General features: G+C 70.1%; 48 protein-coding genes and 3 pseudogenes (1 of these 51 running past the window's edge). 34 read left to right on the top strand and 17 right to left on the bottom strand.

Features of this window, described 5'->3' with window-relative positions:
* A protein-coding gene (locus IF54_RS0134730) for an RICIN domain-containing protein (protein ID WP_078852205.1) crosses the window boundary here: on the top strand, positions 1-397 show its 3' end. 1,229 nt of this gene lie to the left of the window's left edge; only the last 397 of its 1,626 coding nucleotides appear in the window; its start codon lies off the left edge, out of view; its stop codon occupies positions 395-397.
* Positions 398-478: 81 nt separating this feature from the next.
* Here IF54_RS0134730 and IF54_RS0134725 read toward each other — a convergent pair whose 3' ends face one another.
* The 4 genes from IF54_RS0134725 to IF54_RS0134710 all read right to left on the bottom strand — a co-directional run bounded on the left by IF54_RS0134725 (position 479) and on the right by IF54_RS0134710 (position 5,108).
* Positions 479-1,180: a FadR/GntR family transcriptional regulator gene (locus tag IF54_RS0134725; RefSeq protein WP_030326165.1), complete on the bottom strand. Its 702-nt coding sequence runs from the start codon at positions 1,178-1,180 to the stop codon at positions 479-481.
* A gap of 84 nt (positions 1,181-1,264) precedes the next feature.
* Positions 1,265-2,308 carry an ABC transporter permease gene (locus IF54_RS0134720; protein WP_030326164.1) on the bottom strand — a complete coding sequence of 348 codons (1,044 nt, stop codon included), beginning with the start codon at positions 2,306-2,308 and terminating at the stop codon, positions 1,265-1,267.
* A 2-nt stretch (positions 2,309-2,310) separates the two neighbouring features.
* The gene (locus IF54_RS0134715; protein WP_051735650.1) at positions 2,311-3,924 is read right to left on the bottom strand and encodes a sugar ABC transporter ATP-binding protein; all 1,614 of its coding nucleotides are present in this window, start codon (positions 3,922-3,924) and stop codon (positions 2,311-2,313) included.
* Positions 3,925-4,061: 137 nt separating this feature from the next.
* On the bottom strand, positions 4,062-5,108 hold the full coding sequence (locus tag IF54_RS0134710; protein WP_030326161.1) for a sugar ABC transporter substrate-binding protein: 1,047 nt from the start codon (positions 5,106-5,108) through the stop codon (positions 4,062-4,064).
* A gap of 839 nt (positions 5,109-5,947) precedes the next feature.
* On the opposite strand from IF54_RS0134710, the gene IF54_RS0134705 reads away from it, so the two are divergent.
* From IF54_RS0134705 to IF54_RS0134655, 11 genes are all read left to right on the top strand, one after another.
* Entirely contained in the window at positions 5,948-6,799 is an 852-nt protein-coding gene (locus tag IF54_RS0134705; protein ID WP_030326159.1) for a fumarylacetoacetate hydrolase family protein, read from the top strand.
* Between the two features lie 14 nt (positions 6,800-6,813).
* Entirely contained in the window at positions 6,814-8,151 is a 1,338-nt protein-coding gene (locus IF54_RS0134700) for an L-fuconate dehydratase (protein WP_030326157.1), read from the top strand.
* Positions 8,148-8,906 carry an SDR family NAD(P)-dependent oxidoreductase gene (locus IF54_RS0134695; protein WP_030326155.1) on the top strand — a complete coding sequence of 253 codons (759 nt, stop codon included), beginning with the start codon at positions 8,148-8,150 and terminating at the stop codon, positions 8,904-8,906. The genes IF54_RS0134700 and IF54_RS0134695 overlap by 4 nt, the downstream gene beginning before the upstream one ends.
* A complete protein-coding gene (locus IF54_RS0134690) occupies positions 8,903-9,955 on the top strand; it encodes an aldo/keto reductase (RefSeq protein ID WP_030326153.1) in 1,053 nt (350 codons plus the stop codon). Before IF54_RS0134695 ends, IF54_RS0134690 begins: the two co-directional genes overlap by 4 nt.
* A complete protein-coding gene (locus IF54_RS0134685) occupies positions 9,952-10,191 on the top strand; it encodes a hypothetical protein (RefSeq protein ID WP_030326151.1) in 240 nt (79 codons plus the stop codon). Before IF54_RS0134690 ends, IF54_RS0134685 begins: the two co-directional genes overlap by 4 nt.
* A gap of 195 nt (positions 10,192-10,386) precedes the next feature.
* Positions 10,387-10,617 (top strand): hypothetical protein, encoded by a 231-nt coding sequence (locus IF54_RS0134680; protein WP_051735649.1) that lies wholly within the window; start codon positions 10,387-10,389, stop codon positions 10,615-10,617.
* A complete protein-coding gene (locus IF54_RS0134675; protein WP_030326147.1) occupies positions 10,608-11,348 on the top strand; it encodes a (Fe-S)-binding protein in 741 nt (246 codons plus the stop codon). Before IF54_RS0134680 ends, IF54_RS0134675 begins: the two co-directional genes overlap by 10 nt.
* Positions 11,345-12,844 (top strand): LutB/LldF family L-lactate oxidation iron-sulfur protein, encoded by a 1,500-nt coding sequence (locus IF54_RS0134670; RefSeq protein WP_030326145.1) that lies wholly within the window; start codon positions 11,345-11,347, stop codon positions 12,842-12,844. Before IF54_RS0134675 ends, IF54_RS0134670 begins: the two co-directional genes overlap by 4 nt.
* Positions 12,841-13,476: a LutC/YkgG family protein gene (locus IF54_RS0134665; protein WP_030326143.1), complete on the top strand. Its 636-nt coding sequence runs from the start codon at positions 12,841-12,843 to the stop codon at positions 13,474-13,476. The genes IF54_RS0134670 and IF54_RS0134665 overlap by 4 nt, the downstream gene beginning before the upstream one ends.
* 326 nt (positions 13,477-13,802) lie before the next feature.
* Positions 13,803-15,626 carry an alpha-L-fucosidase gene (locus IF54_RS0134660; protein WP_030326141.1) on the top strand — a complete coding sequence of 608 codons (1,824 nt, stop codon included), beginning with the start codon at positions 13,803-13,805 and terminating at the stop codon, positions 15,624-15,626.
* 268 nt (positions 15,627-15,894) lie between these two features.
* Positions 15,895-16,857: an expansin EXLX1 family cellulose-binding protein gene (locus IF54_RS0134655; protein WP_051735655.1), complete on the top strand. Its 963-nt coding sequence runs from the start codon at positions 15,895-15,897 to the stop codon at positions 16,855-16,857.
* 221 nt (positions 16,858-17,078) lie between these two features.
* Here IF54_RS0134655 and IF54_RS0134650 read toward each other — a convergent pair.
* Positions 17,079-18,011: pseudogene (locus tag IF54_RS0134650) on the bottom strand (GH12 family glycosyl hydrolase domain-containing protein); the annotation flags it as partial.
* Between the two features lies 1 nt (position 18,012).
* Between IF54_RS0134650 and IF54_RS0134645 the strand changes: the two are divergent.
* Positions 18,013-19,041, top strand: a pseudogene (locus tag IF54_RS0134645) (glycoside hydrolase family 6 protein); the annotation flags it as partial.
* The gene (locus tag IF54_RS39960) at positions 19,008-19,457 is read left to right on the top strand and encodes a hypothetical protein (protein WP_234439134.1); all 450 of its coding nucleotides are present in this window, start codon (positions 19,008-19,010) and stop codon (positions 19,455-19,457) included. The pseudogene IF54_RS0134645 and the gene IF54_RS39960, both read left to right, overlap by 34 nt.
* Positions 19,458-19,511: 54 nt before the next feature.
* Here the strand turns inward: IF54_RS39960 and IF54_RS41665 are convergent.
* Together IF54_RS41665 and IF54_RS43135 are read right to left on the bottom strand one after the other, a co-directional pair.
* A pseudogene (locus tag IF54_RS41665) lies at positions 19,512-20,363 on the bottom strand (IS5 family transposase); the annotation flags it as partial.
* Positions 20,364-21,260: 897 nt separating this feature from the next.
* Positions 21,261-21,398 carry a hypothetical protein gene (locus tag IF54_RS43135; protein WP_199821280.1) on the bottom strand — a complete coding sequence of 46 codons (138 nt, stop codon included), beginning with the start codon at positions 21,396-21,398 and terminating at the stop codon, positions 21,261-21,263.
* Between the two features lie 326 nt (positions 21,399-21,724).
* Between IF54_RS43135 and IF54_RS0134615 the strand changes: the two genes are divergently transcribed.
* The gene (locus IF54_RS0134615; protein ID WP_234439128.1) at positions 21,725-22,153 is read left to right on the top strand and encodes a hypothetical protein; all 429 of its coding nucleotides are present in this window, start codon (positions 21,725-21,727) and stop codon (positions 22,151-22,153) included.
* Between the two features lie 23 nt (positions 22,154-22,176).
* A complete protein-coding gene (locus tag IF54_RS0134610; protein ID WP_030326128.1) occupies positions 22,177-23,070 on the top strand; it encodes a hypothetical protein in 894 nt (297 codons plus the stop codon).
* 67 nt (positions 23,071-23,137) lie between these two features.
* Here IF54_RS0134610 and IF54_RS0134605 read toward each other — a convergent pair whose 3' ends face one another.
* A complete protein-coding gene (locus tag IF54_RS0134605) occupies positions 23,138-24,025 on the bottom strand; it encodes an AraC family transcriptional regulator (protein WP_030326125.1) in 888 nt (295 codons plus the stop codon).
* A gap of 181 nt (positions 24,026-24,206) precedes the next feature.
* Between IF54_RS0134605 and IF54_RS0134600 the strand changes: the two genes are divergently transcribed.
* Positions 24,207-24,575 carry a hypothetical protein gene (locus tag IF54_RS0134600; RefSeq protein ID WP_030326123.1) on the top strand — a complete coding sequence of 123 codons (369 nt, stop codon included), beginning with the start codon at positions 24,207-24,209 and terminating at the stop codon, positions 24,573-24,575.
* Between the two features lie 130 nt (positions 24,576-24,705).
* Here the strand turns inward: IF54_RS0134600 and IF54_RS0134595 are convergent, their stop codons facing one another.
* The 4 genes from IF54_RS0134595 to IF54_RS0134580 all read right to left on the bottom strand — a co-directional run bounded on the left by IF54_RS0134595 (position 24,706) and on the right by IF54_RS0134580 (position 30,001).
* Positions 24,706-25,215: an AMIN-like domain-containing (lipo)protein gene (locus IF54_RS0134595; protein ID WP_030326120.1), complete on the bottom strand. Its 510-nt coding sequence runs from the start codon at positions 25,213-25,215 to the stop codon at positions 24,706-24,708.
* Between the two features lie 444 nt (positions 25,216-25,659).
* Positions 25,660-27,372 carry a glycerol-3-phosphate dehydrogenase/oxidase gene (locus IF54_RS0134590; RefSeq protein WP_030326118.1) on the bottom strand — a complete coding sequence of 571 codons (1,713 nt, stop codon included), beginning with the start codon at positions 27,370-27,372 and terminating at the stop codon, positions 25,660-25,662.
* Positions 27,373-27,566: 194 nt separating this feature from the next.
* Positions 27,567-29,084, bottom strand: a complete 1,518-nt coding sequence (gene glpK, locus IF54_RS0134585) for a glycerol kinase GlpK (protein ID WP_030326116.1) — start codon at positions 29,082-29,084, stop codon at positions 27,567-27,569.
* A gap of 68 nt (positions 29,085-29,152) precedes the next feature.
* A complete protein-coding gene (locus IF54_RS0134580) occupies positions 29,153-30,001 on the bottom strand; it encodes an MIP/aquaporin family protein (protein WP_030326115.1) in 849 nt (282 codons plus the stop codon).
* A gap of 364 nt (positions 30,002-30,365) precedes the next feature.
* Between IF54_RS0134580 and dhaK the strand changes: the two genes are divergently transcribed.
* Positions 30,366-31,370, top strand: a complete 1,005-nt coding sequence (dhaK, locus tag IF54_RS0134575; RefSeq protein WP_030326114.1) for a dihydroxyacetone kinase subunit DhaK — start codon at positions 30,366-30,368, stop codon at positions 31,368-31,370.
* A gap of 263 nt (positions 31,371-31,633) precedes the next feature.
* Here the strand turns inward: dhaK and IF54_RS0134570 are convergent, their stop codons facing one another.
* A complete protein-coding gene (locus IF54_RS0134570) occupies positions 31,634-32,845 on the bottom strand; it encodes a metallophosphoesterase (RefSeq protein ID WP_030326113.1) in 1,212 nt (403 codons plus the stop codon).
* A 218-nt stretch (positions 32,846-33,063) separates the two neighbouring features.
* Here IF54_RS0134570 and IF54_RS0134565 point away from each other — a divergent pair, with 218 nt between their 5' ends.
* The 7 genes from IF54_RS0134565 (at position 33,064) to IF54_RS0134535 (ending at position 42,864) form a co-directional block, all read left to right on the top strand.
* The gene (locus IF54_RS0134565; protein WP_030326112.1) at positions 33,064-33,852 is read left to right on the top strand and encodes a CPBP family intramembrane glutamic endopeptidase; all 789 of its coding nucleotides are present in this window, start codon (positions 33,064-33,066) and stop codon (positions 33,850-33,852) included.
* Positions 33,853-34,289: 437 nt separating this feature from the next.
* Positions 34,290-35,288, top strand: a complete 999-nt coding sequence (locus tag IF54_RS0134560; protein ID WP_030326111.1) for a LacI family DNA-binding transcriptional regulator — start codon at positions 34,290-34,292, stop codon at positions 35,286-35,288.
* A 363-nt stretch (positions 35,289-35,651) separates the two neighbouring features.
* The gene (locus IF54_RS0134555) at positions 35,652-36,962 is read left to right on the top strand and encodes an extracellular solute-binding protein (protein ID WP_030326109.1); all 1,311 of its coding nucleotides are present in this window, start codon (positions 35,652-35,654) and stop codon (positions 36,960-36,962) included.
* Positions 36,963-37,012: 50 nt separating this feature from the next.
* Positions 37,013-37,897 carry a carbohydrate ABC transporter permease gene (locus IF54_RS0134550; RefSeq protein WP_030326108.1) on the top strand — a complete coding sequence of 295 codons (885 nt, stop codon included), beginning with the start codon at positions 37,013-37,015 and terminating at the stop codon, positions 37,895-37,897.
* 6 nt (positions 37,898-37,903) lie between these two features.
* On the top strand, positions 37,904-38,800 hold the full coding sequence (locus IF54_RS0134545) for a carbohydrate ABC transporter permease (RefSeq protein WP_030326107.1): 897 nt from the start codon (positions 37,904-37,906) through the stop codon (positions 38,798-38,800).
* On the top strand, positions 38,797-41,394 hold the full coding sequence (locus tag IF54_RS0134540; protein ID WP_030326099.1) for an alpha-L-rhamnosidase: 2,598 nt from the start codon (positions 38,797-38,799) through the stop codon (positions 41,392-41,394). The genes IF54_RS0134545 and IF54_RS0134540 overlap by 4 nt, the downstream gene beginning before the upstream one ends.
* A gap of 48 nt (positions 41,395-41,442) precedes the next feature.
* Positions 41,443-42,864, top strand: a complete 1,422-nt coding sequence (locus IF54_RS0134535) for an RICIN domain-containing protein (protein ID WP_030326097.1) — start codon at positions 41,443-41,445, stop codon at positions 42,862-42,864.
* A gap of 64 nt (positions 42,865-42,928) precedes the next feature.
* On the opposite strand, the gene IF54_RS0134530 is transcribed toward IF54_RS0134535, so the two are convergent.
* Positions 42,929-43,399 (bottom strand): MarR family winged helix-turn-helix transcriptional regulator, encoded by a 471-nt coding sequence (locus tag IF54_RS0134530; RefSeq protein WP_030326095.1) that lies wholly within the window; start codon positions 43,397-43,399, stop codon positions 42,929-42,931.
* Positions 43,400-43,460: 61 nt separating this feature from the next.
* Between IF54_RS0134530 and IF54_RS0134525 the strand changes: the two genes are divergently transcribed.
* A complete protein-coding gene (locus tag IF54_RS0134525; RefSeq protein WP_030326093.1) occupies positions 43,461-43,829 on the top strand; it encodes a VOC family protein in 369 nt (122 codons plus the stop codon).
* 96 nt (positions 43,830-43,925) lie between these two features.
* On the opposite strand, the gene IF54_RS0134520 is transcribed toward IF54_RS0134525, so the two are convergent.
* Entirely contained in the window at positions 43,926-45,191 is a 1,266-nt protein-coding gene (locus tag IF54_RS0134520; protein ID WP_030326091.1) for an ROK family protein, read from the bottom strand.
* 155 nt (positions 45,192-45,346) lie between these two features.
* On the opposite strand from IF54_RS0134520, the gene IF54_RS0134515 reads away from it, so the two are divergent.
* The 8 genes from IF54_RS0134515 (at position 45,347) to IF54_RS0134480 (ending at position 53,596) form a co-directional block, all read left to right on the top strand.
* Complete coding sequence (locus IF54_RS0134515) at positions 45,347-46,663, top strand: ABC transporter substrate-binding protein (RefSeq protein WP_030326089.1); 1,317 nt, start codon at positions 45,347-45,349, stop codon at positions 46,661-46,663.
* 5 nt (positions 46,664-46,668) lie between these two features.
* On the top strand, positions 46,669-47,661 hold the full coding sequence (locus IF54_RS0134510) for a carbohydrate ABC transporter permease (RefSeq protein ID WP_030326087.1): 993 nt from the start codon (positions 46,669-46,671) through the stop codon (positions 47,659-47,661).
* A gap of 13 nt (positions 47,662-47,674) precedes the next feature.
* The gene (locus tag IF54_RS0134505) at positions 47,675-48,514 is read left to right on the top strand and encodes a carbohydrate ABC transporter permease (RefSeq protein WP_020136930.1); all 840 of its coding nucleotides are present in this window, start codon (positions 47,675-47,677) and stop codon (positions 48,512-48,514) included.
* 20 nt (positions 48,515-48,534) lie between these two features.
* Positions 48,535-49,893, top strand: a complete 1,359-nt coding sequence (locus IF54_RS0134500) for a GH1 family beta-glucosidase (RefSeq protein ID WP_030326084.1) — start codon at positions 48,535-48,537, stop codon at positions 49,891-49,893.
* 50 nt (positions 49,894-49,943) lie between these two features.
* Positions 49,944-50,510, top strand: coding sequence for a Chromate resistance protein ChrB (locus IF54_RS0134495; RefSeq protein ID WP_030326082.1), 567 nt, complete (start codon positions 49,944-49,946; stop codon positions 50,508-50,510).
* Positions 50,507-51,685, top strand: coding sequence for an MFS transporter (locus IF54_RS0134490; protein WP_030326080.1), 1,179 nt, complete (start codon positions 50,507-50,509; stop codon positions 51,683-51,685). Before IF54_RS0134495 ends, IF54_RS0134490 begins: the two co-directional genes overlap by 4 nt.
* Before the next feature lie 166 nt (positions 51,686-51,851).
* On the top strand, positions 51,852-52,544 hold the full coding sequence (locus tag IF54_RS0134485) for a GAF and ANTAR domain-containing protein (RefSeq protein WP_030326077.1): 693 nt from the start codon (positions 51,852-51,854) through the stop codon (positions 52,542-52,544).
* A 65-nt stretch (positions 52,545-52,609) separates the two neighbouring features.
* The gene (locus IF54_RS0134480; RefSeq protein ID WP_030326075.1) at positions 52,610-53,596 is read left to right on the top strand and encodes a TIGR01777 family oxidoreductase; all 987 of its coding nucleotides are present in this window, start codon (positions 52,610-52,612) and stop codon (positions 53,594-53,596) included.
* Positions 53,597-53,690: 94 nt separating this feature from the next.
* Here the strand turns inward: IF54_RS0134480 and pgm are convergent, their stop codons facing one another.
* Together pgm and IF54_RS0134470 are read right to left on the bottom strand one after the other, a co-directional pair.
* Positions 53,691-55,331 carry a phosphoglucomutase (alpha-D-glucose-1,6-bisphosphate-dependent) gene (gene pgm / locus IF54_RS0134475; protein WP_030326073.1) on the bottom strand — a complete coding sequence of 547 codons (1,641 nt, stop codon included), beginning with the start codon at positions 55,329-55,331 and terminating at the stop codon, positions 53,691-53,693.
* 220 nt (positions 55,332-55,551) lie between these two features.
* Entirely contained in the window at positions 55,552-57,561 is a 2,010-nt protein-coding gene (locus IF54_RS0134470) for a beta-galactosidase (protein WP_030326071.1), read from the bottom strand.
* Positions 57,562-57,671: the final 110 nt, after the last annotated feature.

Genomic DNA, 57,671 nt, shown 5'->3' with positions numbered 1-57,671 from the left:
ACACGACGCCCTCGGCCAGCCGGGCGTACGGGACGTGATCTTCATGGAGGGCATCAACGACGTCAACGGCACCCCCTCCCTCACCGCCGACCAGCTGATCAACGGGTACCGGAACATCATCACGCAGGCTCACGCCGCCGGCGTGAGGATCATCGGCGGCACCATGCTGCCCCACTCCACGCAGAGCAGCGCCCAGGCCGCGGTCCGGACCACGGTGAACAACTGGATCCGCACCAGCGGGGCGTTCGACGCGGTCGTCGACTTCGACGCGGTGGTCCGGGACCCGAACAACCCCGCGCAGATGCTCCCGGCCTACGACAGCGGTGACCATCTGCACCCCAACGACGCCGGAATGCAGGCCATGGCCAACGCCGTCGATCTGTCCGTGCTGCGCTAGACCCGCACGAGCCCCGACCGGCGGACGCGGTCGGGGCTGACCCTGGAGCGGAACCGGACACGGACCGGGGTGGGCGCCGAGTCAGTCGTCGATCGTCTGCATCGGCTCATCGGTCAGGCTGGCGGCCAGCCAACGCTCCACGGCCGTGATGTGCACGGTTGCCGCGGCGGCGGCGAGCAGGGCGTCACGTGACTGAAGCGCGCTGAGGATCTGCTCGTGGTCGTCGTGGGCATTGTTCAGGGCATCACTGGCCTGGCTGCCACGGACGATGCGGACCCGCTGGGTGCGGGTCGAGACCACCTGCAACAGCATCGACAGCACGGGGTTGCCCACCGCTTCGACGATCTTGAGGTGGAAGGCGGTGTCGTGGGCGACGAACTCCTCCACGGTGGCGACGGTCCGGGACCGTTCGAGGATGGTGCGCAGTTCCTTGAGGTCCTCCGGTTTTAGCAGCGTGGCGGCCAGCCCGGTCGCCTGCGGTTCGAGCAGGCGTCGTACCTGGAGCAACTGCAGAGCCGCACGCCCCTGGGACACGTCGGCGGCGAAGGAGAGGCTCTCCAGGAGCAGGTGGGGCTCCAGGCTGGACACGTAGGTGCCGTCGCCCTGACGGGTGATCAGGATGCGCATGGCGGTGAGCGCACGGACCGCCTCGCGCAACGAGTTGCGGGACAGGCCCAGTTGTGCGGCGAGCAGCTCCTCCTTGGGCAGTCGCGAGCCGGGCGCGAGTTCGCCGTCGACGATCATCGCCTTGATCTTGTCGATCGCCTCGTCCGTCAGTGCCACGAGCGTGCCTCTCTGCGTGGGGGGTGTGCCGGTCGGCGGCTCTGCCCGAGCTTGCTGAGGGGGCAGGCCGCCGACGGCCCGTGGTCATTCCTGCTTCTCGCCGGAGGCGAAGCGGGAGATGATCAGAGCGACGATGATGATGGCGCCATTGAGGAACTGGTTCCACAGCGGAGGTACGCCGGCCAGGGTCATGACGTTCACGACCAGCTGGAGGGTCAGCACGCCGGTGAGCGCGCCGAACACGGATCCCTTGCCGCCGTTGAGGCTGACGCCTCCGATGACGGTGGCGGCGAAGACCTGGAAGATCCAGCCGCTGCCCTGAGTGGCGGAGATGGAGCCGTAGTGGCCGCTGTAGAGGATGCCGGCGAACGCGGCGAGGACGCTGCCGAGGATGAGGACGATCCACACGATGCGGTCGACCCGGATACCCGCGGTGCGGGCCGCCTCCGCGTTGCCGCCGATCGCGTACAGCGCCCGGCCGTGCCGGAGCCAGGCCAGCGCACCGCCGCCGACGGCGAAGAGCAGCGCGCACACCCAGATGGCGGCGGGCACGCCCAGCCAGGACGTCTTGCCCAGGTAGGTGAAGGAGGAGGGCAGTTCGACGATGGACTGGCCCTGGGAGAGGGCGACCTGCAGACCGCGGAGCATGGTCAGGGCGCCGAGGGTGACGATGAAGCCGTTGAGACGCAGCTTGAGGATGAGGAAGCCGTTGACGGCGCCGATCAGCGCGCCGACCAGCAGACAGAGCGGGACCGCGGTCCACTCGGGGAGCAGGCCGAGCCCGTTGAACCGGCCGCCGCTGGTCGGCAGGACGAGCCATACGGCGATGACCGGGGCCACGCCGATGGTGGATTCGAGGGAGAGGTCCATCCGCCCCGAGATCAGGATGAAGGTCGTGGCGAGCACCAGCAGGCTCAGCTCTGTGGACTGCTGAGCCACACCGATCAGGTTGTCGGCGGTGAGGAAGGCCGGCGAGACGATGAACCCGATCAGGCCCAGGACGAGGATCGCCGGGACCAGGGACAGTTCACGGAACCGCCCGAGGTCGACCCGGCGGCGGGTGGCGTCCGCGGCGGCCGGTTCGGCCGTGCTCACTGCGGGCTCGGTGAGATCTGTGGTGGCGGACATGACTACCTTCCGTGCTCGTCTGCGCCGGATGAGGCGGATACGGCGGTTACGGGGAACGTGGTGGCGAGGGGAGTGTCGTCGGCGATTCCCTCGATGGCGGCGACGAGGTCCTCGTCCTTCCAGCCGCGGTCGAACTCGGCGACCACGCGCCCGTGGAACATGACGACGACGCGGTCGCAGACCTTGAGGTCGTCCAGTTCGTCGGAGACGATCAGCGCGGCCTTGCCGTCGTCCGCGATCTGCCGGATGCGGCCCAGGAGGAACTCCTTGGATTTGACGTCCACGCCGTTGGTGGGGCGGATGGCCACCAGTACGTGAGGGTCGGTGGCCAGGGCGCGGGCGACGACGACCTTCTGCTGGTTGCCGCCGGAGAGCGCGGAGACCGGGGTGGCGGCTCCGGGTGTCTTGATGTCGAGGTCCCGGATCATGCGCCCGGCGAACGCCCTGGTGCGGGCGGGCAGCACGGTGCCGAACGGGCCGAGCTGGTCGGTGACGGTCAGCGTGGCGTTCTCCGCGACGCTGCGGTTGTTGACCAGTCCCTGGAGGTGGCGGTCCTCGGGGACCAGCCCGACTCCGGCGGTGAGCGCGGACGGCACGCTGCCGGTGCGCACGGTCCTGCCGCCGACCGAGATGTGGCCGGTCCTGGCGCGGTGCAGACCGGCGATGGCCTCACCCACCTGCACATTGCCACTGGCGGTGGCGCCGGCGAGCCCCACGACCTCACCGGAGCGGACCGAAAGGGACATGCCCTCGCAGACGCCGGGCAGCGTCAGGTCGTCGATCGTCAGCAGTTCCGTGGCGTCGGACCGCGCGGTCCGGGGGCCGCCCGCGGTGGCGGCGACCTTGGAGGCGGACTCACCGGTCATGGCCTCCACCAGTGCCTGGTGGCCGAGATCGGCGACGGGCGCGGTGAGGATGTGGCTCGCGTCGCGGTAGACCGTGACCGTGGTGCAGAGGTCGTAGACCTCTTGCAGGTGGTGGGAGATGAAGAGGAAGGCGACGCCCTGGCGCTGGAGGTCGCGGAGCTTTTCGAAGAGCCGGTCGATGCCGCGGGCGTCGAGTTTGGCGGTCGGCTCGTCGAGGATGATGAAGCGCGCGCCGAACGACAGGGCCCGTGCAATCTCCACGAACTGCCGCTGCTCGACGGTGAGTTCCTTGGCCCGGACGGCGGGGTCGACGGCGACGCCGTACTCGCCGAGCAGTTCCTCGGCACGTCGGCGCAGCTGCTTCCAGCGGATGGGCTGCGCCGCTTTGCCGCTCTGACGGTTCAGGAAGAGGTTCTCGGCGACGGTCAGGTCGCCTATGACGGTGGAGCGCTGGTAGACGCAGGCGACGCGGGAGCGCCAGGCGTCGATGTCGCCGACGGCGGGCGCGGCCTCACCGGAGAAGCGCAGGGTTCCGGTGTCGGGCTGCTGGAGACCGGTGAGGACGGACACCAGCGTCGACTTGCCTGCGCCGTTGCGTCCGACCAGGGCGTGCGACTCGCCATGGGCGACGGTGATACGGGCGTCGCGCAGTGCGACTGTCGCGCCGAATCTCTTACTGATGCCGGTCGCCTCGGCCACCGGGGCCTGGGTGCCGGGGCCTGTCGCCGGGGCGGTCGCGGTGTCCGCCATGGTGGATTCCGTCCTTCGTGTCGGAGGCTGGGGCTTCGCAGGCCCGGGCGGACACCCGGGCCTGCGGGGTGGGGCGGGTCGGGCGTGGGGGGCTGGGTCGCGCTCCCCCCGACGCGGCGGCCGGGAACGGACGGTCGTCAGCCGACGTTGTTGCCCCACAGGGTCTTGTCGTCGACGTTGTCCTTGGTGACCAGCGGCGCGGGCAGCTGGTCCTCCAGGCCGTTGGGCAGCTTGATGATGGTGGAGTCGTGGTCGGTGGTACCCGGCTTGAAGGTCTTGCCCTCGGCCGCGGCCTTGGCGTAGTACAGCGCGTACTTGGCGTAGAGGTCGGCGGGCTGGGAGATCGTGGCGTCGATCTGGCCCTTGCGGATGGCGTCGAACTCCTGAGGGATGCCGTCGTTGGAGACGATGCTGATGTGGCCCTTCTGCCCGGCTGGCTTGAGCAGGTTCTTCTGCTCCAGCAGGGCGAGGGTCGGCTGCAGGAACACGCCGCCGGCCTGCATGTAGATGCCGTTCAGGTCCCCGTTCTGGGCGAGGAGCGACTGGAGCTTGGCGGAGGCCACGTCGCCCTTCCAGTCGGTGGGCAGCTCGAACACCTTGATCTTCGGGAACTTCGTCTTCATGCACTCGGCGAAGGCCTCGGAGCGGTCACGTCCGTTGATCGAGTCCAGCGCGCCCTGCAGCTCGGCGACCTTGCCCTTGCCGCCCAGCTGCTTGCCGAGGAACTCGCAGGCCTTGGTGCCGTAGGCCCGGTTGTCGGCGCGGACCACCATGTAGACCTCGCCCTTGTCGGGTCTGGTGTCGACGCTGACCACGGGGATCTTCTTCGACGCGAGGGTGTCGAGGGTGGAGGCGATCGCGCCGGTGTCCTGCGGGGCCATGACGACGGCCTTGGCGCCGGTGTTCTGGAACACCTGCACGTTGGCGACCAGCTTGGTGACGTCGTTCTGGGAGTTGCTCAGCGGCAGGGCGTTGATGCCGTCGGTCTTGACGTCCTTCTTCACGTACTCGGCGTAGGAGTTCCAGAAGTCGGAGTCGGAGCGCGGCAGGTCGATGCCGATGGTGGACTTGTCGCCGCCCGAGGCGACCGAGGTGGTGCTCTCGCGGTTGCAGGCGGTGGCGAGGGTCAGCACCGCGAGGACGGTGGCGGCTGCGGCGGTGGAGCGGGTGTGAGCGAGCTTCATGGCCGGGTTCTCTCCTTAGCCAGGGGCACGGGGCCGCAGGGCGACGGTGGGAGGGGTTTGTACCTGCCTGGGGAAGGGGCGAGGTCGCAGGATGGGCAGGTGCCGATCCGGCGCGGAGGACGCGCAGTTCGGCCCTGAGAGGGGCGGGTGTGAGGGTCAGCCGGGGACCGAGATGCGGAGGCGAAGCGACCGGCCGGGTGCGGGCCGAGACGGACGCACTGACGTTGCAGCCATTCCTCCGATGTATCTCGGACGACCAGGACGTTACGACGACGTTGCCGCCGTTGACAAGACTTCGCCGCCAGACATTTTCCGGACATCGCGCCCCGGGCGCCGCGGTGCCGCTCCGGCCTCCCGGTGCCGCGTCGGCTCCCACCTGGCCTGCACCTTCACTGAATCTGGGGGTGAGAGGCGACGCGCCGCGGGTCGCTCACGATGCGACACCGGAGGCACATCCCGGTGCCGCATCCCCGTAGAGCAGCTCGTCCATATGCCCACTCGTCCCCAGTTGACCCTGCTCTGACCAGCGGAGGCGAGGCCGTGGGCCGTCTCTGGATTCATCGGATGGCGTGTCATGCACCCACCGTCCGGTCGTGTGCGACCACGGAAGATCGGCACGTCGAGGACGCTTGACCCGCAAGGCCGAACAAATACATCCGAGGAATCCATTGCCCAGACACGATCTCTGGTTCTAAGGTCACCGTGCCGCCATTCATCCGATGACTGGCGAAGCGCGGGATCGACGCCCTCCCGGGGCTCCTGTCCGGCGCATCGCAGGCGGCCCGGCCGACGGCCGACCACCTCCGAGACGACACTCGCACGACAAGGGAGCTCCCCCAGTGAAACTGCTACGCCTCGGCGCCCCCGGTGAGGAGCGGCCGGCGGTCCGCACCGACGAGGGCCGACTGCTGGATCTGTCCTCCGTGACCCCGGACGTCGACGGCGTCTTCCTCGCGAGCGGCGGAGTCGACCGGGCCCGCGCGGCCGTGGCCGCGGGGCAGCTCCCCGAGCTCGACGCGGACGGCCTCAGAGTCGGCGCCCCCGTCACGCGGCCCGGCAAGGTCATCTGCGTCGGGCTCAACTACCGCGACCACGCCGCCGAGACCGGCGCGGCCATACCCCCGCGCCCCGTGGTGTTCATGAAGGACCCTGGGACGGTCGTCGGCCCCTACGACGAGGTGCTGATCCCGCGAGGGTCGGTGAAGACCGACTGGGAGGTCGAACTCGCCGTCGTCATCGGACAGCGGGCCCGCTACCTCGACGGCCCCGAGGCCGCGCGCGACGTGATCGCGGGATACGCGATCAGCCATGACGTCTCGGAGCGGGAGTTCCAGCTGGAGTACTCCTCGCAGTGGGACCTGGGCAAGTCCTGCGAGACCTTCAACCCGCTCGGTCCCTGGCTGGTCACCGCGGACGAGGTCGGCGACCCGCAGAACCTCGGCCTGCACCTGAGCGTCAACGGTGAGAAGCGGCAGAACGGCCACACCGGCGACATGATCTTCCCGGTCGACCACCTCGTGGCGTACCTGAGTCAGTACATGGTCCTGGAGCCCGGCGACGTGATCAACACCGGTACGCCCGCGGGCGTGGCCCTGGGCCTTCCCGGCAACCCCTTCCTGCGCCCCGGCGACACCGTCGAGCTCTCCGTCGACGGCCTCGGCGGCCAGCGCCAGACCTTCGCCCAAGCGTGAAAGGCAGCACCACCTTGACTGCAACCTCCGCCCGGGTCACCGGTGTCGACACCTACGACGTCCGCTTCCCCACCTCGCGGGAACTGGACGGCTCCGACGCGATGAACCCGGATCCCGACTACTCCGCCGCCTACGTCGTGCTGCGCACCGACGCCCGCGACGGACACGAAGGCCACGGCTTCACCTTCACCATCGGACGCGGCAACGACGTCCAGGTCGCCGCGATCGACGCGCTGCGGCCCCATCTCATGGGCCGTGACGTCCAGGAGCTGTGCGCCGACCCCGGCTCAGTCAGCCGCGACCTCATCGGTGACAGCCAGCTGCGCTGGCTCGGACCCGAGAAGGGCGTGATGCACATGGCGATCGGCGCCGTGGTCAACGCCGTGTGGGACCTCGCCGCAAAGCGGGACGGCAAGCCGCTGTGGCAGCTGCTCGCCCACGCCTCCCCGGAGTGGCTGGTCTCCCAGGTCGACTTCCGCTACATCGCCGACGCCCTCACCCCCGAGGACGCCCTCACCCTCCTGCGCGAGGGCCGGACCGGCCTCGCCGAGCGTGAGGCGGTCCTGCTGAAGCGCGGCTACCCCGGTTACACGACCTCCCCGGGCTGGCTCGGCTACTCCGACGACAAGCTCACCCGGCTGGCCAAGCAGGCCGTGGCCGACGGGTTCACCCAGATCAAGCTGAAGGTCGGCGCCGACCTGAGCGACGACATCCGCCGGCTGCGCACCGCCCGTGCCGCCGTCGGCGACGACATCCGCATCGCCATCGACGCCAACCAGCGCTGGAACGTGGACGAGGCGATCGAGTGGACCAAGGCGCTCGCCGAGTTCGCCCCGTACTGGATCGAGGAGCCCACCAGCCCCGACGACATCCTGGGCCACGCCGCCGTACGGCAGGCGGTCGGCCCGGTGAAGGTCGCCACCGGCGAGCACGTGCAGAACCGCATCGTCTTCAAGCAGCTGCTGCAGGCCGGCGCCATCGACGTCCTGCAGATCGACGCGGCCCGGGTCGGCGGGGTCAACGAGAACCTCGCCATCCTCCTGCTCGCCGCCAAGTTCGCGGTGCCGGTCTGCCCGCACGCCGGCGGAGTGGGGCTGTGCGAGCTGGTGCAGCACCTGTCGATGTTCGACTACCTGGCGCTGTCCGGCACCACCGAGAACCGCGTGATCGAGTACGTCGACCATCTCCACCAGCACTTCATCGCACCGGTGGTGATCCGCGACGGCCACTACACGGCGCCGCTGACCCCCGGCTTCTCCGCCACCATGCGGCAGGAGTCCATCACCGAGTACAGCTACCCGGACGGGACGTTCTGGGTGGCCGACCGCACCGTACAGAAGGACGTGGCATGACCGGTCTGGCAGGCCTCAGAGCCGTCGTCACCGGAGGCGCGTCCGGTATCGGGCTGGCCACGGCCCGCGCACTGGCGGCGCAGGGCGCGGCGGTGGCCGTGGTCGACCTCGATCCGGGCAGCGTCGCCGAACCGCTGCTCGGACTCCAGGCCGACGTCGGCGACGACGCCTCCGTGCGCGCCGCCGTGGAGACGGCGGCCCTGCGGCTCGGTGGCATCGACATCCTCGTCAACAACGCGGGCATCGGCGCGGTGGGCACCGTCGAGGACAACCCCGACGAGCAGTGGCACCGCGTTCTCGACGTCAACGTCCTCGGCATGGTCCGCACCACCCGCGCGGCCCTGCCCCATCTGCGTCGGTCCGCGCACGCGTCCGTGGTCAACACCTGTTCCATCGCGGCCACCGCGGGACTGCCGCAGCGTGCCCTGTACTCCGCCAGCAAGGGTGCCGTGCTGGCGCTCACCCTGGCCATGGCCGCCGACCACGTCCGCGAGGGCATCCGCGTCAACTGCGTGAATCCCGGCACCGCCGACACCCCCTGGGTGGCCCGGCTGCTGGACGCCGCCGAGGACCCGGAGGCCGAGCGCGCCGCTCTCAACGCCCGCCAGCCCATGGGCCGCCTGGTGACCGCCGACGAGGTGGCGGCCGCCATCGTCTACCTGGCGAGTCCGGCCGCGGCGTCCGTCACTGGCACCGCGCTCGCGGTGGACGGCGGCATGCAGGGATTGCGGCTGCGCCCGGTGGACCGGCCGTGAGGACCACCAGGCTGGGCGGCACCGCGGTACCGGTCTCGGAACTGGCGCTGGGCTGTGCCGCCCTCGGCAACCTGTTCCACCCGGTCAGCGACGAGGCCGCCCGCGCCACGCTGGACGCGGCCTGGGACGCCGGCATCCGCACCTTCGACACCGCGCCCCACTACGGTCTCGGCCTGTCGGAACGGCGGCTCGGCGCCGCGCTCAGCGACCGCCCCCGCGACACCTACACCCTCTCCACCAAAGTGGGCCGGCTCCTCGTGCCGAACCCGGACGGCGGCGCGGGCGACGACCTCGCCAACGGCTTCGCCGTCCCCGCCATCCACCGCAGGGTCTGGGACTTCAGCGCCGACGGAGTACTGCGCTCCCTGGAGGCCAGCCTGCAACGCCTCGGCGTCGACCGCGTCGATGTGGCCCTGCTGCACGACCCGGACGACCACGCCGAGCAGGCCTTGCGCGAGGCGTATCCGGCGCTGGAGCGGCTGCGTGCCGAAGGTGTGATCGGAGCGATCGGCGTCGGGATGAACCAGTCCGCGCTGCCGGCCCGGTTCGTGCGCGAGACCGACATCGACGTCGTGCTGCTGGCCGGCCGCTACACCCTCCTGGAGCAGGACGGGCTCACCGAACTGCTGCCGGAGGCGGCCGCACGCGGCCGGAGCGTCGTCACCGGCGGGGTGTTCAACTCCGGGCTGCTGACGGCGCCCCGGCCCGGCGCCACCTACGACTACGCGCCCGCTCCGCAGCCGGTTCTCGACCGGGCGCTGCGGCTGCTGGCGGTCTGTGAACGCCACGGCGTGCCGCTGCGTGCCGCCGCGCTGCGCCTTCCTTTCGGTCATCCCGCGGTCGCGAGCGTGCTGACCGGCGCGCGGTCTCCGCACGAGGTGCACGACACGGTGGAACAGCTCACTCGCCCGATCCCCGACGCCCTGTGGGACGAACTGCGAGCCGAGGGTCTGCTGGCCCCGCACGTCCCCGTTCCCGCGGCCGCGGCCGCGCCGATCGGGAAGGCCGCGCCCGTCGGGGAGGCCGTGGCGCCGAAGGATCCGTCATGAAGCTCGCCCCGTTCACCAAGGTCCGGGCCCGCCGAACCGAGGAGTACGACGCCGTGCACCGGGAGGTGCCCGAGGAGCTCACCGCCGCCGACCGGGGCGGGGCGATGATCACCGAACCCGGCACACTGCCCGGGAACCTCGCCCGGCGGGCCCGGACGGCCACCCTGCTCGACGTCGTGCACGGCTACGGCGACCCGGACGCGGACGCCTCACTGCCGGTGGTGTGGGAACTGTGACCGGAGCGGAGGCCGGGCCCGGCATCGTGGACGCCCGTCACCAGGTGCGGGACCTGTCCGTCCGCGACCAGGACCGGCTCAGCGGAGCGGAACTCGCCGCGCCGCGGTGCGACTTCGCCCGCGCCGACCTGGCACCTCGGGCCCGCGCGGCCGGCATCCGTCCCCTTCCCCGACACCGGGTGCGAACTCTCCGGCATGGGCACCGAAGCCGGCCGCCGCTCCTGGTCCGTCGGGGTCCTCACGCCGTACGCCTGCACCGTGCTGGACGCCTTCGGACTCGGGCGGTCACCGTTCGGCTCCGACTGCCCTGTCCGCCGGCCGGCCGTCACGTACCCCGAGGTGATCGCCACCGGCATGGCCGTGCGGACCTGTCACCTGTCCGTCACCACCCGTCCGGCCCCGCACCAGGAAGCCCCATGCGCATAGCTCTCTTCATCACCTGTTTCAACGACACCATGTTCCCCCGCACCGGTAAGGCCGTGACCGCGCTATTGGAGCGCCTCGGCCACAGCGTGGAGTTTCCGCAGGGCCAGACGTGCTGCGGCCAGATGCACTTCAACACCGGCTACCGTCCCGAGACCCTGCCCATGGTCCGCCGCTTCGCCGAGGTCTTCGCGGGCTACGACGCCGTCGTCGCCCCCTCGGGGTCCTGCGCGGGCATGGTGCGCGACCACCATCGTGTGGTGGCGGCCCAGTACGGCGACGCCGCCCTCACCGAGGCGGTCGAGCAGGTGGCGCCGACGGTGTACGAGCTGTCGGAGCTCCTCGTGGACGTCCTCGGCGTCACCGACGTCGGCGCGTACTTCCCGCACCGCGTCACCTACCACCCGACCTGCCACTCGCTGCGCATGCTGCGCGTCGGCGACCGACCGCTCAGGCTGCTGCGCGCCGTGCGGGGCATCGACCTCGTCGAGCTGCCCGCGGCGGAGTCCTGCTGCGGCTTCGGCGGCACCTTCGCGCTGAAGAACGCCGATGTCTCCAACGCGATGCTCGCCGACAAGATGCGCCATGTGCAGGACACCGGGGCCGAGTTCCTGTGCGCGGGCGACAACTCCTGCCTGACGCACATCGGCGGCGGACTGTCCCGCCTCCGTACCGGCGTCGGCACGATGCACCTGGCCGAGATCCTGGCCGCCACGGAAGGGGACGCACGGTGAGCGGTGCCGACAACGTCGTATGGCTGGGCACTCCGGCCTTCCCCGAGGCGGCACGCACCGCACTCGCCGACACCCGGCTGCGGGCGAATCTGCGCCGGGCGACCGGGACCATCCGGGACAAGCGGCTGGCGGTCGCCGCCGAACTGGAGGACTGGGAGGACCTGCGGGAGACGGCCGCGCAGGTCAAGCGTCGCACCCTCCGCCATCTCGACCACCACCTCCTGCGCCTGGAGAAGTCGGTGAGCGCCGCGGGCGGAGTCGTCCACTGGGCGGCCGACGCCGCCGAGGCCAACCGCATCGTGACCGCCCTGGTGCGGGCGACGGGCGAGGAGGAGGTCGTCAAGGTCAAGTCGATGGCCACCCAGGAGATCGGCCTCAACGAAGCCCTCGCGGACGCCGGCATCCGCGCCTATGAGACCGATCTGGCCGAACTCATCGTGCAGTTGGGCGGCGACCGCCCCTCCCACATCCTGGTGCCGGCCATCCACCGGGGCCGCTCCGAGATCCGGGAGATCTTCCGGCGGGAGATGGGAGAGTGGGGCAGGCCGGCCCCGGAGGGACTCACCGACGAGCCCCGCGACCTCGCCGAGGCGGCCCGGCTCCACCTGCGGGAGAAGTTCCTGCGGGCCAAGGTCGCCGTCTCGGGTGCCAACTTCGCGGCGGCCGACACCGGCACGGTGGTGGTCGTGGAGTCGGAGGGCAACGGGCGGATGTGCCTGACCCTGCCCGAGACCCTGATCACCGTCATGGGCATCGAGAAGGTGCTGCCCTCCTTCGCGGACCTGGAGGTCTTCCTTCAGCTGCTGCCCCGCTCGTCGACCGGTGAGCGGATGAACCCCTACACCTCGCTGTGGACCGGTGTCACCGAGGGCGACGGTCCCCGCAACTTCCACCTGGTCCTGCTCGACAACGGACGCAGTGCGACCCTGGCCGACGAGGTAGGCCGCCAGGCCCTCGCCTGCATCCGCTGCTCGGCGTGTCTGAACGTCTGTCCGGTGTACGAGCGCACCGGCGGCCACGCCTACGGTTCGGTCTACCCCGGCCCGATCGGCGCCGTCCTGACCCCGCAGCTCGTCGGCGTCGAGAACGCGGCCTCCCTGCCCTTCGCCTCGACGCTGTGCGGTGCCTGCTACGACGCCTGCCCCGTGAAGATCAACATTCCCGAGGTGCTGGTCCACCTGCGCGCCGAGGCCGTCGAGGCCAAACGCCGGGACCGGCTGCTGCCCACCCCCGAGGCGCTCGCCATGAAGGCGGCGGGCGCTGTGCTGTCCTCACCGCGACGGCTGGCCGCCGTACAACGGCTCGCCGCCTTCGGGGGCCGGCTGATCGCCCGCGACGGCAGGATCGGCGCCCTGCCCCCTCCGTTCGCCCGCTGGTCCGGCACCCGGGACACTCCGGCACCTGCCCGCGAGTCGCTGCGCGCCTGGTGGCGCCGTACGAGAACACCCACGAGCGAGGACCGTCGCACGACGACGGAGGGGAAGGTACGACGATGAGCGGCCGCGAGAGCGTCCTGAGCGCTGTTCGGGGGGCGCTGTCCGGCGTACCCGGTTCCGAGGACCCCGACGCCGTACCCGTTTCGTCCGGTCGCCGTGCCGACCATGCGGGACCGGACGTCGTCGGGCTGTTCGCCGAGCGTGCCGCAGAGTACCGCGTCACGGTGGTCCGTGTCCCGGCGAGCGCCGCCGCGGCCGCCGTCGCCCGAGCACTGGCCCGCACCGGAGCACGGTCCGTGGTGGTGCCGCCCGGGCTGCCCGAGGGGCTGGTCCCGGAGGGAGGGTGGTCGCTGCTGACGGATGTCCCGCCGCTGTCCGTCGGACAACTCGACGCGGCGGACGCCGTGGTCACCACCGTCGCCGTCGCCATCGCCGTCACCGGCACCGTGACCCTGGACCACGGTCCGGGCCAGGGACGGCGGGTTCTGACCCTGCTGCCGGACCAGCACATCTGCGTGGTCCGGGCGGACCAGATCGCTCCCGACGTGCCCGAGGCGATGGGCCTGCTCGATCCGGACCGGCCGCTGACCCTGATTTCCGGCCCGTCGGCCACCAGCGACATCGAGCTGGACCGGGTCGAGGGCGTGCACGGGCCGAGGACGCTGGACATCGTCGTGCTGGAGGATGCGTAGCAGCGGCACGGAAACGGTACGGCTCCGCAGCGCGGCCCGATGGCGGCGCTGCGGAGCCGTGCTCATATCCGCCCTCTGATCAGACCTCGACTTTCATCCGATGTATTTGGTCGACGGCTCTCCATTCCGGTACCCCAAAGCGGGACTTCGCCAGTTCTTCGTCTTAGCTCTAGACAAGAGGGGGAGGAGTGCCTGTTAATACATCCGATGTCCCTGGGAGTCGGCTTGAGCCCACCGGACACGAGCCGCCGCACTCCGCCGTCTGCGCGGGGAGCGGACCAGCAGTCACCGACACCCTGTGTCCTTCACCCTCCAGGAGCCGCACGATGTCTTCCGCCTCCCTCAGCAGACGCTCCCTCATCAAGGCCGCCGCCCTCGCCGGGGGTACCGTGGCGTTCGGTCTGCCGCAGGCCTTGTGGGCCTCCCCCGCCGAGGCCTACTCCGTCGCGTCGAAGATGGACTGGTGGTACCAGGCCCGGTTCGGGATGTTCATCCACTTCGGGTCCTACTCCCACCTCGGCCGTGGCGAGTGGGCGTTCAGCGTCGAGAACTGGACCAAGGCCAACTACCAGAATCAGGTGACCAAGGGGTTCAACCCGACCAGTTTCAACGCGAACACCATCGCCGACCTGGCCAAGAACGCCGGCATGAAGTACGTCGTGATCACGGCCAAGCACCACGAGGGTTACGCGATGTGGGACTCCAACGTCGCGGGCTTCACCGACACCACCGGCTCCAAGCTGTACAACCTGCACGACTACAACGGCTTCCAGGCCGACCTGCTGGCCCAGCTGAAGACCGCGTGCGAGAGCCGGGGCATCAAGTTCGGGCTCTACTACTCGATCCTCGACTGGACCCACCCCTCCCAGACGTGCGACAGCGCCAGGGGCTTCTCCAACATGTCGTCCCTGACCGCCCGCACCGGCTACATCAACGACATGAAGGCCCAGCTCCAGGAACTGCTGGACCGCTACGACCCGGCCCTGCTGTGGTTCGACGGCGACTGGTGCGGCAACCCCTCCTCGCCCACGCTCGCCGACTGGTGGACCAAGCCCGACGGCGAGGACCTCTACGCCTGGCTGATGGCCCGCAAGCCGGGCCTCGTCGTCAACGAGCGCGTCAAGCGGGACTTCGGCCTCGGCGACTACTCGGTCGCGGAGTTCGGTATCCCCGCCGCGCCGCAGGACCGGCCCTGGGAGGTCTGCGCCACCATGAACGGCGCCTGGGGCTACAACGCGGGCAAGGAGAACCAGTACCGCTCTGCCCAGACCATCATCCAGGAGATGGTGACCGTCGTCTCCCGGGACGGCAACTACCTGCTGAACATAGGCCCCGACGGCGGCTTCAACAGCGACGGCAGCGCCAACGACGGCCACGTCACCCCCGGGGCGACGAACGTCCTGAACGGCCTGGCCTCGTGGATGGGCACCTACTCCGACAGCATCCACGGCACCAGCGGCAGCCCCTTCGCGACCGAGCCGTCCTGGGGCAAGGTCACCAAGAAGAGCGGCAAGCTCTTCGCCCACGTCCTCAACTGGCCCACCGGCGGCACCCTGCAGATCCCGGCGGTGTACAACACGATCAACCGCGTCTACCTGATGAACAACCCCACCGTCTCGCTCAACTACTGGGTCAGCGGCGGGCAGATCAACGTCAGCGTGCCGACCACGGCGCCCAGCGCGATCGACTCCGTGGTCTGCGTGGAGGTCAACGGCATGCCGGCAGTCCTTGCCAACGGCATCTACAAGCTGGTCTGCGCCCAGAGCGGCAAGGCTCTCGACAACGCCAACTCCGGCGGCGAGGGCACCGACATCATCCAGTGGATCCCCAACGGCGGTACGCCGCAGCAGTGGACGGTGACCGACCTGGGCCACGGCTACTACAAGCTGGTCTGCGTCCGCAGCGGTAAGGCCCTCGACGACAACAACAGCACCTCCGACAACACGGTGATGGTGCAGAAGACCGACAACGGCAGCTACCAGCAGCAGTGGGCCATCAGCGCGCTGGGCGGCGGCGCGTTCCGGCTCATCAACCGGCACAGCGGAAAGGCGCTGGACAACTCCAACAACACCGCTGACCTGACCAAGATCATCCAGTGGACCCCCAACAGCGGTACGCCGCAGCAGTGGAACATGACCAAGGTCGGCTGAGCGGGCCCGGGGTGGCGTGCCGCGGGGCCGCCACCCCGGCGCACCCGGTATGGCCACCCCGCAGAGGCAGTGGGCGCGTCCGAGGCAGTCCGTGCTCCCACCCGAGGTCCGAGGGCGGGAGCACGGAGACCGCGAGTACCGTGCCCGGCAGCTCCGTTCGGCCACTGGTGTCCCCGTCTGCGAACCGGTCCGAAATCGGCGGCAACCTTTTCCCGTCCGGCGGCCACTGAGTGGTCCATCACCGACTCGCTCTTCCGAACGGATGGACATGCACGAGACAACACGTCAGGCCGCGCGGCAGCGCAGGCGCAGACGCCGGCTGACGATCGGCACCACCACCGGCCTGGCCGTCACGGCACTTCTCGTCGGCCTGGTCGTGGCGATGCAACCCGACCGCAAGGAGGACACCGCGTCGGCCGCGGCCACAGCCGTCACCGACTCCCGGCAGACCCCGTCCCCGACCACCCCCGGGCACAAGTCGTCCTCGCCGTCCCCCTCGGCGACCTCGGCGAGCCCGAAGGCCTCCGCGGCCACACCCAAATCCGCCCGCTCCCCCTCCGCGGCACCGTCGCCCTCCTCGGCCGCCCCGCGCACGGCCCCCGTCACGACCTCCCTGGCCAGACGCATCCGGCCCCAGATCACCTACCCCGGGGTCGCCACCGTCTACAAGGCCGGAGTCGGGGACGGCGCCTGCTCCTACGGCCCCAGCAGCGACATGATGATCGCCGCGATGAACACCACCGACTACCAGACGTCCAGGGCCTGCGGGGCCTACGTTCGCGTCCACGCGGCCAACGGCAACTCCGTCATGGTCCGGATCACCAACGAATGCCCTCTGCCCTGTGCACCGGGGCAACTCGACCTCAGCGAACAGGCCTTCGCCAAATTGGCCCCCATCACGACGGGCAGGATCGCGATCACCTGGAGCCTGCTGAGCCCCCAGACTTCGGGCACGATCTCGATCCGCTACAAGAACGGGTCCAGCCCCTACTGGTGCGGCATTCAGGCGATCGGCCACCGCAACCCGCTCGCTCGGCTCGAGGTCCGAGCCGGCGGCGCCTGGCGCCAACTGGCCCGCACCGACTACAACTACTTCCTCTCCCCGGACGGCAGCGGGTGCGGCGGCCCCATCAGACTCACCGACATCTATGGAGAACGACTGACCCTCAACGGGATCGCTCTGCGGCCGGATGCGGTGCAGCCGACGGGGGTCCAGTTCGCCCGCCACTGATGCCTCCGCCAACAGTGAGCCCTCTCCGAACCGGCCATGGACCGGGGCAGCCCGACGAGCCGTGTCGTCGGCCCGCATGCGCGCCGACACGGTCGCGGAGCGCTCCTCTCCGGCGGAGAGGGGGGCGCAGCACTGTGGTGCCAGGGGCGCTGTGCGGCCTCCGGAACCCTGCGGGTCGGTGGGGAAGGACCCCAGGCGGGGCCCCGGAGGGTGAGCGTGTGTCACACGGTTGTGCAGGCAGTGTCGTTCAGGGTGAAGGCGGAGGGCTTGGCGAAGGTTCCGCTGGAGGTGCCCTGGAACCCGAAGGTGGCCTGGCCGCCGACCGCCACCTCTCCGTTGTGGGCCACGTTGCTCGCTGTGACAGCTCCTGACGACCCGGACAGGTTCGCGTCCCAGGCGTTGGTGATCCGTTGCCCGGAGGGGAGGGTGAACGCGAGCTTCCAGCCGCTGAGGGGAGAGGAGCCGGTGTTGGTGATGGTGACGTCGGCGGTGAAGCCGCCTTGCCAGACGTTCGTCGCGTACGCCACCTTGCAGGCCGTGGAGCCGCCGGGGCCGGGGCCGGGGTCACCGGAGGGGCCTGTGTTGACGGTGGAGGAGAACGAGGTCACGGCAAGGCCCGCGCCGTTCTGCCAGGGCTCGAACCCGGCCTGAACACTCGTCAGGTACCAGTTATTCTGCGCGAGTCCCCGGGAGACGGCCTGCCGGGCGAAGTCTGTGACGTCGAAGGACCAGCTGCTGAGCGCCGACGGCGTGACGAACGACAGCACGTCGTTCGAGCCGTTGCTGCCGGACCACACCTGCCAGTCGCGCCCGCCCACGTTGGCGTTGCCGACCGGAGAGCCGATGGGCTGGACGGGGCCGACTTTGTTGAACCAGATCATGATCTCGGTCCGGTTCACGCCGTCGGTGCGGGGAGTGGGGTCGAGCCAGATGTCGTACGCGGCGTCGTAGGTCGCGTCGCCCGCATAGCTGAACGAGATGCTGGAGGGCGCGGATGAGATGTTGCTGAGCTGAGCGGGAAGCTTCGTGCCGGGCGAGCAGTTGGTGTAGTGGCAGCCGTTGTAGATGGAGGGGTACGACTTCGGAGCGCCGTTCGTGGGGACGGATCCGTCGGCCTGGATGATCCTTAACCCCGAGTCGGTGACGGCGATGCACGTCTCCTACGCCCTGGACAAGCTGGGCGCCATCCCGAACGTGTACAACTACATCGACGCCGGCCACCACGGCTGGCTCGGCTGGGACAGCAACCTCGGCCCCGCGGTGCAGGAGTTCGCCAAGGTCGCGACGACGAACGGCGCGAGCGTGAACGACGTGGCGGGCTTCATCGTCAACACCGCGAACTACAGCCCCGCCAAGGAGCCGTACCTCAAGGTCACCGACACGGTGAACGGCCAGACCGTGCGCCAGTCGAAGTGGGTGGACTGGAACCAGTACGTGGACGAGCAGTCCTTCGCCCAGGGGCTGCGCGACAAGCTCGTCGCGGCCGGATTCGACTCCGGCCTCGGCATGCTGATCGACACCTCCCGCAACGGCTGGGGCGGCTCCGCCCGGCCCACCGGCCCCGGACCGCAGACCACCGTGGACGGCTACGTCGACGGCAGCCGCATCGACCGGCGCATCCACGCCGGCAACTGGTGCAACCAGAGCGGCGCAGGCATCGGCGAACGGCCGACCGCGGCTCCGGCCGCCAACATCGACGCCTACGTGTGGGTCAAGCCGCCGGGGGAGTCGGACGGCAACAGCGCCGCCATCCCCAACGACGAGGGCAAGGGCTTCGACCGGATGTGCGACCCGACGTACGGCGGTAACCCCCGCAACGGCAACAACCCCACGGGCGCGCTGCCGAACGCGCCGCTGGCCGGACACTGGTTCTCCGCCCAGTTCCGGCAGCTGATGCAGAACGCCTACCCTACCCGGACCGTCCGTCCGGGCGCCCGACCGCGGAGCGCGGTATCCGCCGGGATCCGTTCCCTCGGCCCTGCCGAGCGGGAACCGACCCCGGCGGTCGCGCACCGCGTCAGCAGGTCGCGCCAGCGGCTACATCAGCGGCTCCAGCTTCGTCTTCGAGAACCTCCACGGGGTCTCCTCGACGACGTACTCCCTCATCTTTGCCGCCAACGCCGTCGGCATGCTCATCGCCGGGGGCGGTCTTGTCCCGACTCGCGGGGCGGGGCGTACGCCTGAACACGCTCCTCACGGTCGGAGTCGGCCTCTCCTCGCTCGGCGCACTGGCGCAGGTCCTGCTGGTCGTGGTTGTGGGCGAGAGCCTCGCGGGCACCTGGATCACGCTGTTCGTGACGGTCAGCGGCATCGGCCTTGTCTTCCCGGGAGTCATGAGCATCGGCCAGGCGTTGGGCCGGGTGGCTCCGGGTGCGGCGTCCGCGCTCCTGGGCGGCCTGCAGTTCCTCTGCGGGGCTCTTGCCTCACCGCTGGTGGGACTCTTCGGCGAGGGCAGCTCCCTGCCGATGGCGCTGATCATGCTGATCGCCGTGGCCGCGGCAGGGCTCGCCCTCATCGGGCTCGCCCGGCCCTGGCAGGGGCATGGTGAATCGGATGATTCGAAGCAGGGCGCGCGCCCAAACGATCCGCAGGGCGGATGAACGCGAACGAGACAGCGACCGCGCGGGGGCTAGGTTCTGTCTCTTTGGCCAGCGTCGGGTCCAGATGAGGATGCCCGCGAGGTGGAGTGCGGCCTGGTAGGCGATCGCGAGTTTGTCGGTTCGTGTGGCCAGGCCGCGCCATTGCTTGAGGCGGTTGATGCACCGCTCGACGGTGTTCCGCTGCTTGTATGCCTCGCTGTCGAAGCCGGGCGGACGGCCACCGAGTCGGCCTCGCCGCAGGCGGTGGCCGACTTGGTCGGACGGCTGCGGGATGACCGCACGGATGCCCCGGCGTCGCAGGTGGGCGCGGATGGCACGTGAGGAATACGCGCGGTCGGCCAGAACGGCCAGGGGCCGGGTCCGGGGCCTTCCCGGACCAGGGCGGGGCACGCGGATGCGGGACATCACCGTCTCGAAGGCGGGTGCGTCACCTGCCTGGCCTGCGGTGACGGTGAAGGCGAGGGGCCCCACGGCCGTCTGCGGCCAGGTGAACCTTGGTACTCAGCCCGCCGCGGGAGCGTCCGAGCGCGTGATCGGCAGGCTCACCGCAGCGAGCCGCCCCCTTTTGAGTGCTCCGGCAGCGTGCTGGTGGGCCCGGACCACCGTGGAGTCCACCGACACCGTCCAGTCGATGTCATCGTCGGCGTCCGCCGCAGCCAGGACGGCGGCGAGGATCATCTCCCAGGTGCCGTCGACAGCCCATCTGATCAGCCGCTTGTGAGCGGTCTGGAATGAGCCGAGCTCGTGGGGAAGGTCCCGCCAGGGCGAGTTGGTGCGGTACTTCCACGCAATGGCCTCAAGCGTGCGGCGGTGGTCGGCCCACCGCCGTCCGCGAACTGGATCGGCCGGCATCAGCGGCTCGATCCGGTGCCACATCGCATCACTGATCACTAATCGGACAGACACATCCGATCAACTGACCAACCCATCAAGGAGACACGCGCTAGGTGTATTGATCACGAGCGTTGTTAACGCTGGTTCGCAATCTGGAAGCAGATCACCGGCGTCGCCGGCCTCTCCACCGCGGCCTGAGCACAGCCCGGCACCGAGCTCCAGCACGCCGCGACGCCATCAGCCACCTACCCACCCAACCAGGTGACAGCGCCAGCGCATCTCCTTCGAAGTCGTGCAGGGCGAGAAGGGCCCGCAGGCCGAGAAGGTACAGAGCCCGGGCTAGGAATGCCTTTCGTTCGACGTGCGACCGCAGGCCAAGCAGGTACGCGCGGGCCGCAGCCCTGGGTTCCACCCGCAGGAACCGGCCCGCCATCCGGGCCATGACCGGCCGAGCATCGCCCACCAGCGGACAGTGTCTACGCTACGGCCTGCGGCTACCGCACGATCTTCAGGAGTCCACACAACCCCCGATGATCACGCGGTGGCCATACTCGTTCCCAGCTGGGTTCGCGACAAGATCGCGAAGTGAGACTGGAGTACGAACCCGTTCGGCCCTGGTCCGCCGGGGCCGCACGGCCGGGGTCAGATGGCGGGCCGAAGAGGGATGACGTTGTCAGGGACCGACCGCGGGGGAGTGGGCGCCGCAACGCCATGGACCAGCTCCTGGCTGGGAAGGTCACCGCCTCGGACAGCGGTCGAGAGACTGCTCTCCCCACACCAGTGGGTACCCGCGCTGAGGAGGTCGGCAGGCAGCCGGTCGGCGTGGCGTTAATGCCGCAGGAAGCGCTACGGTGAGTGACGATCTTCGGTACCTGTCATCAAGCCCCACAGCCAGTCAGATCGAGCACGGCCGTGTCTCCTACTGAGCACGAGATTTCCCGGTGCTGGTTTGGTGCTGACTTCGGAGGGTCAATGGCGGCAAAATCGCAGGTCGTAGGTCTGATCGGATAAGTTGTCGTACCACTCGATGGTGGTGCCGATGAGGCTGGCGGCGACGATGCGCTTCAGGTTGTTCGGCGTCGGGGGAGCGGATGCTGCGGAGGCCATGTGCGCCACTTCCTCGTGTGCGGTGGGGACGGGTAGGTGTCCGCACACCGTAGGAATGCGCATCGCAAGGGCACATGTGGCGGGGCAACATAGTTCGGGCATTGGCTATGCGTCAGACCGCCATGCCGGGTCGTGAGAGGGCGTTCAGCCTTGGCGCAGGGGTGATGTCCGACATAGCCTCTGATGTCCCTCGGTCAGCATGTGCCACAGCAGCAATTCCCAATTCCCTAACGAATCAAGGGTTGTTACGATCATCCGGCTCGCGCGGCGAGGAAAATGGCGCCGCTCCAATCGTGTATGACCAACACGGGAGATATGCCATGCGTTTGAGCCGGACGTTCGCGTCCCTCGGTGTGACCGCCACCGCTACGGCGGGTCTGGTGCTCGGAGTGGCCCCGCAGTCGAATGCCGACGCGGGACTCACTTGTCCTGATTCCCAGACCTACTGCATGCGGTTCCACTACAACACCGGCTTTGCCGGTTCCCGTACCGTGTTCCGCGGCTTCGACCATTACAGCCTGAACGGCTACACGTTCCTCGGCGACGGCGCCGGAAAGGGCCAGCCCGTCAAGAACAACGCCGCCTCTGCGGTCAACATGGCCCCGTACAACCTGGTGATCTACTTCAACAGCAACCTCCAGGGCGCGTGCGACTCGCTCCCCGAGTTCGGGACGGCGTACCAGCTCAAGAACACGTACAACAACAACGCCTCCTTCGGGTACGGCCGCGCCGACAACACCTGCTACAAGTTCTGACCCGCGTGCGACGCCTGGCACCCATGTGCCTGGCCCTGGCCGCCGCCCTGCTCGGCTGCTCCTCCGGGAGCGGTCCGAGCGAGGGCGGCGCCCCGGCCGGGCCCTCCAAGACGCCCGTCACATCCAGCGGTTCGACAGAAAAGTCGCAGCTCACCTTCGGTGAGCGGCTGCCCATTGCCCGCTACAGCTACACCGCTGACGAGTCCGCCGTCATCGAGTCCGCGCAGCAGGTTCTGACCAAGCGCTGTCTGCGCACCTACGGGATCACGTACGAGCCTGCAAAGCGGGAGGCCGAGAACTCCACATCCGCCGACCGCCGCTACGGGCTCTCCAGCGCGAGTGAGGCGGCTCGCCTCGGATACCACCCCGACCTCGGACCGCTGCCCGCGGGCCCCGACCTTACCGAGGACGCCCTGCGGGTGTTCTACGGAAACCGGGGTGCAGAACCGGGCACTGCGGAAAAGGTCGTCTACAAAGGAAGGGAAGTGCCGAGGAACGGCTGCTTCGGCCAGTCGGTGGCGCAACTCGCCAAGAAGTACGACGCGCCTGAAGCGGCGGAGACCGCCCGCGGCATCTCCACGCAGAGTTATAAGGATTCGCTGACCGAACCGAAAGTGAAGGAGGCATTCCGGAACTGGTCCGCCTGTATGCGGAGTTCAGGATTCCGATATGCGACACCGCTCGAACCGGCGAACAACAAGGAATTCCAGCACGAGGACATCTCCGCGAAGGAGAAAGAAACCGCGCGCGCGGATGTGCGCTGCAAGGAGAAGACCGACCTGCTCGACATCTGGTTCAAGGCCGAATCAGCCTTGCAGAAGGCGGAAATCGACAAGAACTCGGAGTCTCTGAAGGAGCTCCTCAGGGCCCACCGAAAGAAGACGGAGGCAGCACGCAGGATCGTCGCGGAGGGCTAGGAGCCTTCCTTGGGATCACAGGGCTGACGGTCTGCGGCCCGGGATGAGGAGGACGAGCCTGCGGACGTCAGATGCAACGGCTTGATGGGCCCGGGAGCCCGAAGTCGTTGAAGGACTGGATGTGCCCGCTGCTGCGCCCTGCTGGTCTTCGGCGCATGAGGTGGAGCAGTTCTCCTGGTGTCTTGCCGGAGAGGGTACGGAAGTCGCGGTGCATGTGTGGCTGGTCGTGGTAACCCGCCCGGTCGGCCAGGTCGACGAGTGAGGCCGGGCCTGTCGATGCCACTGCCAGGGCGCGGTGGAATCTGACGATGCGGGAGAGGGTTTGAGGGGGCAGTCCGATGTGTTCCCGCAGCAACTGTTGGATACGGCGCTGACCGAGGCCGGTGGCCCGGATCAGCTCTCGCAAGGGGACGGCCCCGCCCCGCTCCCGCAGCAGGCTCCACGCCTGAACAGCGGCAGGCGAGGGGAGAGTTCCGGCCCTGAGGCGCCGGGCGAGCAGAGCGTCGAGAATCTGCCAGCGGCGGGGCCAGGACGGCGCTGCGGCCAGTTGTTCGGTGGTGTTCGCAGCCCAGCCCGGTCCCATGATGTGGTCTGGAGCGATGACCGTTCTGGCCAGGTGGTGCAGCGGGAGGTTCAGGAGCTGGTACGCGCCGAGCGGCGTGAGGTCGATCTCGACGGCATACCCGGCTCCATCGAAACCCGCGACCATGGGCGCGGTTTGCAGGCCTGCGATCATCGCAGGCCACGAAGCCGGTGCCACTCCTTGCGCCGGCCCGCTCCGGATGGTCAGCGGCTGCTCCCATCCCAGAAGAAGAGTGACGCTCGCCGAGGGCAGGGTGACCCTCGCGGGCCTTGCCCCCGCCATGTGGTGGCCGCGATAGCCGATGACGATGCCGCGTAAGGACACGGCCGGCCGGCCGATGTACTCGCCGGGCTGGTCGATCGGTTCGGCCACTGCTGATGTTCCTCCGCTGCGATTGCGTCTTCGTACAAGACTCCCGGCGCTCGGCCCTGAAGGCTAGGAGCTGCTCGGTCACCCGGGCGACCACTCGTGAGTGCACGGAGAGATCACCGCGTCTTTCCTGCCAACTCGAAGCTCTGCCTGCGGCGACGCAGGCCACCCACCAGGGGGAAACATGCGCAAGGTGATGAGTGCCGTGGCCGCGTTCGCGACCGCTGCCACGGCAGTGGTGGCGATGAGCGGCGCCGCTCAGGCCGGCGACGACACGGTGTACGGATGCAGGTCCGGCAACGTGTGCATCTGGGCCCAGGGTGTCGAACCCTTCGACGACCCGCACCCGACGGTCCAGTACTCCAGCTACGGCTACCACAACCTGAGGAACCAGTACGGGGAGCACGCGGTCCTCAACAACCAGTACGGCGGCGCCACCGCCCACCTCTGCTACAACTACGGCGGCACCAACTGCCCTGAGATCCTCTTGCAGGACGATTGGTCGTACGAGAACCTCACGCCGATCAACTCCATCACCCTCGACCGGCCGTAGCGCACCCTTCGCCGCGGAGGAGCGACCGCTGGGCCGGACCACACCGGTCCCGGCGGTCCGGTTCTCGCCACCTACCGGGCCGCGTCCGTACGCGCTCCCGGTGCGCGTCCCCGGGATCCGTCCATGCACCTCAGTGCGAGGAACGGCAGGTGTTGTGGTGGGCGATGTCGAGGACGAAGCGTTCGGGGCGGTGCAGTTGCTTCGTCGTGTAGGAGGGCTTGCTGTTGAACGCGGCCCCGAAGGTGACGACGCCCTCGAAGTCGCCGGTCAGTGCGAAGCCCTTGAGTTTCGGCAGATTCAGCTTGATGAGACGCGGGCCTTTGTAGACGTTCCTGCCCGCGTCGTCGTGGGCTGCGGCGGGGGAGAGCTTGATCTCCAGGAAGTACTTCCCGGCCAGCGGGACCTTCTTCCCCGAGCTGTCGTAGCGGAGTTCCTTGACACGCTTGACGGTGGCCGGCGGCAGTTTGCCCTTCACGTCGATGACGACCCTGTCGAAGGAGCAGTGACCGGCGATCCTGGCGTTGACCACGAGACTCGTGGCCGGTGCCGAGGACGTGGCGGCGGCAGAGGCCGACGCCGCGGTGCCGGCCAGCAGGAGTGCGCTCGCGGTGATGGCCATGAGGCGATGGCGGGTATGCATGACGCCCCCCTATGAGACGTCGGGGACTGGTGGTCACAGTATGAGACATATGTGAGGGTCATACGGTTGCACGCTTCGGTGAGACTCTCTCGTCCCCGAGCTCAGCGGCGGCCTCCCTGGGGAGGCGTGGTCGGGATGGCAGGGGAAGCCGGGGCCTGAGGCGCGGGAGAGCTCGGTGAAGACGAGGGGGTGCCGGCGGGATGGACCGGGCGCGGTCCGGCGAGAGGGAAGGAGAGACCAGCTGGGCCCGGCGGGGAAGGCTGCCGGCCGCAGGTCTTTCATGTCGACGCTGTTGGCGCGGGCTCCAGGGCGTCGCGCAGTCGTTGTTCGATCGCCTCGCTCGGCTGGGACGCGTGCCCGGTCATCGAGGGATCTCCAGTTGTCTGCCGAGAGCGTCCAGGGCCCGGCCGGCGGTCCTGGTGCTCGCGGGAACTCGGCGCGAACTCAGTGCACCGGGATGATGTCGGGGGCGCCCAGCCGTACCGCGTCGGCGGTCTGGTCGTCCGGCTGCTGCTGGGCCTCGCGTTCGGCGGCCACTCGCTTCAGGTAGTGGTTGACCTCACGGTCCCGGTGCGCCTGGTCCCAGCCCAGGTGAGGTGCCATCAGATCCGCCACGGTCAGCGCCGCGTCCACACCTCGGTCCCAGGACTCGATGGAGATCCGGGTACGCCGGGCGAGCACGTCCTCCAGGTGGCGGGCCCCCTCATGGGTCACCGCGTACACCGCCTCGACCCGGAGGTAGTCGTCGGAGCTCGGCAAGGGCTCGCCGAGCGAGGAGTCGGCCGCGACCAGGGCGAGCAGCTCGTGCACCAGGGAGCCGTAGCGGTTCAACAGGTGCTCGATACGGGCGACATGCAGCCCGGAGCGCTCGGCGAGGATGTGGCGGGAGTTCCAGAGGGCCGGATAGCCGTCGGCGCCGAGCAGCGGAACGCGTTGCGTGACGCAGTCGGGCACCTTCTCGTCCAGGCCGCGGGCCGCCTCGTCGACCGCGTCCTTGGCCATCACCCGATAGGTCGTGTACTTGCCGCCGGCCACCACGACAAGACCGGGTACCGGGTGTGCGACCAGGTGCTCCCGGGACAGTTTGCTGGTTTCCGCTGCCTCGCCGGACAGGAGGGGACGCAGACCGGCGTAGACGCCCTCGACGTCCTCCGGAGCCAGCGGCGTGGCCAGGACGCTGTTGACGTGGTCCAAAAGGTAGGTGACGTCCTTGGAACTGAGGGCGGGATGGGCCTTGTCGAGTGTCCAGTCGGTGTCGGTGGTCCCGATGATCCAGTGCCGTCCCCAGGGGATGACGAACAGCACGCTCTTCTCGGTGCGGAGGATGAGGCCGGTGCGGGAGTTGATCCGGTCACGGGGGACCAGCAGGTGTACGCCCTTGGAGGCGCGGACATGGAACTGGCCCCGAGTACCGGCGAGGGACTGGGTGTCGTCGGTCCACACGCCGGTCGCGTTGATGACCTGCTTGGCCCGAACCTCGGTCTCGTCGCCCGTCTCCAGATCCGTGACCACGGCTCCCACCACCCGCTCGCCCTGCCGCAGGAAGCGGCTGACCCGGGTGCGGTTGGCGGCCAGCGCTCCGTAGGCGACGGCAGTTCGGACGAGGAACAGGGTGTGCCGGGCGTCGTCGACCTGGGCGTCCCAGTACTGGATCGCGCCGACCAGGGAGTCGGAGCGCAGCGCGGGCGCCTCACGCAGGGCTCGGCGCTTGAGCAGATGGCGGTGGTGGGGCAGACCTCTGGAGGTACCGGAGGCCGTGGCCATGGTGTCGTACAGCAGCACGCCGGCGCCCACGTAAGGACGCTCCCGGATCCGGTGTTGCAGCGGGTAGAGGAACGGCACCGGACGCACCAGATGCGGAGCCAGGACCTGAAGCAGGAGTCCGCGTTCCTTCAGCGCCTCGGCGACGAGCCGGAAGTCCAGCATCTCCAGGTAGCGCAGGCCGCCGTGGATGAGCTTGCTGGAGCGGCTGGACGTGCCCGAGGCCCAGTCCCGGGCTTCGACGAGGCCGACTCGCAGGCCACGGGTGGCCGCGTCCAGGGCCGCGCCGGCGCCGACCACGCCGCCCCCGACGACGAGGACGTCGAGCTCCTTCTCTCCCAGTCGGCGGAGAGCCTCCGCGCGTGCGTCGGACGAGAGGGCCACCGGGTTCGCCATGGTCTTCTCCTCGTGCAGCCAGTGCAGCCAGTGCAGCCAGTGCAGCCAATGCAGCAGTGCAGCCAGTTCGGCAGTGCAGCCGGTGACGGCAGTGCATCCGGTGCATCCGATGCAGGCACCGAACGTGGCCCGGGCGGCCGTGACCCGGGCCGGCCCATTCGGTCACTCCCGGCCGGAACCGGGGGCTGCGGCCCCTATTCGACCTTGGCCCAGTCGAGCGTGCGCTCCACCGCCTTCTTCCAGCCCGCGTATCCCTCCGCACGCTGTTCCTCGGACCACTGGGGCTCCCAGCGCTTGGACTCCTGCCAGTGGGTGCGCAGTTCATCCGTGTCCTGCCAGAAACCGGTGGCCAGACCGGCGGCGTAGGCGGCACCGAGCGCGGTGGTCTCGGCGACGACCGGGCGGCTGACCGGGACGCCGAGGACGTCGGCCTGGATCTGCATGCACAGGTCGTTGGCCGTCACGCCGCCGTCGACCTTGAGGACGTCGAGGTGGACGCCGGAGTCCTGCTCCATGGCCTCCACCACGTCGCGGCTCTGGTAGCAGATGGCTTCCAGGGCGGCCCGCGCCAGGTGGCCGTTGTCGTTGTACCGGGCGAGGCCGACGATCGCGCCGCGGGCGTCGGAACGCCAGTACGGGGCGAACAGGCCGGAGAAGGCGGGCACGAAGTAGATCCCGCCGTTGTCCTCGACGGTGAGCGCCAGGCGTTCGCTCTCCGCGGCGTCGTTGATGATCTTCAGCTGGTCGCGAAGCCACTGGATTGCGGAGCCGGTGACGGCGATGGAGCCTTCGAGCGCGTAGATCGCCGGGCTGTCGCCGAACTGGTACGCCACGGTCGTCAGCAGGCCGTGCTGGGACCGCACCAGTTCCGTGCCGGTGTTGAGCACCAGGAAGTTGCCGGTGCCGTAGGTGTTCTTCGCTTCGCCGGGCGCATAGCAGACCTGCCCGACCGTCGCTGCCTGCTGGTCGCCGAGCACACCGGTGATGGGGATGGCCGCCCGTAGTGGGCGGGACGTACGGGTCTGCCCGAACGCCTCCCGGTGGGAGGACGGGTTGATGGTCGGCAGCATCGCCCGGGGAACGCCGAAGAAGCCCAGCAGCTCGTCGTCCCAGTCGAGGGTCTCCAGATCCATCAGCATGGTGCGGCTGGCATTGGTCACGTCGGTGGCGTGGACGCCGCCGTCGGGGCCGCCGGTGAGGTTCCACAGCACCCAGGCGTCGGTGTTGCCGAAGAGGGCATGGCCCTGCTCGGCTGCCTCGCGCACTCCGTCGACGTTCTCGAGGATCCACTGGATCTTGCCGCCCGAGAAGTACGTGGCGGGCGGCAGCCCTGCCTTGCGGCGGATCACGTCGCCCTGGCCGGAGCGGTCCAGCGCGGCCGCGATGGAGTCGGTACGGGTGTCCTGCCAGACGATGGCGTTGTAGTACGGGCGGCCGTTGCGCGGGTCCCAGACGACGGTGGTCTCCCGCTGGTTGGTGATGCCGATGGCCGCCAGGTCCTCCGGGGCGAGGTTTCCGTTCCGGAGCGCGGTCTGGATCACCGAGTTGGTGCGCTCCCAGATCTCCACCGGGTCGTGTTCGACCCACCCCGAGCGCGGGAGGATCTGTGAGTGCTCCAGCTGGTGCCGCGCCACCTCGGTGCCGGCATGGTCGAAGATCATGAAACGGGTGCTGGTGGTCCCTTGGTCCACCGCGCCGACGAAGTCCGCCATGGGATGCCGCCTCTCCTTGGGCTCTCCCGGGGCAGCCGGATGAACGACAACCCCGGGAGCCGGTCAGCTCAGTTCTCGTCCGGGGCCGGGATCCGTCCGGGGGGCTCCGGCTCAGCGGTCGGCAGGAACCGGCCGATGAAGACCTTGTACAGGCCCGCTCCCAGCAGGCCTCCGATCACCGGACCGACGATCGGCACCCAGAAGTAGAAGTTCCCGTACTGATCTCGCCACGCTCCGCCGTACCCGGTGAGGAAGCTGGCCAGCCGGGGACCGAAGTCGCGTGCCGGGTTGATCGCGTAACCCGCGTTGGTACCCCAGGCCATACCGATGGCCACGACGATCAGACCGACGATGAACGGTGCCAGGTTGGCGCCGGGGGGCGTGTTGAGCAGGTCCGTGACCGCCAGGATCAGCAGCAGCAGGATCGCGGTGCCGATGACCTGGTCGCGGAACGCGCCCCATTCGTGGACCGGCAGGTTCGGGTTGCCGTTCGCGGGCAGCGTGGAGAATACGCCCTGCGTCTTGATCGTGTGGGTGGGATCCGCCTTCGCCAGCGCCTCGGTGTAGTTCCACCGGACGATCAGGGCTGCCACGAAGGCGCCGGCTGTCTGGGCCAGCGCGTAGGGAGCCACTTTGCTCCACGGGAACCCCTTGAACGCCGCCAGCGCGAGGGTCACCGCGGGATTGAGATGCGCACCGCTCAGCCTCGCCGCGACGTACACACCGAGGGTGACGCCGAGGCCCCAGGCCCAGGCGATGCTGTCGTGGTTTCCGAGGCCGCCCGCGGGATTCGTGAGGGCCCCGCCGGCGACCACCTGAGCCACCACGCCACAACCGAAGAGGATGAGGATCATCGTGCCGGCGAATTCCGCTGAAAGCTCGCCGACCAGTCCTGATCTCTTGAGTCGCTCAGCCATGGGTGCCCGCTTCCCGCCGGCCCGAAGGTCGGCTGTCGACTGCCCCGAGCCTTCAAAAATCATTGTATGACCGGCCACGGGTATGCGCGTGCGGGGCGTGAGAGACAGCGCCCTGACCGCCCGAACCGGCCTGGTCGCCCGCCCGAACCGGCCGCAACCCCGTGCTGGCCGGCGGGCGACCGCGCACACGCGTCGCGGTTGTCCACGGGGTGGCGGCACACTGGTCGTGGGGCGTGCGATCGCGAACGCGTCCGCCCGTCCGGCGATGCCCGAGCTCCGTGAGGACCCTCAGCTCTGTGAGGACTTCGGACTCCGTGAGGACAGTGGGCAGAGGCTCGGCCGCCGGTTCCACCCGGGAGGTGCCATGAAGATGCTGATCAACAGTCCGGAGACCGTGGTCGCCGATGCCCTGTCCGGGTTGGCCGCCGCCCACCCGGACCTGGACGTGGACGTGGAGCGGCGGGTGGTCGTACGGCGGGACGCGCGGGAGAACGGCCGGGTCGGGCTGGTGTCCGGCGGCGGTTCCGGGCACGAGCCGCTGCACGCCGGGTTCGTCGGGTACGGGATGCTGTCGGCGGCGTGTCCCGGGGAGGTGTTCACCTCGCCCGTCCCGGAGCAGATGCTGCGCGCGGCGAGCGCCGTGGAGGCCGGGCAGGGCGTGCTGTTCGTCGTCAAGAACTACACCGGGGACGTGCTGAACTTCCAGATGGCCGCCGAGCTCGCCGAGGAGGACGGCGTCCGGGTCGAGCGGGTCCTGGTCGACGACGACGTCGCCGTCACCGACAGCACGTACACGGCCGGGCGGCGGGGCACCGGAGCGACCCTGTTCGTGGAGAAGATCGCCGGGGCGGCCGCCGAGGAGGGCGCACCGCTGGAGCAGGTCGCCACGATCGCCCGCCGCGTCAACGAGTGCTCGCGCAGCTTCGGCGTGGCGCTCAGCGCTTGCAGCACTCCCGCGAGCGGAGGCCCGACCTTCGACCTGCCGGACGGGGAGATGGAGCTCGGCGTCGGGATCCACGGCGAGCCGGGCCGGGAGCGGCGCGCGATGATGCCGTCCCGGGAGATCGCGGAGGTCGCGGTGGGCGCCGTACTCGAGGAACTGCGGGAGCTGCCCCCGGCCGACGGGCCGGTACTGGCCCTGGTCAACGGGATGGGAGCGACGCCGCTGCTGGAGCTGTACGGGTTCCACGCCGAGGTGGCCCGGCTGCTGGAGGGCCGGGGCGTGCCGGTGGCGCGGGCGCTCGTCGGCAACTACGTCACGTCGTTGGACATGGCGGGCTGCTCGGTGACCCTCTGCCGGGCCGACGAGGAGATGCTGCGGCTGTGGGACGCACCCGTGCAGACGGCCGCGCTGCGCTGGGGCCGCTGAGCCTGTTGTGGAGCTGGGGCCGCTGAGCCTGCGGCGGAGGGCGGAGGTGGAAGCAGCCCGAGCGACCCCGCTGCTGCGGGAGCGCCCCGAGCGACCCCGCTGCTGCGGAGGCCATGCGCGCCGCTTCCTCCGGTGTGCGGACAGGTGCGGACACCGGAGGAAGCGGAGGAACGCTCACGTCAACGCTGCTGCGGAGGCCACGCGCGCCACTTCTTCCGGTGCCCGGACACGTGCTGACACCGCACACCGGAGGAACGCTCAAGTCAGCGACGCTGCGGTGAGCGGAGCACCAGCAGGGTGATCTCGCTCGGCGCGAAGACCCGGAACGGCGGGCCCCAGAAGCCGGTGCCGCGGCTGGTGTAGAGCAGGGTGCGGACACCGTGCCGGCTGAGGCCGGCCAGGGCCGGCTGGTCGAGGCGGACCAGGTGGTGGAAGGGCCAGATCTGCCCACCGTGAGTGTGGCCGGAGAGCTGGAGGTCGATACCGGCGGCCGCCGCCCGGTCGACGAACTTGGGCTGGTGCGCCAGGAGCAGCACGGGCAGCTCGGGGTCTGCACCGTCCAGGGCGCCGGCGAGGTGGGCGCGGTGACCCACCAGGCCGGAGGACTCGGCGGTGACGTCGTCCACGCCGGCGACCACGAGGGTGTCGCCGCCGCGTTCGAGCAGCAGATGGCGGTTGCGCAGCGGCTCCCAGCCCAGCTCGTCCATCAGGTCGACCCACCCCTGGGCCTCGCTGTAGTACTCGTGGTTGCCGGTGACGTAGACCCGGCCCTCCGTGGCGCGCACGGTCGCCAGCGGGGCGGCCTGGGCACGGCGGCGTTCGGCCGTGCCGTCCGCGATGTCCCCGGTGTGGCAGACCAGGTCGGCTTCCAGGGTGTTCACCGTCTCGCACACCCGGGCCGACCAGCGGACACGATCGAGGGGGCCGTAGTGGGTGTCGGTGATGAGCACGACACGCAGACCGTCCAGCCCGGCTCCCAGTCGCGGGAGCGGTACGTCGAGCCGGCGCACCCGGGGCACACGGCGAGCCTCGACGTACCCCCAGGCGAGCAACGCGGCGGACACGCCGAGGACGGCCCAGGTGACGATCCGGGCCCGGTCCTCGCTCTCGCCGACACCGGCCACGGTCAGGGCTAGCCGCAACAGGACTCCGAGCAGGACGGACCAGGTGAACAACACCCAACTGCCGCCCAGCAGGGTGTCACCGATGATCGCCGCCCGGTCCTGCTGGCGCCGTCCGTGACCGCGCATCATCGCGAGCGGCATGGCGGCGAGCCCGAGGACGAACAGGGCGGTGCCGGCCACCGTGACGGGCAGCGGCCAGTGCTGGCCGGTGTACAGGAGCACCCAGCAGGGCACGGCCCACAGCAGGACGGGGGCGATCAGGGGGAGGTAGCGCATCAGGCGGAGCAGCCGGCTCTGCCTCGGTGCTTGCGCCTCACCCTCGGCGGGCCGGGCGTTGCTGGTGTCGGTCACGCTGTTCCTCCCTGACCGGGCTGCCGTCTCGCGCACTGTAACCGGTCGCCTGGTGGCGGCCGCACGGACGTTGGCGACAGCGCCCTTCGGGGCAACGCGGGCAGCGGCCCTTCGGGGCAACGCCGGCAGCGCCCCTTCGGGGCAACGCCGACAGTCCTTCTGGCGTTCCCGACAACGCGGGGTACCGAGCGGGCAGCCGCGGATACCCTCGCCCCGTGATGGAGCGCTGGAAAGGACACGTAACCCGTCATCCGGTCTGCGGCGCCGTGGAGTTGACGTTCGCCTGGCATGGTGTGCTCCTGCTCTTCGCCAAGGTGCTCCTGCCCCCACTGGCCCCGGCATGGTTCCCCGGCCTCGGCGCCACCGTGATCAACGCGATCTGCCTCGCCGGCGTCTGGTGCGTGCTGTGGCGGTGGGGATGGCTGCGGGTGTCCGGCACCACCACGTTCGGCCGCCGGCGGCGCTGGTGGCTGGTGCTGCCGATGCTGCTGATCGCCGGTTCGTACGCGCTCGCCGGGCTCGACGGCCGTACGACGGTGGTCGTCAGCTCCCTGGTGTCGCTGCTCTGGGTCGGTATCGACGAGGAGGTCTACAGCCGTGGCCTCGTCCAGCAGACCCTCACCCCGCTCGGCCCGCTGCGTGCGGCCACCGGTGTCGCCGTCCTCTTCGGCCTCGGGCACGTCCAGAACCACCTGTTCTTCGGCGCCGCGTGGGACGACACCCTGTGGCAGATGCTGTCCGCCGCGCTGTTCGGCTTCACCTGCGCCGGACTGCGCTTCGCGATCGGTTCCGTCTGGCCGATGGTGGTCGTCCACGCGCTCGACGACTTCTTCCAGATCCGCTCCCCGGGCGCGGCCCCGGACTGGTGGCAGGTGGGCGTGTACGTCTTTCAGGCCGCGTACGGCTGGTGGCTGCTGCGTCGTTACGCCGACCGGGACCGGCTTGCGTCGCGGAACGCCGCCGGGGACGACGACCCGCGCCCCGAGGCAGCCGGGGCAATGGACTGACCGGCGGTGGAGCACCTGGTCTCCGGTTGATGCGTTTCAATCCATCACGGGTGGGAGATTCGCACGCCCCGGTCGGGCCGTCAAGACCAGCCGCGCCGATCGCCCAGTTCAACCGACCGCGGGCGGGTCCCGGTCGAGTCGCTCCGGCGCGGGCCGAACCCGCAGGCGCCCGTGCACGGTCGGGGCAAGGTCGGGCACCGCACGGCCCTCGGCTCCCGGGTGACCAGCCGATATTGCTCGATCTCCGCCCCGGCGCGGGCACCGCCCGATCGCCGCTCTTGGAGCGTTTCAACACGCGTCATGTATCCTGCGCCTTGTCGGCGACAGCCTGGTCACTGTGGGTGCCGTGCGGTCCCGGGTTGGAACGAGACCGGAGGTCGAGGAGCGCTGTGGCAACCGCCCGTCCGCGAGCAGTTCAGGGGCATGCCAGTCCGAGCATGCAGGACGTCGCCGACGCCGCCGGCGTCTCGGTGGGCACGGTTTCCAACGTGCTGAACCACCCGGCCAAGGTGAGCCCCGCGACGGCGGAGCGCGTCCGTGAGGCCATCGGCCGGCTGGGCTTCGTGCGCAACGACGCCGCCCGGTCGCTGGTGTCCGGCTCGACCAAGAGCATCGGCATGGTCCTCGCCGACATCGAGAACTCCCTGTTCATCGACATGGCGCACGGCGCTCAGGACGCCGCCCGGGCGATCGGGCAGAACCTCCTGCTGGCCAACACCGCGTGCGACATGAAGCTCCAGGACGACTACCTGGACCTGTTCGACGAGTCCCGGGTGACCGGCGTGCTGCTGGCGCCGATGGAGGACTCCACGGCCGGCATCGCCCGCATCCGCTCGCACGGCCGCCAGGTCGTGCTGCTCAACTACGCTCCGCGGCCCGGCACTTGCTGTTCGGTGCTGGTCAACAACGAGCACGTGGGATATCTGGCGGCCCGCCATCTCATCGACACCGGGCGCACCCGGCTGGCGTACGTGGTCGCGCACGACGACTACCAGCCGGTGCGCGACCGGCGCAGGGGAGTGCGCGCGGCGGTCGAGGAGGCCGGCCCCGGCGTCACTCTGGAGGAGATCGACAGCGTCGGTCTGACCACGTCCCACGGGCATGTGGTGGGGGCCGAACTCGCCCGCCGGGCGCCCGAGGAGCTGCCCGACGGCCTGGTCGTCGTCACGGACGAGCTGGCCAACGCCATCATCCACGAGCTCCACACGGTGGCGGGTATCCGGGTGCCCGACCAGGTGGCGGTGGTCGGCTGCGAGAACAACCGTGGGGCGGGCGCCGCGGCGGTGCCGCTGACCGCGGTGGACATGCCGGGCCGGATGATGGGCCAGGAGGCGATCCGGCTGCTGATGGACGAGGTCGCCTCGGGCAAGCAGCACCGGCACGCCACCGTGGTGCTGGAGCCGGAGCTGATCGTGCGGTCCAGCGCACCGAACTGAGAACTGACGGGCTCGCTGCGCCGATCCGGGTGCCCGAGCTCATCGTGCTGTCCAGCGCACAGAACTGAGCGTCGTCGGAGTCGCCGCGCCCCATGGGGACGCGAGCTGATCGTGCCGAGTCGGCACACAGAACCGACGGTCCGGGAGCTGCCGAGCCGAACCGGGTTCCGGAGCCCCCAACCACCTGACCAGCCCTTTCCGCACCCCCGTCGCCCATGACCCCCACCGCCGACGGCACCCACCCCCGTAGCGCGCGGTTCAGAAACGTCCCCGACAAATCCTTGACACACGTCGAACCGGGTCATAGGTTCCCGGCATCTCCCAATTGAAGCGTTTCAACGCCCTGTGTGCCGAGGAGCACCCGTGCACAACACCCTCAGAACCACCTTCAGGACCCGCCGTATCACCCTCGTCGCCACGGCTGCCACCTCGGCCCTGCTGCTGAGCGCCTGCGGGGGCGGAAGCGGCGCGGGCAGCGCCGCCAAGGAGTTCAGCCTCACCATCAACGACGACAACCACATCGTCCAGCAGGAGCTCACCACCCTGGGCAAGGGCGCCTGCGCGGCGCAGAACAAGGCCCTGCCGCTGAAGACCCAGACGCTCCCGATAGGCAACGTCGACCAGAAGGTCCAGCTGCTCGCCGGCCAGAACGCGCTGCCGGTGCAGTTCGCGGCGGGCGGCACGCCTCAGCTCACCAAGACGCTGGACAAGGCGGGCCAGGTCCTCGACCTGGAGAAGACGCTCAAGGACCTCGGTGTGTGGGACGACCTCCAGCCCGCCGCGATCAAGACCGTCGAGAACCTGTACGGCAAGTTCAACGTCATGCCCTACCAGTTCAACATCGAGGGCATCTGGTACAACAAGAAGCTCTTCGCGGACCAGCACGTGGCGACCCCGACCACGTACGACCAACTGGTCGCGGCCGCCGCGAAGTTCAAGGGCGCCGGTGTCACTCCCTTCGCCGCCGACGGCAAGGACGGCTGGCCCCTCACCCGGCTCATCAGCGGCTACCTCTACCGCGAACTCGGCCCGGACGCCCTCCAGGCGGTCGCGGACGGCAAGGCCAAGCTGACCGACCCGGCCTACGTGAAGGCCGCCCAGGCCGTCGCGGACCTCGGCAAGGCCGGCTACTTCGGCCAGGGCGTCGGATCGATCGACTACGACACCGCCACCCAGCAGTTCCTCACCGGCAAGGCCGCCATGTTCTACATGGGCAGCTGGGCGCTCGGCGACTTCAACGACAAGACCAAGAACAAGATCGGCGCGGACAACGTCGGCTTCATGCCGTTCCCGACCGTCGCCGGCGGCAAGGGCAGCGCGGACCAGATCCCGGCCAACGTCGGCCTCCCCGTCGCCGTCTCCGCGAAGTCCTACGACGCCAAGGTGGGCGACTGGCTCACCTGCATCACCAAGAACTACGGCGCCGCCTCCCTGAAGGACCAGGGCACCGTCTCCGGGTTCAAGCCCAACGGCGACACCGGCACGCTCCCGCCGCTCACCCAGACCGTGCAGGACACCATCTCGAAGACCACGACCAGCACCCTGTGGTTCGAGGCCCTGTTCAACACGAAGGCGACGGAGACGAGCCAGACCAACGCCGCGCCGCTCGTCACCGGCTCCCTGTCGGCCAGGGACTTCATGCAGAAGGTCCAGACCGACCTCGACAACGGCTGACCCCGCCGCACCACCGCCGTCCGCACCGAACCCTTCGTGAGAGAGCCGTCATGCGTTCAGTTCTGGGAGACCGCCGCGCCATCGCCGTCCTGCTCGGCCCGGCGCTGCTGGTCTACACCCTGGTGATGCTGGTGCCGATGGGCTGGTCCCTCGGGTACACCTTCTTCAAGGGCAACGTCATCGAGGGCTTCACCTTCGGCGGGCTCGGCAACTTCGAGAAGCTGTGGCACGACCCGCAGGCCCACTCGGCGCTGTGGTTCACCTTCAAGTACGCGCTCGCCGTCAGCGCCGGGCAGGTCCTCTGCGGGTACCTGCTCGCGCTGCTCTACGTGTTCGTGCTGCGCAGGTCGTCCGCGGTCGTGCGCACCCTGGTGTTCTTCCCGGTGATCCTGCCGACCGTCGCCGTGGCCCTGATGTTCCAGAAGCTCTTCGCCGTCGCCCCGCAGAACGGCCTGGCCAACCTCGCCCTCGAAGGACTGGGGGTGCACCACGGCGACTGGTTCGCGAGCGCCGGCGGCTCCTTCGTCGTCCTCGTCGTCATGGACGTGTGGCGCTCCATGGGCTTCTACGGCGTCCTCATCTTCGCCGGGCTCCTCGACATCCCCGAGGAGACGCTCGAGTCGGCGCGGCTGGACGGCGCCACCGGCTGGCGGCTCATCCGGCACATCGTCCTGCCGCTGTCCGCGCCCGTGCTGCTGTCCTCGGTGGTGTTCAGCATCAACGGCACCCTCAAGGTCTTCGACTCGGTCCTCGCCCTGACCAACGGCGGCCCGGGCAGCGGCACGACCCCCCTGACCCTCTACATGTTCCGCACCGCCTTCTCCTACGGCGACTACGGCTACGGCAGCACCATCGCCTCCCTGCTCACCGTCGTCTGCCTCGGCGTCACCCTCGTCGTCTTCCGCTTCTCGCGCCGCGACCTGACCAAGGGCTGAACCCCCATGACCGACACCCTCACGGCCCCGCCGCGGGAACTCCTGCCCACCCCACGGCCGGCCGCCGTCCGCAAGCGCGGGTACGCCCGGCGCCTGACCCGCAACCTCCTCGTCGCCCTGCTGGTGCTCGTCGAGGTGACGCCCCTGCTGTGGCTGCTGCTCAGCTCGTTCAAGACCCAGGCGGAGTTCGTCAACGACCCGGCCTGGTCGCTGCCCGGCAAGTGGGACTTCCAGAACTACGCCGACGCGTGGACGACCGGCCATGTCGCCCTGTACCTCCGCAACAGCCTTCTGGCCACCGTGCCCTCGCTGGCGCTCATCATCCTGCTCGGCACCGCCGCCGGATTCGCTCTGGAGGTCATGATCTGGCGCGGCCGCCACCAGGTGCTCCTCGTCTTCCTGGTGGGCATCATGGTGCCGAGCCAGATGATCCTGCTCCCGTTGTTCCGGGTGTACTTCCAGAGCGGTCTGTCCGGCACCCTGTGGCCGCTGACCATCACCTACACAGCGGTAGGCCTCCCGCTCACCGTCTTCATGATGGCCACCTACTTCCGGGCGGTCCCGCGCGAGATGTTCGAGGCCGCCACCCTCGACGGGGCCGGCATGCTCACGGCCTTCTGGCGGATCGGGTTCCCTGTCGTGCGCAACGCCGTCTTCACCGTCGCGCTCGTGCAGTTCTTCTTCATCTGGAACGACCTTCTGGTGTCCCTCACCTTCACCACCGACGACGACCTTCGCACCGTCCAGGTGGGTCTGCTCAACTTCACCGGCCAGTACGGCGAGACGTCCTTCGGCCCGCTGTTCGCGGCGATCAGCATCAACGTCGTCGGCGCCCTGGTCCTCTACCTGCTCATCAACCAGCGCATCATCAAGGGCCTGACGGCCGGGGCGGTGAAGGGATGACCCCCGACCCCATACCCGCGACGGCCGCGCCGACCGCGGAGCACCACCGGGAGCCGTTCGGCATCGGCGAGTCCTCGCCCCGGCTCTCCTGGAAGACCACCGCGCCGACCGGCTGGACCCAGCACGCCTACCAGATCGAGGCGACGCGCGCCGACGGGACGTACCGCACGGACTGGGTGACCTCTCCCGACTCCGTGCTGATCCCCTGGCCGCTGCCGCCCCTGAGCTCCCGGGAGGCCTGCGCGATCCGGGTGCGGGTCCGGGGCGCCGACCAGGTGGCCGGTGACTGGAGCCCGCCCCTGCACATCGAAACGGGCCTGCTGGCTCCCGCCGACTGGACGGCCCGGGCGGTCTCACCGCGGGGGAGCGACAGCGACCGGCGTCCGCCTCTGCTGCGCAAGGAGTTCACCGCCGCCGCGGACATCGAGCGCGCCCGGCTGTACGTCACCGCACACGGCCTCTACGAGATCGAGATCAACGGCCGACGGGTGGGCGACCACGCCCTCGCACCCGGCTGGACCAGCTACCACCACCGGCTGCGCTACCAGACCCACGACGTCACCGAGCATCTGCGCGCCGGTGCCAACGCCATCGGCGCCTGGCTGTCCGACGGCTGGTACCGGGGCCGTCTCGGCTTCGGCGGCGGCCACGCCGACCTCTACGGCGACAGGGTCGCGCTCCTCGCCCAGCTGGAGATCGTCCACCGCGACGGAAGCGTCACCGTCATCGGCACCGACCCCTCCTGGCGGGCCGGCCAGGGCCCGATCCTGTCGGCGGGGCTGCTCGACGGTGAGACGTACGACGCCCGGCAGGAGCTGCCCGGCTGGTCGAGCCCCGGGTTCGACGACGGCGACTGGTCGCCGGTGGACGTGGTCCCCCGGGACCCGGCGACCCTGGTCGCGCCCACCGGCCCACCCGTGCGCTGCACCGAGGAGATCCGCCCGGTGCTGGTGACGGCGCTGGACGACGACCGGCTGCTGGTGGACTTCGGGCAGAACCTCGTCGGCCGGGTCCGCATCACGGTCTCCGGACCGGCCGGGCACACGGTCGTCATCCGCCACGCCGAAGTGCTCCAGGACGGCGAACTGTGCGTCCGCCCCCTGCGCGGAGCCACGTCCACGGACCGCTACACCCTGCGCGGCGGCGGCCCCGAGACCTGGGAGCCGCGCTTCACCCTGCACGGATTCCGGTACGCCGAGATCACCGGCTGGCGCGGCGGCGGCTTCCCCGGGCGCGACATCGTCGCCCGCGTGCACCACACCGACATGGCGCGCACCGGCTGGTTCGCCTGCTCCAACGACCAGGTCAACCGCCTGCACCAGAACGTGGTGTGGAGCCTGCGCGGCAACTTCGTCGACCTCCCCACCGACTGCCCGCAGCGTGACGAGCGGCTCGGCTGGACCGGCGACATCCAGATCTTCGCGCCCACCGCCGCCTTCCTGTACGACTGCCACGGCATGCTCGGCTCCTGGCTGCGGGACGTCGCCGTGGAACAGCACGACGACGGGACCGTGCCCTGGTACGTCCCCGAGATCCCCGGAGGCGAGCAGTGGACCCCCGCCAGACCGGGCGCCGGCTGGGGTGACGTCGTGGCGCTGACCCCCTGGGACCTGTACCGGGCCTCCGGTGACACCGGACTGCTCGCCGCCCAGTACGACAGCGCGCGGCGCTGGGTCGACCTCGTCACCCGGCTCGCCGACCCGTCAGGGCTGTGGAACCGGGGCTATCAACTCGGCGACTGGCTCGACCCGTTCGCACCCCCGGACGACCCCGGTGCCGGCCGCACCGACCGCCACCTCATCGCCACGGCGTACTACGCGTGGTCCGCGCGCCATGTGGCGTGGACGGCCGGTGTCCTCGGCCGCCCCGACGAAGGGGACCGCTACGGGGACCTCGCGGACCGGGTCCGGCGGGCGTTCGTCGACGCGTACGTGCTGCCCGGCGGCCGGATGACCAGCGACACCCAGACCGCCTACGCGGTCGCCCTCCAGTTCGACCTCCTTCCGGACGCGGAGGCCCGGGCCGCCGCCGGACGCCGGCTGGCCGAACTGGTCGCCGAGGGCGGCCACACCATCCAGACCGGCTTCATCGGCACTCCGCTGGTGGCGCCCGCGCTGAGCGCCACCCGCCACGTCGACACCGCGTACGCCCTGCTCCTCCAGCAGGAGTGCCCGTCCTGGCTCTATGCGCTCAAGCACGACGCCACCACCGTCTGGGAACGCTGGGACAGCATGCTGCCCGACGGCAGCGTCAACCCGGGCGAGATGACCTCGTTCAACCACTACGCCCTCGGCGCGGTGGCCGAGTGGCTGCACGGCACGGTCGCCGGACTGGGCGCGAGCGAACCCGGCTACCGCGGCATCGTCTTCCGGCCCCGGCCGGGCGGCGGCATCACCTGGGCGCACGCCGCCCACGAGTCGCCGTACGGGCGCGTCGAGATCCGCTGGGAGCTCGACGAGAGCGGACTCACCGTGGGGGTGATCGTGCCGACCGGCACCACGGCACGCGTCGAGTGGCCCGACGGAGGCGTGACCGTCCTGCCGACCGGCACCACGACCGTCCGGCGGGCGAACCACGGTTCCGACGCCGGCTGACACACCCACCCCCCTGGCCAACCACGCAGCGGCACAAAGGAGTTTCGCATGCACAGACCCCCGACATCCGGCGAGAGGCGCACCCGCGCGGGGCGTTCCGTCCTCGCCGCGCTCATGGTCGCCCTGATGGCCGTCCTCGGCCTGGTGACCGCCGGTCCGGCCCAGGCGCTCAGCGGCGACCTGCGGATGCACGACCCGAGTGTCATCAAGGTCGGCAGCTGCTACTACGGCTTCTCCACCGGGTTCGAGAACGACCCGCTCAACCCCAGTGGCTCCATCACGATCCGCAAGACCTGCGGCGGCACCGCGGCCTCCGGCTGGACCAAGGTCGGCAACGTGTGGTCGTCCACCCCGTCCTGGATCACCGCCAAGCTGGGCTCGACCCCGCCGAACATCTGGGCCCCGGACATCAAGTACTTCAACGGCAGCTACCACCTGTACTACGCCGGTTCGCTCTGGGGCTCGAACTACGCGGTGATGGGCGTCGCCACGGCGACGAACATCGAGGGCCCGTGGACCGACCAGGGCATGGTCACGGACGTCAACTACCCGATCGACCCGAACGTCGACTGGGGCCCCGACGGCCGGCTCTACATCTCCTGGGGCTCCTGGACCGGTAGCGGCACCTACATGCACGTCCTGGACCAGACCACCGGCAAGCTCTCCACCACCGACAACAACCTCTGGCACATCGCCGTCGGCATCGAGAACCCGACGATCATCCTCAACGGCGGCTACTACTACCTCTTCGGCTCCAAGGGCCTGTGCTGCAACGGCGTCAACAGCACCTACTACACGGTGGTCGGCCGCTCCACCAGCATCACCGGCCCCTATCTCGACCAGAACGGCACGGACATGGCCTCGGGCGGCGGCACCACCGTCCTCACCGGCGCCTATCCCCGGGTGGCCGCGGGCGGTGCCGACGCCTACGACGACGGCACGTCCAAGTTCCTCGCCTACCACTACTACGACGGTGACAATTCCGGTCAGGAGACCCTGGACATCCGCCAGGTGACCTTCGCGGGCGGATGGCCGGTCCTCGCCGCTCCGCTCGGCACCGCGAACAACCACCTGCTCAACCGCAACAGCGGCAAGTGCGCGGACGTGTGGTATCTGAGCACGGCGGATGGGGCCTCGGTGAACTCCGGCAACTGCAACTCCGGTGCCAACCAGCAGTGGGTCCCGACCGCGGTGGGCTCCAACTACGAGCTCGTGAACGTCAACAGCGGCAAGTGCCTCCAGATCTCCGGCGCCTCGACGGCCGACGGGGCGGTGGCCGTCCAGTCGACGTGCACCGGCGCCCCCCACCAGCTGTGGACCAGGACAGCCGTGATCGGCGGCTACGTCACCTTCGCCAACGTCAACAGCGGCAAGTGCCTGGAGGTCGCCGGGGCGTCCACCGCCAACGGGGCCGCCCTCGACCAGGCGAGCTGCACCGCGAACGCCAACCAGCAGTGGATGGTCGTCTGACGCCGCAAGGCCCCCTGATGGCGAGCCCTGTTCCCCCCTGAACGGAGAGCAGGGCTCGCGCGCGTCAGGGAACGACCCGTGTGTCCCCGTCGCCGCCGCGCAATGAGTGGATCATGCCCTTCAGGGCCCCGAACGCGGCCGCCTGCTCGGCTCCGGTCAGCCCGGACAGCATTCTCGCCTCGACGGACCGGACGGCCGCGCTCGCCTTCTCGAGACTGCGCCGGCCGCTCGGCGTGAGCCGGGTGGGCAGCACCTTCCCCACCGGCGCCTCGGCGGGCCTGGTCACGTAGCCGTCCCGTTCCAGGGCCTGGAGCAGCACGTTCATCGTCTGCCGGGTCACGAACGCGCCCCGCGCGAGCTCGGAGTTCGACAAGCCGGGTCGCTGCGCCAGCAGTTCAAGGCAGGAGTAGTGCGTCACGCTCATCCCGAGCGGCCGCAGCACCTCCTCCATCGCCGTGCGCAGGGCGCTCGACGCCTCCTTGAGCAGATAGCCCAGTGACGTCTCCAGGTCGATGCCGACACCTTCTTGACTCATGTCAGGATTCTGACATAGCTTGCCGCGTGTCAGAAAACTGACACGAAAGAAGGAGTTCACCATGCCCGTCACCGGCCCCGACTTCATCTCGCTGCAAGTGCGCGACCTCGACGCCTCGCAGGCGTTCTACGAGCGCTACCTCGGCCTCGTCCGCTCGCCGGCCGGGCCTCCGCACGCCGTCGTCTTCGAGACGAAGCCGATCGCGTTCGCGCTGCGCGACCTCCTTCCCGGCACCGACCTCGACTCCGTCGACCAACCCGGCATCGGCGTCGCCCTGTGGCTCCACGCCACCGACGTCCAGGGCATCCACGACGCACTGGTCGCCGACGGACGCATCATCGTCTCCGCTCCGGTCGACGGCCCCTTCGGCCGCACCTTCACCTTGGCCGACCCCGACGGCTACCAGGTCACGCTCCATGATCGCGCGTGATCGACCGCGCGTGATCGATCGCGCGTGAGCGACCGCGCGTGATCGAGCACCTGGGCGACCGGGCGTGCCGGGGCGCACGCAGGCCCGTGCGGGTGATCAGTCCTCCCGTGCCCCGCCGCGGGCGCGCTGTCCGCCCCGGGCGAAGAAGTCGGCCAGCGGCAGACTCGCGGCGCCGACCGTCACGGCGTCCGGGCCGAGTTCGCCCAGGTCGATGGAGACCCGCTCGGCGGGATGGCGCAGGGCGTGCGCGTCGGCGTACCGGCGTACGGCGGGCAGGAGGCGTGGCCCGAGCTGGAGGCCCGCCCAGCCGCCGATGAGGATGCGTTCGGGCTGGAAGAGGTTGATCAGGTCGGACAGTCCGGCGCCGACGTACTCGGCGGTCTCCTCCAGTACGGCGAGCGCCACCGGGTCGGCCGCCAGGCCCCCCTCGTCCCCGTCATCCGCGTCCGGGTACGCGGCCCGCAGCATCGCCGTCAGCGCGCTCTCCTCGTCCACGTCCCGCGGCGGGCGTCCCCCTTCCTCCCGCCACCGCTCGAGCATCGACTCGGCGCCCGCGTACGCCTCCAGACAGCCCCGTGCTCCGCAACGGCAGCGGCGCCCCCCGACCCGGACGGTCAGGTGCCCCCACTCCAGCGGGCGGCCGTACTCCATGTCCTCGGTGACGAGGCAGGCGCCGACGCCCGAGCCGAAGAGGACCACGACCGCGTTGCGACAGCCCCGGCCCGCTCCGAACCACAGCTCGGCCTGGCCGAGGGTGCGGGCCCCGTTGTCGATGAAGTACGCGACGGAGTCCGGGAGTTCGCCGCTCGAACGCAGCAGGGCCTCCAGCGGCACGGCGTCCCAGCCGATGGTCTGGCCATGGACCACGGCGCCCTGCCCGGGAGCGCGGGCCACGATGCCGGGGACCCCGATCCCGACGCCCAGCAGCTGCTGCGGGGCGATGCCGGTGGCGGCGAGGACCTCGGCGACACCGGCACGGATGTGCCCGACCACGACCTCGACGTCGTAGCCGTGATGCTCCAAGGGTCGTTCCGTGCGGGCCAGTTCGGTCAGGGTGAGGTCGAAGAGCTCCACGCGCACGCGGGTCTCGCCGACGTCGACGCCGATCATGTGCCCGCCACCGGGCGCGACGCGCAGCAGGGTGCGGGGGCGGCCGCCGTCGGACTCGACGGTGCCGGCCTCCTCGACCAGGTCGTCCGCGATCAGATCCGCGACCACGTTGCTGATGGAGCCGGCGCTGAGTCCGGTGGCCGGGGCCAGCGCGAAGCGGCTCATGGGGCCGTCGAAATACAACCGTTGTAGTACGGCGGTGCGGTTGCCCCGTCGCAGGTCGCGCACCGTCCGCCCGTTCCGCACCGCCATGTGAACCCTTCCGGATCGGCCCCGACCTGCAAGATACCCCGGCCCGAGCCCTTGACGCGCGTTTCCTTCGCGTCTTAAATCACGCCATAAATTAACTCCTGGGTGGCGTTCGGGAAGTGAACGCCCCCAAGGGTCTCCTCTGGAAGGGACGCCAGATGCGCAGAACCAGGGTCGCGGCCGCCGGAGCCGTCACCGCCTCGCTGCTGACGCTCGTGACCGCCTGCGGCGGCGGATCGTCGACGAGCGACGGGTCCAACGACTCGCCGAAGACCCTCACCTACTGGGCCTCCAACCAGGGCGCCAGCATCGAGGTCGACAAGAAGGTCCTCCAGCCCGAGCTCGACAAATTCGAGAAGCAGACCGGCATCAAGGTCAAGGTGGAGGTCGTCCCCTGGTCCGACCTGCTCAACCGCATCCTCACCGCGACCACCTCGGGTCAGGGCCCCGACGTCCTCAACATCGGCAACACCTGGAGCGCCTCCCTCCAGGCCACCGGCGCCCTGCTGCCCTGGAACGCCAAGAACTACGCGGCGATCGGCGGCAAGGACCGATTCGTGGACTCCGCGCTCGGCTCCACCGGCGCCCAGGGCAAGGACCCGGCCGCCGTCCCGCTCTACTCCATGGCCTACGCCCTCTACTACAACAAGCAGCTCTTCGCCGACGCCGGCATCGGCAAGCCCCCGGCCACCTGGGACGAGCTGATCGCCGACGGCAAGAAGATCCAGGCCAAGGGCAAGTCCGCGCTCGGCGCCGAGGGCGCGAACCTGTCGGAGAACATCCACCACGTCTTCGTCTTCGCCCAGCAGCACGGCGGCGCGTTCTTCACGCCGGACGGGAAGCCGGACTTCACCAACGACAAGGTCGTGGCCGCGGTCAAGCAGTACGTCGACCTCATGGCCAAGGACAAGGTCATCCCGACCGGCGACGCCGAGTACGCCCAGAACCAGTCCGTGAGCGACTTCGCCAAGGGCAACCAGGCCATGCTGCTGTGGCAGTCCGCCTCCGCCAACCTCGAGTCCCAGGGCATGAGCGCGGACAAGTACGGCATCGCACCGGTGCCCGTGCAGTCCGGCACGCCCGGCACCGGCACCCAGGTCAACTCGGCCGTCATGGGCATCAACCTGGCCGTCTTCAAGAACACCGACAATATCGACGGCGCCAAGAAGTTCGTGAAGTTCATGACCAGCGACGCCGAGCAGAAGATCCTCAACACCGCCTACAGCTCCATCCCGCCGGTGAAGTCCGTGCAGTCGGACAGCACCTTCAGCTCGGGCGCCAACAAGGTCCTCAAGGACACCCTCGCCACCAGCGCCGCCGCGCTCCCGCAGGTCGCCGACGAGTCACAGTTCGAGACCGCCGTAGGGACCGCTGTCAAGGACCTGTTCGCCGACGCGGCCGCCGGGCGCGCGGTCACCACCGACTCGGTGAAGGCGGCGCTGGAGAAGGCCCAGCAGCAGATGCCGACGAAGTGAGCACGATGACCACCACCGCTCCCGCGGAGCAGTCCGTGGGCACGACCCCTTCCGGGGCGGCGCATCCTCATCCCCGCCGCCGCCCCGGAAGGATCCGCCGCATCGGCCTGCCGTACCTGCTCCTGCTGCCGGCCCTGCTCCTGGAACTCCTGGTCCACCTGGTGCCGATGGTCATCGGCACCGTGATGAGCTTCAAGGAGCTCACGCAGTTCTACATCCGCGACTGGGGCGCCGCGCCCTGGACAGGACTCGACAACTACAAGGTGTCGGTGGACTTCGACGCCCCGGTCGGCGAGGCCCTGCTGCACTCGTTCCTCGTCACCGTCGCCTTCACGCTGCTGTCGGTCGGCCTGTGCTGGCTGATCGGCACGGCGGCGGCCGTCTTCATGCAGGACACCTTCCGCGGCCGGGGCCTGCTGCGCGCCCTGTTCCTGGTGCCGTACGCGCTGCCGGTCTACGCCGCCGTCATCACCTGGGTGTTCATGTTCCAGCACGACAACGGCCTGGTGAACCACGTCCTGCACGACCAGCTGCACCTCACCGACAAGCCGTCCTTCTGGCTCATCGGCGACAACAGCTTCTGGGCGCTGCTGACCGTGTCGGTGTGGAAGGGCTGGCCGTTCGCCTTCCTCATCGTGATGGCCGGACTCCAGAACATCCCCGGTGAGCTGTACGAGGCGGCCGCCCTGGACGGGGCAGGCCTGTGGCAGCAGATCCGCCGTATCACCCTGCCGTCCCTGCGCCCGGTCAACCAGGTCCTGCTCCTGGTGCTGTTCCTGTGGACCTTCAACGACTTCAACACGCCGTACGTCCTGTTCGGCAGGTCGGCACCGGAGGCCGCGGACCTCATCTCGGTCCACATCTACCAGGCGTCCTTCGTCACCTGGAACTTCGGCACCGGCTCGGCCATGTCCGTCCTCCTGCTGCTGTTCCTGCTCGTGGTGACCGGCGTGTACCTCCTGCTGACCACCCGGGGAAGGAAGCCGGCCGATGTCTAGCCCCCACTCGCCCATGGCGCCGCCGCGTTCCTTCCTGTGGTCCCGGCGGATCTTCCTCACCCTGCTCACCGGTTTCGTGCTGCTTCCGGTGTACGTCATGGTCTCCAGCTCGCTGAAGCCGCTCGCGGACGTCACCGGTCAATTCCACTGGCTGCCCAGCGAGTTGACGATCCGGCCGTACATCGACATCTGGTCGACGATCCCGCTCGCCCGCTACTTCGTGAACTCCCTGATCGTGGCGGGCGCGGCGACCGTCTGCTCGGTCGTCATCGCGGTCTTCGCCGCGTACGCGGTCAGCCGCTACGACTTCCGGGGCAAGCGCGTCTTCACCGTCACCGTGCTGTCCACGCAGATGTTCCCCGGCATCCTCTTCCTGCTGCCGCTGTTCCTGATCTACGTCAACATCGGCAACGCCACCGGGATCGCCCTGTTCGGCTCGCGCGGCGGACTGATCCTGACGTACCTCACCTTCTCGCTGCCGTTCTCCATCTGGATGCTGATCGGCTACCTCGACTCGGTGCCGCGCGACCTGGACGAGGCTGCGTTGGTCGACGGCTGCGGGCCGCTCGGGGCGCTGTTCCGGGTCGTCGTGCCCGCCGCGATCCCCGGGATCGTCGCTGTCGCCGTCTACGCCTTCATGACCGCGTGGGGAGAAGTGCTCTTCGCCTCCGTCATGACCAACGACACCACCCGCACCCTCGCCGTCGGCCTCCAGGGCTACTCCACGCTCAACAACGTCTACTGGAACCAGATCATGGCCGCCTCGCTGGTCGTCAGCGTCCCCGTGGTCGCCGGGTTCCTCCTGCTCCAGCGCTATCTCGTCGCCGGGCTGACGGCGGGCGCCGTCAAGTGACCCACGCCGAAAGGACTTTCGTGACCATCGACCTCGCCGCACTCCCGCACGACTTCCTGTGGGGCACGGCCACGGCCTCCTACCAGATCGAGGGAGCCGTCGCCGAGGACGGCCGCTCACCCTCGATCTGGGACACCTTCTCGCACACGCCCGGCAAGGTCGCGGGCGGCGACACCGGCGACGTCGCCTGCGACCACTACCACCGCTGGCGCGAGGACATCGACCTCATGCGCCGACTCGGCACCAACGCCTACCGGATGTCCGTCGCCTGGCCCAGGGTCCTGCCCGGCGGCGACGGCCCGGTCAACGCCAAGGGCCTGGACTTCTACGACGAGTTGATCGACGGGCTGCTCGCCGCCGGCATCACCCCGTCCGTCACCCTCTACCACTGGGACCTGCCCCAGGTCCTCCAGGACCGCGGCGGCTGGCCCTCCCGCGACACCGCCGAGCACTTCGCCGCGTACGCCTCGGTCGTGGCCGCGCGCCTGGGGGACCGGGTCAAGCACTGGACCACGCTCAACGAGCCCCTGTGCTCGGCGTGGATCGGGCACCTGGAGGGCAAGATGGCCCCCGGCCTGACCGACCTCACGGCCGCCGTCCGCGCCTCCTACCACCTGCTCCTCGGCCACGGCCTGGCCACCCGGGCGATCCGCGCGGCGGCCCCCGGCGCCCAGGTCGGCATCGTCAACAACCTCTCGACGGTCCACCCCGCCACCGACCGGCCCGAGGACGTCGAGGCCGCCCGCCGCATGGACGGCCACACCAACCGCTGGTGGCTCGACCCGATCCACGGCCGCGGCTTCCCCGAGGACATGCGCGAGGTCTACGGCGTCGAACTCCCGGAAAAGCCGGGCGACTCGGCGTCGATCGCCCAGCCCCTGGACTGGCTGGGCCTGAACTACTACATGCCGGCCACCGTCGCCGACGACCCCACCGGCCCGGCACCCCGGGTCCGCGAGATCGCCCGCCCGGGTGTCCCGCGCACCGGCATGGACTGGGAGATCGACGCGAGCGGCATCGAGACCCTGCTGCTCCGCCTGACGCACGAGTACGGCGCCCGCAGGCTCTACGTCACCGAGAACGGCTCCGCCTACCCCGACGTCGTACGCCCCGACGGCACGGTCGACGACCCGGAACGCCAGAAGTACCTGATCGACCACCTCGCCGCCTGCGCCTCCGCGGCCCGCAAGGGAGCCCCGCTGGCCGGGTACTTCGCCTGGTCCCTGCTGGACAACTTCGAGTGGGCGTACGGCTACGACAAGCGGTTCGGGCTCGTCCACGTCGACTACCGGACCCAGAAGCGCACCATCAAGGGGACCGGACACCGGTACGCCGATGTCATCCGCGCGCACGCGGAGAGCGGACGCAAGGCCGCCTGACCTGGCATCGAGCCACGAGTGACGATGTAACGGGTGCTACATTCCCCGGTGTGACGACTGCCGGGAACGCGGGCCGCTGGCTCGTCCTCGTGATCAAGCTGGACGCGGAGCCCTCCCGGCACCGCGTGGCGGTCTGGCGCGAGTTGCGGAAGATCGGTGCGCTCTCGCTCGGCCAGGGCATCTGGGCCGTACCGGACGTGCCGGTCTTCGGCGACGGCGTCGCACGGGCGCTCGCGCTGACCGAGAAGGCCGGCGGACAGGCGATGACCCTCACCGCGTCGGGGCGCGGGCCGCAGGACGCGGCCCGGCTCCGCGAACTGTTCGGCGCGGCCCGGTCGGCCGACTGGGCGGAGTTCCTGGCGGACTGCGGCAAGTTCGAGGAGGAGCTGGCCAGGGAGATCCGCATCGCCAAGTTCACCCTCGCCGAACTGGAGGAAGAGGAGCAGTCGCTGGAACGGCTGCGGCGCTGGCACCGCGACCTGACCGCCCGGGACGTCTTCGGCACCCCGGAGGCGGCCCGCGCCGGCGAACGCCTCAGGCAGTGCACGGCCGCCTGCGAGGACTACGCGGAACGGGTCTTCGCGGCCCTCCACGAGACCCCTGCCGACCACCGATGAACTCCACGGAGGCACCCCGACAGGCGGCCCCGGCCCGCGGGATGTGGCCCCTCTACGCGGCGGGCTTCACCACCGCCTTCGGCGCCCACGGCATCGCCGCGAACCTCGGCGGCTTCTCCGGCGACGCCGTCACCTCGCTCCTCGTGCTGGGCGGCCTCCTCGCCCTCTACGACGGCGCCGAGGTCGTCCTGAAGCCGCTGTTCGGTTCCCTGGCCGACCGGGTCGGTGCGCGCCCGGTGCTGCTCGGCGGCCTCGTCGCCTTCGCCGCCGCCTCCGCGCTGTACGTCGTCGCGGACAGCCCGGGCTGGCTGTGGGCGGCCCGCCTCGGCCAGGGTGCCGCGGCCTCGGCCTTCTCCCCGTCCGCATCCGCCCTCGTGGCCCGCCTCAACCCGGCCGCCGGGCACGGCCGCGCGTTCGGCAGCTACGGCTTCTGCAAGTCCGTCGGCTACACCCTCGGCCCGCTGCTCGGTGGCGTCCTGGTGTGGGCCGGGGGACTGCGGCTGCTGTTCGCGGTGCTGGCGGTGCTGGGCGCGGCCGTGGCGGTCTGGGCCGCCGTCGCCGTACCCGTCGTACCCCCGCTGCCCAAGGCCCGGCAGACCGTGCTGGACCTGGCGCGGCGCCTCGCCGACCCTGTCTTCCTCGCCCCGACCGCCGCTCTGGCCGGGGCGACCGCCGCCCTGTCCGTGGGCGTCGGCTTCCTGCCGGTCTCGGGCCGGGCCGCGGGCCTCGGCACGGTCGCCACCGGCGCCGCCGTGTCCGTGCTCGCCGCCTGCGCGGCCGTCGTGCAGCCCAGGGCCGGGCGCGCTCTCGACGAAGGGCGTCTGACGGCACGTTCCGGCCTGCTCGCGGGACTCCTCGTCACCGCGGCCGGCCTGGCCTGCGCGATGCTGCCGGGCCTGACCGGCGTCCTGTGCGCGGCCGCCCTGATCGGCGCCGGAGCCGGCCTGATCACCCCGCTCGGCTTCGCCACGCTGGCCTCCTCGACCCCGCCGGAACGTCTGGGCCAGGCCATGGGTTCGGCCGAACTCGGCCGCGAACTCGGTGACGCGGGCGGTCCGTTGCTCGTCGCCGCCGTCGCGACGGCCACGACCCTCACCTACGGCTACGCGGTCCTGGCCGTGCTCCTCGCGGCCGGGCCGCTCGTCGTGCTCGTGCGCCGCCCCGGGAAGCGGTGAGACCCGGCGTGGCCTGATTCGCACGGGTCCGGGTATGCGACGGCACTGACGGCGGCGGTCGCGGGGGAGTGGTCCCCGGGCCCCGCAGCGGTACCCGCTCCGCCGAGGACGGCTCGGCTGGGCGGCGATAGGGTGTTCGTACGAATGACCGAAGTGGGTGGTCGTGGTGGAGTGGCGGGAATTCGCCGAGTCGATGGCCCAGCTCGCGCGGAACCTGCTGGCGCAGGACTCGGTGCAGGGCACACTGGACGAGATCGCGGCCTCGGCGGTGCGACTGGTGGACGGCTGCGACGCGGCCGGGATCCTCGCAGTGCGCAAGGGCCGGGCGGTCACGCTGTCCTCCTGCGGGGACGTCGTCGAGGCGTCCGACCGGCTCCAGGGCGATCTGGCCGAGGGGCCCTGCTTCGATCTCGCGCAGCACCCGGACGGCGAGCGGGTGTACCGGATCGAGGACCTGCGCGAACCCCAGCCGAGCTGGCCCCGGTTCGCCGCGGCCGCGCGGGAGCTGGGCATCGGCAGCATGACCGGAGTACTGCTCTACACCCACGACGAGGACTTCGGCGCGCTGAACCTCTACTCCCGCCGCCCCGGAGCCTTCGGCAAGGACATCGAGACCGCCGGCTGGCTGCTCGCCTCGCACGCCGCCGTGGCCGTGGCCGACGCGCGCACCATCGACCAGCTCGAGGACGCCATGAAGTCCCGGCACGCCATCGGCGAGGCCATGGGCATGCTGATGGAGCGGCACGGGCTGAGCGAGGACGACGCGTTCAGCGTGCTCCGTCGTATCTCCCAGCACCACAACATCAAGCTGCGCGATGTGGCCCAGCGGGTGCGGAAGGACCGGCCCGACCAGACCTGACCCCCTGTTGAACATGTTCAAAAACGGCGGTTAGGCTTGTGGCGAGCCACGCTGAGGGGGATCTCATGAAGTTTGTGCTGCCCGGCGGCACCGGACAGGTGGGCACGGTCCTCGACCGCGCCCTGACGGCCGCCGGCCACGAGGTCACGGTGCTGACCCGACGACCCACCCGCCCGCACCACCTCGCCTGGGACGGCGTCACCCTCGGCCGCTGGGCCGAGGCGATCGACGGCAGCGATGTCGTGATCAACCTGGCCGGGCGCAGCGTGTCCTGCCGCTGCACCGCCGAGAACCTGCGGGCCATGATGGACTCCCGGGTGGACTCGGCACGCGTGGTCGGCGAGGCCGTCGCCGCAGCCGCACGGCCGCCGCACGTGTGGTTGCAGATGAGCACGGCGACGATCTACGCCCACCGCTTCGACGCCGCCCAGGACGAGACCACCGGCGTGATCGGCGGCTCCGAGGCCGGCGTGCCGGACTACTGGGCCCACAGCGTGGAGATCGCGAAGAACTGGGAGCGGGCGCAGACCGAGGCGCCGACACCGGCGACCCGCAAGGTCGCCCTGCGCGCGGCGATGGTCATGAGCCCGGACCGCGGCGGCGTGTTCGATGTCCTGTCGCGCCTGGTCCGCCTCGGACTCGGCGGCCCGGTGGCCGGCGGCGCGCAGTACGTCTCCTGGATCCACGCCGAGGACTTCGTACGCGCGGTGGACTTCCTGATCGCCCGCGACGACCTCTCGGGCCCGGTGAACCTCGCCTCGCCCGGCCCTCTGCCGCACCGCGACTTCATGCGGGCGCTCCGCACCGCCTGGGGCGTCCCGGCCGGGCTGCCCGCAACCCGCTGGATGGCCGAACTGGGCGCGTTCGCACTGCGCTCGGACACCGAACTGCTCCTCAAGAGCCGCCGGGTGACACCGGGCCGACTGAGGTCGGCGGGCTTCACCTTCGCACACCCGGAGTGGGACGCGGCCGCGAAGCACCTCGTACGCCGGTCCAGGCCACCCCGCGCGACCGGCAACCGCAACCGAACCCCGACCAGCCGCACCGCTTAGCCGGCCGCGGGGGAGACCGGTCGCACAGCCCCCGGGGTGGCCGAGGGGCTGTGCGACCGGTCCCACAGCGTCCCGGGACGCCCGACGGGCCGGTTCAGGATTCCAGTGCCCCCAGCACCACCGACCTGGCCTCCTCCTGGACCTGGCGGAGGTGGTCCTGGCCGAGGAAGGACTCACCGTAGATCTTGTAGACGTCCTCCGTGCCCGAGGGACGGGCCGCGAACCAGGCATTGGCGGTGGCGACCTTGATGCCGCCGAGGGCGGCGCCGTTGCCCGGAGCCTCCGTGAGGACCGTGGTCACCGGCTCCCCGGCGAGGGTGTCGGCGGTGACCTGGCGCGGGGACAGTTTGGCCAGCAGGGCCTTCTCCTCGCGGGAGGCCGGGGCGTCCACGCGGGCGTACGCGGGGGCGCCGAAGCGGTCGGTGAGCCCCGCGTAGTGCTGCGAGGGGGTCCTGCCGGTCACCGCCGTGATCTCGGAGGCGAGCAGCGCCAGGATGATCCCGTCCTTGTCGGTGGTCCACACCGAGCCGTCCCGGCGCAGGAAGGACGCGCCGGCCGACTCCTCACCGCCGAAGCCGAGCGTGCCGTCCGACAGACCGTCCACGAACCACTTGAATCCGACGGGGACTTCGACCAGTTGCCGGCCGACGTCGGCCGCGACCCGGTCGATCATGCTCGACGACACCAGCGTCTTGCCGATCCCGGCGCCCGCGGGCCACTGCTCCCGGTGCGAGAACAGGTAGGAGATGGCCACGGCCAGATAGTGGTTGGGGTTCATCAGACCCGCGTCCGGCGTGACGATGCCGTGCCGGTCGGCGTCCGCGTCGTTGCCGGTGGCGATGTCGAAGCGGTCGCGCTGCTCGATCAGCGAGGCCATGGCGTACGGCGACGAGCAGTCCATGCGGATCTTGCCGTCCCAGTCCAGCGTCATGAACCGCCAGGTGGGATCCGTGAGCGGGTTCACCACCGTGAGGTCGAGCCGGTGCTGTTCGGCGATCCGGCCCCAGTAGGCCACCGACGCGCCGCCCAGCGGATCGGCGCCGACGCGCACCCCGGCGGACCGGATCGCCTCCAGGTCCAGCACGGCCGGCAGGTCGGCGACATAGGCGCCGAGGAAGTCGTAGCGGCCGGTGCCGGGCGCGGCGAGGGCACGGCTGTAGGGGATGCGCCGTACGTCCTTCAGACCGCCGGTGATGATCTCGTTGGCGCGGTCCTGGATCCAGGAGGTCGCCTCCGAACCGGCCGGACCGCCACTCGGCGGATTGTACTTGAAACCGCCGTCGGCGGGCGGATTGTGCGAGGGCGTGACCACGACCCCGTCGGCGAGCCGGGAGGTGCGCCCGCGGTTGTGGGTCAGGATGGCGTGCGAGACCGCCGGGGTGGGCGTGTAGCCGTCGGCCTCGTCGATGAGCACGGTCACGTCGTTGGCCGCGAAGACCTCCAGCGCCGTGATCCGCGCCGGCTCCGACAGGGCGTGGGTGTCGGCGCCGAGGAACAGCGGACCGTCGGTGCCCTGGGCGGCACGGTACTCACAGATGGCCTGACTGGTGGCCGCGATGTGGTCCTCGTTGAACGCCACCGCGAGGGACGAACCGCGGTGCCCCGAGGTGCCGAACGCCACCCGCTGCCCCGGCTCGGCCGGGTCGGGGTGCAGTGCGTAGTACGCCGTGACCAGACGTGCCACATCGATGAGGTCTTCGGGTCCCGCGACCTGTCCCGCTCGCGCGTTCTGCATTTCCCCGCTCCTCAAGGGTCGACCGTTGGGTACGGCCCTCATTCTCCCCTGCCCGGCCCACCGGGACGCCCCCGACCTCAGGGGTCGACCAGGTGCCGACGGACTCGGGCCGAGCGGGGAGGGGCCGCCGCGACCTCCCCAGGTGTGGCGGCCCCTCCCCGCTCGGCATGACCCGGCTACCCCGAAGATCCGCACTCATGCACGGTCGGAACGCACCACTTCACGGCCGGTTCCGCGACTCGCGCAGGACCGCCACACCCCCCGGCGGGACGGTGACCCAACCGCTGACGTCCTTGCCCGTGAGCAGCTCGACGCCCTCGGCCGGGACCTCGGCGCCGCTCCCGGCGTGGTCGATCAGGAACAGGTACGCGGCGTCGGCGCCGGTGCGCCGGACCGCCTCCACACCTGTCGGCACACCGGCCAGAACCGGCTGCACCCCGGCCTCCTCGCAGATGCGGGCGAGCAGGGCGGCGAGGGTCGAGGGGTCGGGGCGCGTCGCCAGGTACCAGGCGACGCCCTCGCCGTAGGAGTGCCGGGTGACCGCCGGGACTCCGGTCAGGGGGCCCGAGGTGTACGAGGTGACGGTCTCCGCTCCGGCGAGCGCGACCCGCTCCGACCACAGGGACGCCGTGCCGCCGTCGCTGAGGGTGAGGGACTCGCCGGGCAGCAGCGGGAAGAGTTCGTCGGTGCGCACCCCGAGGGCCTCCCGGAAGGCGCCCGGATAACCACCGAGCCGCACATGGCAGTTGGCGTCCACGGCACCGCTGTGGAAGCCGACGGCCAGCGTGCCGCCGCGCTCGGCGAAGCCGGTCAGATTGGCCGCGCCCGCGTCGTCGACCAGGTAGAGACTCGGCGCGAGCACGAGCCGGTACCCGGACAGGTCGGCGTCGGGGCGTACGAAGTCCACGGCCACACCGGCCTGCCACAGCGGCCGGTACCAGTCCCGCACCAGGTCGACGAAGCGCAGTTCGCCACTGGGCTGGGACTCCGCCTCGACGGCCCAGTGCGCGTTCCAGTCCCACACGACCGCGACCCGGGCCTCCGTCGTGCTGCCCCGCACCTCGGCCAAGGCGCCCAGATCGGCACCGAGTTGAACGACGTCCCGCCAGATCTGGCTGTCGGTGCCGGCGTGCGGCAGCATCGCCGAGTGCCACTGCTCGGCGCCCGCCTTGGCGGCCCGCCACTGGAAGTAGGCGATGCCGTCGGCCCCGCGCGCGACATGGGCGAGCGCGTTGCGGCGCAACTCCCCTGGCGTCTTCGCCCGGTTGACGGGCTGCCAGTTCACGGCGCCCGTCGAGTGTTCCATCAGCAGCCACGGACCGCCGGACAGCGAGCGGACCAGGTCACCGCTGAGCGCGATGTCGATCTCCGATTCGGGATCGGTCGAGCGCAGGTAGTGGTCGTTGGAGACGATGTCCAACTCCGGTGCCCAGCGCCAGTAGTCCAGCGCCTCGAAGGAGAAGTTCACCATGAAGTTGGTGGTGGCGGGGATCTGCGGAGTCAGCTCGCGCAGCAGGTCCCGTTCCGCCGTGTAGAGCGACATCAGTTCGTCGGAGCAGAAGCGCCGCCAGTCCAGCCGGTGGGTGGGGTTGGGGACGGCTCCGGTGGTGCGGGGCGGGAGGATCTCGTCCCAGTCGTAGTACCACTGGCTCCAGAAGGTGGTGCCCCAGGCGTCGTTGAGGGTGTCCAGGTCGCCGTAGCGGTCCCGCAGCCAGCGGCGGAAGGCCTGGGCCGAGGTGTCGCAGTAGCACTCCGCGTTGTGGCAGCCGTACTCGTTGTGGATGTGCCACATGACCACGGCCGGGTGGTCGCCGTAGCGCTCGCCGAGGACGCGGGCGATCCGCAGGGCCGCCTCACGGTAGGCGGGGCTGGAGGGGCAGAAGGTCTGGCGGCTGCCGTACGACAGCTGACGGCCGTCCCGGTCGACGGGCAGGGCCTGGGGGTGCTTGCGGAAGAACCAGGCGGGCGGGGCGGCCGTCGGGGTGGCCAGGTCCGCGGCGATGCCGTGCTCGTGCAGCAGGGCGAGGATGCGGTCCAGGCGCGAGAAGTCGAACTCGCCCTCCCGGGGCTCCAGCAGGGCCCAGGAGAAGATGTTGACGCTGACCATGTTCACGCCCGCCTCACGCATGAGACGGGCGTCCTCGGCCCAGACCTCCTCGGGCCACTGCTCGGGGTTGTAGTCGCCGCCGTAGGCGATACCGGGAAGGCGGAGACGGCGTGGGGTAGTCAATGCAGGAGTCGCTTTCGAACGGGGTGGTGGTCAGCCCTTGTTGGCGCCGAGGGTCAGTCCGCTGACGAACTGGCGTTGGAGGACGAAGTAGACGATCAGGGTGGGGATCG

Origin of the sequence: Streptomyces sp. NRRL B-3229 (assembly GCF_000719505.1) — a bacterium.
GTDB lineage: Bacteria > Actinomycetota > Actinomycetes > Streptomycetales > Streptomycetaceae > Streptomyces > Streptomyces griseorubiginosus.
The sequence above is the reverse complement of the archived record's forward strand: the minus strand, read 5'-3'. Positions and strand labels throughout refer to the sequence as shown.

Excerpts from the sequence above, each read along its gene's own strand:
- IF54_RS0134480 (WP_030326075.1), top strand. The coding sequence starts at position 52,610 with ATGAAGTTTGTGCTGCCCGGCGGCACCGGACAGGTGGGCACGGTCCTC.
- IF54_RS0134720 (WP_030326164.1), bottom strand. The coding sequence starts at position 2,308 with ATGTCCGCCACCACAGATCTCACCGAGCCCGCAGTGAGCACGGCCGAA.
- IF54_RS0134665 (WP_030326143.1), top strand. The coding sequence starts at position 12,841 with ATGAGCGGCCGCGAGAGCGTCCTGAGCGCTGTTCGGGGGGCGCTGTCC.
- IF54_RS0134675 (WP_030326147.1), top strand. The coding sequence starts at position 10,608 with ATGCGCATAGCTCTCTTCATCACCTGTTTCAACGACACCATGTTCCCC.
- IF54_RS0134550 (WP_030326108.1), top strand. The coding sequence starts at position 37,013 with ATGCGTTCAGTTCTGGGAGACCGCCGCGCCATCGCCGTCCTGCTCGGC.
- IF54_RS0134655 (WP_051735655.1), top strand. The coding sequence starts at position 15,895 with ATGCACGAGACAACACGTCAGGCCGCGCGGCAGCGCAGGCGCAGACGC.
- dhaK (WP_030326114.1), top strand. The coding sequence starts at position 30,366 with ATGAAGATGCTGATCAACAGTCCGGAGACCGTGGTCGCCGATGCCCTG.
- IF54_RS0134545 (WP_030326107.1), top strand. The coding sequence starts at position 37,904 with ATGACCGACACCCTCACGGCCCCGCCGCGGGAACTCCTGCCCACCCCA.
- IF54_RS0134590 (WP_030326118.1), bottom strand. The coding sequence starts at position 27,372 with ATGGCGAACCCGGTGGCCCTCTCGTCCGACGCACGCGCGGAGGCTCTC.
- IF54_RS43135 (WP_199821280.1), bottom strand. The coding sequence starts at position 21,398 with ATGGCCTCCGCAGCATCCGCTCCCCCGACGCCGAACAACCTGAAGCGC.
- IF54_RS0134515 (WP_030326089.1), top strand. The coding sequence starts at position 45,347 with ATGCGCAGAACCAGGGTCGCGGCCGCCGGAGCCGTCACCGCCTCGCTG.
- IF54_RS0134535 (WP_030326097.1), top strand. The coding sequence starts at position 41,443 with ATGCACAGACCCCCGACATCCGGCGAGAGGCGCACCCGCGCGGGGCGT.
- IF54_RS0134715 (WP_051735650.1), bottom strand. The coding sequence starts at position 3,924 with ATGGCGGACACCGCGACCGCCCCGGCGACAGGCCCCGGCACCCAGGCC.
- IF54_RS0134510 (WP_030326087.1), top strand. The coding sequence starts at position 46,669 with ATGACCACCACCGCTCCCGCGGAGCAGTCCGTGGGCACGACCCCTTCC.
- IF54_RS0134565 (WP_030326112.1), top strand. The coding sequence starts at position 33,064 with ATGGAGCGCTGGAAAGGACACGTAACCCGTCATCCGGTCTGCGGCGCC.
- IF54_RS0134540 (WP_030326099.1), top strand. The coding sequence starts at position 38,797 with ATGACCCCCGACCCCATACCCGCGACGGCCGCGCCGACCGCGGAGCAC.
- IF54_RS0134685 (WP_030326151.1), top strand. The coding sequence starts at position 9,952 with ATGAAGCTCGCCCCGTTCACCAAGGTCCGGGCCCGCCGAACCGAGGAG.
- IF54_RS0134525 (WP_030326093.1), top strand. The coding sequence starts at position 43,461 with ATGCCCGTCACCGGCCCCGACTTCATCTCGCTGCAAGTGCGCGACCTC.
- IF54_RS0134505 (WP_020136930.1), top strand. The coding sequence starts at position 47,675 with ATGGCGCCGCCGCGTTCCTTCCTGTGGTCCCGGCGGATCTTCCTCACC.
- IF54_RS0134600 (WP_030326123.1), top strand. The coding sequence starts at position 24,207 with ATGCGCAAGGTGATGAGTGCCGTGGCCGCGTTCGCGACCGCTGCCACG.
- IF54_RS0134595 (WP_030326120.1), bottom strand. The coding sequence starts at position 25,215 with ATGCATACCCGCCATCGCCTCATGGCCATCACCGCGAGCGCACTCCTG.
- IF54_RS0134530 (WP_030326095.1), bottom strand. The coding sequence starts at position 43,399 with ATGAGTCAAGAAGGTGTCGGCATCGACCTGGAGACGTCACTGGGCTAT.
- glpK (WP_030326116.1), bottom strand. The coding sequence starts at position 29,084 with ATGGCGGACTTCGTCGGCGCGGTGGACCAAGGGACCACCAGCACCCGT.
- IF54_RS0134710 (WP_030326161.1), bottom strand. The coding sequence starts at position 5,108 with ATGAAGCTCGCTCACACCCGCTCCACCGCCGCAGCCGCCACCGTCCTC.
- IF54_RS0134695 (WP_030326155.1), top strand. The coding sequence starts at position 8,148 with ATGACCGGTCTGGCAGGCCTCAGAGCCGTCGTCACCGGAGGCGCGTCC.
- IF54_RS0134520 (WP_030326091.1), bottom strand. The coding sequence starts at position 45,191 with ATGGCGGTGCGGAACGGGCGGACGGTGCGCGACCTGCGACGGGGCAAC.
- pgm (WP_030326073.1), bottom strand. The coding sequence starts at position 55,331 with ATGCAGAACGCGCGAGCGGGACAGGTCGCGGGACCCGAAGACCTCATC.
- IF54_RS0134680 (WP_051735649.1), top strand. The coding sequence starts at position 10,387 with ATGGGCACCGAAGCCGGCCGCCGCTCCTGGTCCGTCGGGGTCCTCACG.
- IF54_RS0134490 (WP_030326080.1), top strand. The coding sequence starts at position 50,507 with ATGAACTCCACGGAGGCACCCCGACAGGCGGCCCCGGCCCGCGGGATG.
- IF54_RS0134560 (WP_030326111.1), top strand. The coding sequence starts at position 34,290 with ATGCAGGACGTCGCCGACGCCGCCGGCGTCTCGGTGGGCACGGTTTCC.
- IF54_RS0134610 (WP_030326128.1), top strand. The coding sequence starts at position 22,177 with ATGTGCCTGGCCCTGGCCGCCGCCCTGCTCGGCTGCTCCTCCGGGAGC.
- IF54_RS0134660 (WP_030326141.1), top strand. The coding sequence starts at position 13,803 with ATGTCTTCCGCCTCCCTCAGCAGACGCTCCCTCATCAAGGCCGCCGCC.
- IF54_RS0134580 (WP_030326115.1), bottom strand. The coding sequence starts at position 30,001 with ATGGCTGAGCGACTCAAGAGATCAGGACTGGTCGGCGAGCTTTCAGCG.